51 protein-coding genes, 11 tRNA genes and 6 rRNA genes (2 of these 68 cut by a window edge) are annotated in these 57,500 nt (G+C 38.4%); 1 reads left to right on the forward strand and 67 read right to left on the reverse strand.

Translation table 11 applies throughout. From position 1 onward, the window contains the following. From AB1280_RS17635 to metG, 56 genes are all read right to left on the reverse strand, one after another. Positions 1–345: ribosomal RNA gene (locus tag AB1280_RS17635) — 16S ribosomal RNA — on the reverse strand (it extends 1,206 nt beyond the left edge of the window). A 71-nt stretch (positions 346–416) separates the two neighbouring features. Further along, positions 417–492 (reverse strand) — tRNA-Ala (locus AB1280_RS17640). 10 nt (positions 493–502) lie between these two features. Next, positions 503–576: transfer RNA gene (locus AB1280_RS17645), tRNA-Pro, on the reverse strand. 6 nt (positions 577–582) lie between these two features. Continuing rightward, positions 583–656 (reverse strand) — tRNA-Arg (locus AB1280_RS17650). 3 nt (positions 657–659) lie between these two features. After that, positions 660–748, reverse strand: a tRNA-Leu gene (locus AB1280_RS17655). Between the two features lie 16 nt (positions 749–764). After that, positions 765–839, reverse strand: a tRNA-Gly gene (locus tag AB1280_RS17660). Positions 840–867: 28 nt separating this feature from the next. Beyond that, positions 868–948 (reverse strand) — tRNA-Leu (locus tag AB1280_RS17665). Between the two features lie 13 nt (positions 949–961). Continuing rightward, positions 962–1,037: transfer RNA gene (locus tag AB1280_RS17670), tRNA-Lys, on the reverse strand. A gap of 9 nt (positions 1,038–1,046) precedes the next feature. Beyond that, a tRNA-Thr gene (locus tag AB1280_RS17675) sits at positions 1,047–1,122 on the reverse strand. A gap of 3 nt (positions 1,123–1,125) precedes the next feature. Then, a tRNA-Val gene (locus AB1280_RS17680) sits at positions 1,126–1,201 on the reverse strand. 4 nt (positions 1,202–1,205) lie between these two features. Continuing rightward, positions 1,206–1,321 (reverse strand): 5S ribosomal RNA (gene rrf / locus AB1280_RS17685). A 92-nt stretch (positions 1,322–1,413) separates the two neighbouring features. Continuing rightward, positions 1,414–4,336: ribosomal RNA gene (locus AB1280_RS17690) — 23S ribosomal RNA — on the reverse strand. A gap of 137 nt (positions 4,337–4,473) precedes the next feature. Further along, positions 4,474–6,024, reverse strand: a 16S ribosomal RNA gene (locus tag AB1280_RS17695). Together the 16S, 23S and 5S rRNA genes with 9 tRNA genes alongside form the textbook arrangement of a ribosomal RNA operon. A gap of 276 nt (positions 6,025–6,300) precedes the next feature. Next, positions 6,301–7,800 carry a lysine--tRNA ligase gene (gene lysS, locus AB1280_RS17700; RefSeq protein WP_272191312.1) on the reverse strand — a complete coding sequence of 500 codons (1,500 nt, stop codon included), beginning with the start codon at positions 7,798–7,800 and terminating at the stop codon, positions 6,301–6,303. 165 nt (positions 7,801–7,965) lie between these two features. Further along, positions 7,966–8,964 carry a tRNA dihydrouridine synthase DusB gene (gene dusB / locus AB1280_RS17705; protein ID WP_272191311.1) on the reverse strand — a complete coding sequence of 333 codons (999 nt, stop codon included), beginning with the start codon at positions 8,962–8,964 and terminating at the stop codon, positions 7,966–7,968. A 23-nt stretch (positions 8,965–8,987) separates the two neighbouring features. Beyond that, the gene (locus tag AB1280_RS17710) at positions 8,988–9,191 is read right to left on the reverse strand and encodes a helix-turn-helix domain-containing protein (protein ID WP_272191310.1); all 204 of its coding nucleotides are present in this window, start codon (positions 9,189–9,191) and stop codon (positions 8,988–8,990) included. Further along, positions 9,143–9,658 (reverse strand): 2-amino-4-hydroxy-6-hydroxymethyldihydropteridine diphosphokinase, encoded by a 516-nt coding sequence (folK, locus tag AB1280_RS17715; RefSeq protein WP_272191308.1) that lies wholly within the window; start codon positions 9,656–9,658, stop codon positions 9,143–9,145. The genes AB1280_RS17710 and folK overlap by 49 nt, the downstream gene beginning before the upstream one ends. Continuing rightward, on the reverse strand, positions 9,655–10,017 hold the full coding sequence (gene folB / locus AB1280_RS17720; RefSeq protein ID WP_272191307.1) for a dihydroneopterin aldolase: 363 nt from the start codon (positions 10,015–10,017) through the stop codon (positions 9,655–9,657). Before folB ends, folK begins: the two co-directional genes overlap by 4 nt. 5 nt (positions 10,018–10,022) lie before the next feature. After that, positions 10,023–10,838, reverse strand: coding sequence for a dihydropteroate synthase (gene folP, locus AB1280_RS17725; protein WP_429756565.1), 816 nt, complete (start codon positions 10,836–10,838; stop codon positions 10,023–10,025). Continuing rightward, on the reverse strand, positions 10,831–11,703 hold the full coding sequence (gene pabC / locus AB1280_RS17730) for an aminodeoxychorismate lyase (protein WP_429756566.1): 873 nt from the start codon (positions 11,701–11,703) through the stop codon (positions 10,831–10,833). Before pabC ends, folP begins: the two co-directional genes overlap by 8 nt. Then, entirely contained in the window at positions 11,697–12,284 is a 588-nt protein-coding gene (pabA, locus tag AB1280_RS17735; protein ID WP_272191304.1) for an aminodeoxychorismate/anthranilate synthase component II, read from the reverse strand. The genes pabC and pabA overlap by 7 nt, the downstream gene beginning before the upstream one ends. Before the next feature lie 5 nt (positions 12,285–12,289). Then, on the reverse strand, positions 12,290–13,687 hold the full coding sequence (gene trpE, locus AB1280_RS17740; RefSeq protein WP_429756567.1) for an anthranilate synthase component I: 1,398 nt from the start codon (positions 13,685–13,687) through the stop codon (positions 12,290–12,292). 192 nt (positions 13,688–13,879) lie between these two features. Then, complete coding sequence (gene cysK / locus AB1280_RS17745) at positions 13,880–14,803, reverse strand: cysteine synthase A (RefSeq protein ID WP_429756568.1); 924 nt, start codon at positions 14,801–14,803, stop codon at positions 13,880–13,882. Positions 14,804–14,918: 115 nt separating this feature from the next. Further along, positions 14,919–15,794, reverse strand: a complete 876-nt coding sequence (gene hslO / locus AB1280_RS17750) for an Hsp33 family molecular chaperone HslO (RefSeq protein ID WP_272191301.1) — start codon at positions 15,792–15,794, stop codon at positions 14,919–14,921. Between the two features lie 6 nt (positions 15,795–15,800). Next, positions 15,801–16,589 (reverse strand): type III pantothenate kinase, encoded by a 789-nt coding sequence (locus AB1280_RS17755; protein ID WP_272191300.1) that lies wholly within the window; start codon positions 16,587–16,589, stop codon positions 15,801–15,803. Positions 16,590–16,794: 205 nt separating this feature from the next. Next, the gene (ftsH, locus tag AB1280_RS17760) at positions 16,795–18,714 is read right to left on the reverse strand and encodes an ATP-dependent zinc metalloprotease FtsH (protein ID WP_272191299.1); all 1,920 of its coding nucleotides are present in this window, start codon (positions 18,712–18,714) and stop codon (positions 16,795–16,797) included. 93 nt (positions 18,715–18,807) lie between these two features. Then, positions 18,808–19,350 carry a hypoxanthine phosphoribosyltransferase gene (gene hpt / locus AB1280_RS17765; RefSeq protein WP_272191298.1) on the reverse strand — a complete coding sequence of 181 codons (543 nt, stop codon included), beginning with the start codon at positions 19,348–19,350 and terminating at the stop codon, positions 18,808–18,810. Further along, the gene (gene tilS / locus AB1280_RS17770) at positions 19,347–20,777 is read right to left on the reverse strand and encodes a tRNA lysidine(34) synthetase TilS (protein ID WP_429756569.1); all 1,431 of its coding nucleotides are present in this window, start codon (positions 20,775–20,777) and stop codon (positions 19,347–19,349) included. The genes hpt and tilS overlap by 4 nt, the downstream gene beginning before the upstream one ends. Before the next feature lie 374 nt (positions 20,778–21,151). After that, entirely contained in the window at positions 21,152–23,629 is a 2,478-nt protein-coding gene (gene spoIIE, locus AB1280_RS17775; protein WP_272191296.1) for a stage II sporulation protein E, read from the reverse strand. Positions 23,630–23,997: 368 nt separating this feature from the next. Next, positions 23,998–24,069, reverse strand: a tRNA-Glu gene (locus AB1280_RS17780). An 11-nt stretch (positions 24,070–24,080) separates the two neighbouring features. Next, positions 24,081–24,154: transfer RNA gene (locus AB1280_RS17785), tRNA-Met, on the reverse strand. 167 nt (positions 24,155–24,321) lie between these two features. Next, positions 24,322–24,780 (reverse strand): S1 domain-containing RNA-binding protein, encoded by a 459-nt coding sequence (locus AB1280_RS17790; RefSeq protein ID WP_272191295.1) that lies wholly within the window; start codon positions 24,778–24,780, stop codon positions 24,322–24,324. An 87-nt stretch (positions 24,781–24,867) separates the two neighbouring features. Next, on the reverse strand, positions 24,868–25,227 hold the full coding sequence (locus AB1280_RS17795; RefSeq protein WP_272191294.1) for an FtsB family cell division protein: 360 nt from the start codon (positions 25,225–25,227) through the stop codon (positions 24,868–24,870). Continuing rightward, positions 25,224–25,877, reverse strand: a complete 654-nt coding sequence (gene yabQ, locus AB1280_RS17800) for a spore cortex biosynthesis protein YabQ (RefSeq protein WP_272191293.1) — start codon at positions 25,875–25,877, stop codon at positions 25,224–25,226. The genes AB1280_RS17795 and yabQ overlap by 4 nt, the downstream gene beginning before the upstream one ends. Next, positions 25,874–26,164, reverse strand: a complete 291-nt coding sequence (gene yabP, locus AB1280_RS17805; protein WP_371261891.1) for a sporulation protein YabP — start codon at positions 26,162–26,164, stop codon at positions 25,874–25,876. Before yabP ends, yabQ begins: the two co-directional genes overlap by 4 nt. A 72-nt stretch (positions 26,165–26,236) precedes the next feature. Beyond that, positions 26,237–26,518, reverse strand: coding sequence for an RNA-binding S4 domain-containing protein (locus AB1280_RS17810; RefSeq protein WP_429756570.1), 282 nt, complete (start codon positions 26,516–26,518; stop codon positions 26,237–26,239). Positions 26,519–26,530: 12 nt separating this feature from the next. After that, a complete protein-coding gene (mazG, locus tag AB1280_RS17815; RefSeq protein WP_272191292.1) occupies positions 26,531–27,994 on the reverse strand; it encodes a nucleoside triphosphate pyrophosphohydrolase in 1,464 nt (487 codons plus the stop codon). 11 nt (positions 27,995–28,005) lie between these two features. Then, a complete protein-coding gene (locus tag AB1280_RS17820; protein ID WP_429756571.1) occupies positions 28,006–29,607 on the reverse strand; it encodes a putative polysaccharide biosynthesis protein in 1,602 nt (533 codons plus the stop codon). Positions 29,608–29,832: 225 nt separating this feature from the next. Beyond that, positions 29,833–30,369, reverse strand: coding sequence for a stage V sporulation protein T (gene spoVT, locus AB1280_RS17825; protein WP_272191290.1), 537 nt, complete (start codon positions 30,367–30,369; stop codon positions 29,833–29,835). Between the two features lie 135 nt (positions 30,370–30,504). Next, entirely contained in the window at positions 30,505–34,035 is a 3,531-nt protein-coding gene (mfd, locus tag AB1280_RS17830) for a transcription-repair coupling factor (protein WP_429756572.1), read from the reverse strand. Between the two features lie 243 nt (positions 34,036–34,278). Then, the gene (locus AB1280_RS17835; protein WP_272191288.1) at positions 34,279–34,503 is read right to left on the reverse strand and encodes an anti-sigma-F factor Fin family protein; all 225 of its coding nucleotides are present in this window, start codon (positions 34,501–34,503) and stop codon (positions 34,279–34,281) included. A 71-nt stretch (positions 34,504–34,574) separates the two neighbouring features. Continuing rightward, on the reverse strand, positions 34,575–35,135 hold the full coding sequence (gene pth / locus AB1280_RS17840; RefSeq protein ID WP_334313782.1) for an aminoacyl-tRNA hydrolase: 561 nt from the start codon (positions 35,133–35,135) through the stop codon (positions 34,575–34,577). Between the two features lie 69 nt (positions 35,136–35,204). Next, entirely contained in the window at positions 35,205–36,158 is a 954-nt protein-coding gene (locus AB1280_RS17845; protein WP_098917482.1) for a ribose-phosphate diphosphokinase, read from the reverse strand. A gap of 18 nt (positions 36,159–36,176) precedes the next feature. Then, positions 36,177–37,556, reverse strand: coding sequence for a bifunctional UDP-N-acetylglucosamine diphosphorylase/glucosamine-1-phosphate N-acetyltransferase GlmU (glmU, locus tag AB1280_RS17850; RefSeq protein WP_272191286.1), 1,380 nt, complete (start codon positions 37,554–37,556; stop codon positions 36,177–36,179). 387 nt (positions 37,557–37,943) lie between these two features. Beyond that, positions 37,944–38,237, reverse strand: a complete 294-nt coding sequence (gene spoVG, locus AB1280_RS17855) for a septation regulator SpoVG (protein WP_000454042.1) — start codon at positions 38,235–38,237, stop codon at positions 37,944–37,946. A gap of 152 nt (positions 38,238–38,389) precedes the next feature. Then, the gene (locus AB1280_RS17860) at positions 38,390–38,764 is read right to left on the reverse strand and encodes a RidA family protein (protein WP_272191276.1); all 375 of its coding nucleotides are present in this window, start codon (positions 38,762–38,764) and stop codon (positions 38,390–38,392) included. 301 nt (positions 38,765–39,065) lie between these two features. Next, on the reverse strand, positions 39,066–39,914 hold the full coding sequence (purR, locus tag AB1280_RS17865; protein WP_272191275.1) for a pur operon repressor: 849 nt from the start codon (positions 39,912–39,914) through the stop codon (positions 39,066–39,068). Positions 39,915–39,968: 54 nt separating this feature from the next. Beyond that, positions 39,969–40,838 carry a 4-(cytidine 5'-diphospho)-2-C-methyl-D-erythritol kinase gene (gene ispE, locus AB1280_RS17870; RefSeq protein WP_272191274.1) on the reverse strand — a complete coding sequence of 290 codons (870 nt, stop codon included), beginning with the start codon at positions 40,836–40,838 and terminating at the stop codon, positions 39,969–39,971. Between the two features lie 196 nt (positions 40,839–41,034). Continuing rightward, the gene (sspF, locus tag AB1280_RS17875; RefSeq protein WP_090918113.1) at positions 41,035–41,214 is read right to left on the reverse strand and encodes an acid-soluble spore protein SspF; all 180 of its coding nucleotides are present in this window, start codon (positions 41,212–41,214) and stop codon (positions 41,035–41,037) included. Positions 41,215–41,305: 91 nt separating this feature from the next. Then, positions 41,306–41,581, reverse strand: coding sequence for a biofilm formation stimulator Veg (veg, locus tag AB1280_RS17880; protein ID WP_035433605.1), 276 nt, complete (start codon positions 41,579–41,581; stop codon positions 41,306–41,308). Between the two features lie 139 nt (positions 41,582–41,720). Then, a complete protein-coding gene (gene yabG / locus AB1280_RS17885; RefSeq protein ID WP_272191272.1) occupies positions 41,721–42,584 on the reverse strand; it encodes a sporulation peptidase YabG in 864 nt (287 codons plus the stop codon). A gap of 364 nt (positions 42,585–42,948) precedes the next feature. After that, on the reverse strand, positions 42,949–43,830 hold the full coding sequence (rsmA, locus tag AB1280_RS17890) for a 16S rRNA (adenine(1518)-N(6)/adenine(1519)-N(6))-dimethyltransferase RsmA (protein ID WP_429756573.1): 882 nt from the start codon (positions 43,828–43,830) through the stop codon (positions 42,949–42,951). Then, on the reverse strand, positions 43,827–44,384 hold the full coding sequence (gene rnmV, locus AB1280_RS17895) for a ribonuclease M5 (protein WP_272191270.1): 558 nt from the start codon (positions 44,382–44,384) through the stop codon (positions 43,827–43,829). The genes rsmA and rnmV overlap by 4 nt, the downstream gene beginning before the upstream one ends. A gap of 126 nt (positions 44,385–44,510) precedes the next feature. Continuing rightward, entirely contained in the window at positions 44,511–45,704 is a 1,194-nt protein-coding gene (locus AB1280_RS17900; protein WP_429756574.1) for a ubiquitin-like domain-containing protein, read from the reverse strand. 131 nt (positions 45,705–45,835) lie between these two features. Beyond that, on the reverse strand, positions 45,836–46,603 hold the full coding sequence (locus AB1280_RS17905; RefSeq protein ID WP_272191268.1) for a TatD family hydrolase: 768 nt from the start codon (positions 46,601–46,603) through the stop codon (positions 45,836–45,838). Positions 46,604–46,781: 178 nt separating this feature from the next. After that, positions 46,782–48,764 (reverse strand): methionine--tRNA ligase, encoded by a 1,983-nt coding sequence (gene metG, locus AB1280_RS17910; protein WP_272191267.1) that lies wholly within the window; start codon positions 48,762–48,764, stop codon positions 46,782–46,784. Positions 48,765–49,290: 526 nt separating this feature from the next. Here metG and AB1280_RS17915 point away from each other — a divergent pair. Next, positions 49,291–49,575: an AbrB/MazE/SpoVT family DNA-binding domain-containing protein gene (locus AB1280_RS17915; protein WP_020062162.1), complete on the forward strand. Its 285-nt coding sequence runs from the start codon at positions 49,291–49,293 to the stop codon at positions 49,573–49,575. Positions 49,576–49,596: 21 nt separating this feature from the next. On the opposite strand, the gene rsmI is transcribed toward AB1280_RS17915, so the two are convergent. The 11 genes from rsmI to AB1280_RS17970 form a co-directional block, all read right to left on the reverse strand. After that, positions 49,597–50,472: a 16S rRNA (cytidine(1402)-2'-O)-methyltransferase gene (rsmI, locus tag AB1280_RS17920; protein ID WP_272191266.1), complete on the reverse strand. Its 876-nt coding sequence runs from the start codon at positions 50,470–50,472 to the stop codon at positions 49,597–49,599. Further along, positions 50,441–50,731 (reverse strand): GIY-YIG nuclease family protein, encoded by a 291-nt coding sequence (locus tag AB1280_RS17925; RefSeq protein WP_272191265.1) that lies wholly within the window; start codon positions 50,729–50,731, stop codon positions 50,441–50,443. Before AB1280_RS17925 ends, rsmI begins: the two co-directional genes overlap by 32 nt. After that, complete coding sequence (locus AB1280_RS17930) at positions 50,718–51,458, reverse strand: tRNA1(Val) (adenine(37)-N6)-methyltransferase (RefSeq protein ID WP_429756575.1); 741 nt, start codon at positions 51,456–51,458, stop codon at positions 50,718–50,720. The genes AB1280_RS17925 and AB1280_RS17930 overlap by 14 nt, the downstream gene beginning before the upstream one ends. A 146-nt stretch (positions 51,459–51,604) precedes the next feature. Then, positions 51,605–51,955 (reverse strand): DNA replication initiation control protein YabA, encoded by a 351-nt coding sequence (gene yabA / locus AB1280_RS17935; RefSeq protein WP_272191263.1) that lies wholly within the window; start codon positions 51,953–51,955, stop codon positions 51,605–51,607. A gap of 14 nt (positions 51,956–51,969) precedes the next feature. After that, positions 51,970–52,797, reverse strand: coding sequence for a PSP1 domain-containing protein (locus AB1280_RS17940; protein WP_020062167.1), 828 nt, complete (start codon positions 52,795–52,797; stop codon positions 51,970–51,972). Between the two features lie 4 nt (positions 52,798–52,801). Then, on the reverse strand, positions 52,802–53,785 hold the full coding sequence (gene holB, locus AB1280_RS17945; RefSeq protein WP_272191262.1) for a DNA polymerase III subunit delta': 984 nt from the start codon (positions 53,783–53,785) through the stop codon (positions 52,802–52,804). Between the two features lie 32 nt (positions 53,786–53,817). Continuing rightward, positions 53,818–54,444 (reverse strand): dTMP kinase, encoded by a 627-nt coding sequence (tmk, locus tag AB1280_RS17950; protein WP_429756576.1) that lies wholly within the window; start codon positions 54,442–54,444, stop codon positions 53,818–53,820. A gap of 18 nt (positions 54,445–54,462) precedes the next feature. After that, complete coding sequence (locus AB1280_RS17955; protein ID WP_429756577.1) at positions 54,463–55,872, reverse strand: aminotransferase class I/II-fold pyridoxal phosphate-dependent enzyme; 1,410 nt, start codon at positions 55,870–55,872, stop codon at positions 54,463–54,465. Between the two features lie 178 nt (positions 55,873–56,050). Then, positions 56,051–56,230 carry a sigma factor G inhibitor Gin gene (locus AB1280_RS17960; protein ID WP_272191259.1) on the reverse strand — a complete coding sequence of 60 codons (180 nt, stop codon included), beginning with the start codon at positions 56,228–56,230 and terminating at the stop codon, positions 56,051–56,053. A gap of 364 nt (positions 56,231–56,594) precedes the next feature. Then, positions 56,595–56,710: ribosomal RNA gene (gene rrf, locus AB1280_RS17965) — 5S ribosomal RNA — on the reverse strand. A 50-nt stretch (positions 56,711–56,760) separates the two neighbouring features. Then, a 23S ribosomal RNA gene (locus AB1280_RS17970) occupies positions 56,761–57,500 on the reverse strand; it runs 2,183 nt beyond the window's last position.

The following is a 57,500-nucleotide window of genomic DNA, read 5'->3' on the forward strand; positions in this document are numbered from 1 at the left end:
CTGGGCCGTGTCTCAGTCCCAGTGTGGCCGATCACCCTCTCAGGTCGGCTACGCATCGTCGCCTTGGTGAGCCGTTACCTCACCAACTAGCTAATGCGCCGCAGGTCCATCTATAAGTGACAGCCGAAGCCGCCTTTCAATTTCGCACCATGCGGTGCAAAATGTTATCCGGTATTAGCCCCGGTTTCCCGGAGTTATCCCAGTCTTATAGGCAGGTTACCTACGTGTTACTCACCCGTCCGCCGCTAACTTCTTAAGAGCAAGCTCTTAATTGGTTCGCTCGACTTGCATGTATTAGGCACGCCGCCAGCGTTCATCCTGAGCCAGGATCAAACTCTCCAATAAAGTTTGTCTAGCATCATAAATAAAAATTGACGTTTCACGTTGTTTGTTTCGTTCAGTTTTCAAAGAACTTTTGGTGGAGCCTAGCGGGATCGAACCGCTGACCTCCTGCGTGCAAGGCAGGCGCTCTCCCAGCTGAGCTAAGGCCCCTTATCAAATATCGGGAAGACAGGATTCGAACCTGCGACCCCCTGGTCCCAAACCAGGTGCTCTACCAAGCTGAGCCACTTCCCGAAAAAACGCGCCCGAGAGGACTCGAACCCCTAACCTTTTGATCCGTAGTCAAACGCTCTATCCAATTGAGCTACGGGCGCATATGGTGCCGAGGGCGGGGGTCGAACCCGCACGGTGGTCACCCACCGCAGGATTTTAAGTCCTGTGCGTCTGCCTGTTCCGCCACCCCGGCATATCATATTGTAAATTGGAGCGGAAGACGGGATTCGAACCCGCGACCCCAACCTTGGCAAGGTTGTATTCTACCACTGAACTACTTCCGCATAATATTGAATTTCTTTCACTTATAAGTGCGGGTGAAGGGAGTCGAACCCCCACGCCAAAGGCGCCAGATCCTAAGTCTGGTGCGTCTGCCAATTCCGCCACACCCGCGAAATGAAATAAATGGTGAGCCATGAAGGACTCGAACCTTCGACCCTCTGATTAAAAGTCAGATGCTCTACCAACTGAGCTAATGGCTCTTACTAAAGTGGTGCCGGCTAGAGGACTTGAACCCCCAACCTACTGATTACAAGTCAGTTGCTCTACCAATTGAGCTAAGCCGGCATATGGTGGAGGATGACGGGATCGAACCGCCGACCCCCTGCTTGTAAGGCAGGTGCTCTCCCAGCTGAGCTAATCCTCCATTTGCCTGGCAACGTCCTACTCTCACAGGGACAAAGTCCCAACTACCATCGGCGCTAGAGAGCTTAACTTCCGTGTTCGGTATGGGAACGGGTGTGACCTCTCTGCCATCATTACCAGACTTTTATTATTATACACATTCTTTTCAGAATGTCAAAAGGAATTTTGAAAAATATATTCCTTCAAAACTAGATAACATTTGCTTCATATTATATGGTTAAGTCCTCGATCTATTAGTATTCGTCAGCTCCACGTGTCACCACGCTTCCACCTCGAACCTATCAACCTGATCATCTTTCAGGGATCTTACTAGCTTAACGCTATGGGAAATCTCATCTTGAGGGGGGCTTCATGCTTAGATGCTTTCAGCACTTATCCCTTCCGCACATAGCTACCCAGCTATGCCCTTGGCAGAACAACTGGTACACCAGCGGTGCGTCCATCCCGGTCCTCTCGTACTAAGGACAGCTCCTCTCAAATTTCCTACGCCCACGACGGATAGGGACCGAACTGTCTCACGACGTTCTGAACCCAGCTCGCGTACCGCTTTAATGGGCGAACAGCCCAACCCTTGGGACCGACTACAGCCCCAGGATGCGATGAGCCGACATCGAGGTGCCAAACCTCCCCGTCGATGTGGACTCTTGGGGGAGATAAGCCTGTTATCCCCGGGGTAGCTTTTATCCGTTGAGCGATGGCCCTTCCATGCGGAACCACCGGATCACTAAGCCCGACTTTCGTCCCTGCTCGACTTGTAGGTCTCGCAGTCAAGCTCCCTTATGCCTTTGCACTCTACGAATGATTTCCAACCATTCTGAGGGAACCTTTGGGCGCCTCCGTTACTTTTTAGGAGGCGACCGCCCCAGTCAAACTGCCCACCTGACACTGTCTCCCGGGTCGATAAGACCCGTAGGTTAGAATTTCAATACAGCCAGGGCGGTATCCCACCAGCGCCTCCACCGAAGCTAGCGCTCCGGCTTCAAAGGCTCCCGCCTATCCTGTACAAGCTGTACCAAAATTCAATATCAGGCTACAGTAAAGCTCCACGGGGTCTTTCCGTCCTGTCGCGGGTAACCTGCATCTTCACAGGTACTATAATTTCACCGAGTCTCTGGTTGAGACAGTGCCCAAATCGTTACACCTTTCGTGCGGGTCGGAACTTACCCGACAAGGAATTTCGCTACCTTAGGACCGTTATAGTTACGGCCGCCGTTTACTGGGGCTTCAGTTCAGAGCTTCGCTTGCGCTAACCCCTCTCCTTAACCTTCCAGCACCGGGCAGGTGTCAGCCCCTATACTTCGCCTTACGGCTTCGCAGAGACCTGTGTTTTTGCTAAACAGTCGCTTGGGCCTATTCACTGCGGCTTTCCGTTAAGAAAGCACCCCTTCTCCCGAAGTTACGGGGTCATTTTGCCGAGTTCCTTAACCAGAGTTCTCTCGCACACCTTAGGATTCTCTCCTCGCCTACCTGTGTCGGTTTGCGGTACAGGCACCTTTTATCTCGCTAGAAGCTTTTCTTGGCAGCGGGGAATCAAAGACTTCGCTCCATAAGGAGCTTCCCCATCACAGCTCAGCCTTCGCGGTAAGCGGATTTGCCTACTTACCAGCCTAACTGCTTGGACGTGCTCAACCAATCGCACGCTTCTTCTATCCTTCTGCGTCCCTCCATTGCTCAAACGATAAAGAGGTGGTACAGGAATATCAACCTGTTGTCCATCGCCTACGCCTGTCGGCCTCGGCTTAGGTCCTGACTAACCCTGAGCGGACGAGCCTTCCTCAGGAAACCTTAGGCATTCGGTGGACGGGATTCTCACCCGTCTTTCGCTACTCATACCGGCATTCTCACTTCTAAGCGCTCCACCAGTCCTTACGATCTGACTTCACAGCACTTAGAACGCTCCCCTACCACTGATACCATAGGTATCAATCCGCAGCTTCGGTGGTGTATTTAGCCCCGGTACATTTTCGGCGCAGAGTCACTCGACTAGTGAGCTATTACGCACTCTTTAAATGGTGGCTGCTTCTAAGCCAACATCCTAGTTGTCTAAGCAACTCCACATCCTTTTCCACTTAATACACACTTTGGGACCTTAGCTGGCGGTCTGGGCTGTTTCCCTTTTGACTACGGATCTTATCACTCGCAGTCTGACTCCTAAGGATAAGTCATTGGCATTCGGAGTTTGACTGAATTCGGTAATCCGATGGGGACCCCTAGTCCAATCAGTGCTCTACCTCCAAGACTCTTACACTTAAGGCTAGCCCTAAAGCTATTTCGGGGAGAACCAGCTATCTCCAGGTTCGATTGGAATTTCTCCGCTACCCACACCTCATCCCCGCACTTTTCAACGTGCGTGGGTTCGGGCCTCCATTCAGTGTTACCTGAACTTCACCCTGGACATGGGTAGATCACCTGGTTTCGGGTCTACGACCACGTACTAAACGCCCTATTCAGACTCGCTTTCGCTACGGCTCCGCCTCTTCAGCTTAACCTCGCACGGGATCGTAACTCGCCGGTTCATTCTACAAAAGGCACGCCATCACCCGTTAACGGGCTCTGACTATTTGTAGGCACACGGTTTCAGGATCTCTTTCACTCCCCTTCCGGGGTGCTTTTCACCTTTCCCTCACGGTACTGGTTCACTATCGATCACTAGGTAGTATTTAGCCTTGGGAGATGGTCCTCCCAGATTCCGACGGAATTTCACGTGTTCCGCCGTACTCAGGATACATTCAAGAGGGAACGAAGTTTCAACTACAGGGTTGTTACCTTCTATGACGAGCCTTTCCAGGCTGCTTCGTCTACCTCGTTCCTTTGTAACTCCGTATAGAATGTCCTACAACCCCAAGAGGCAAGCCTCTTGGTTTGGGCTAGATTCCGTTTCGCTCGCCGCTACTCAGGAAATCGCATTTGCTTTCTCTTCCTCCAGGTACTTAGATGTTTCAGTTCCCTGGGTCTGTCTTCTTTACCCTATGTATTCAGATAAAGATACCATACCATTACGTATGGTGGGTTTCCCCATTCGGAAATCTCCGGATCAAAGCTTACTTACAGCTCCCCGAAGCATATCGGTGTTAGTCCCGTCCTTCATCGACTCCTAGTGTCAAGGCATCCACCGTGCGCCCTTTCTAACTTAACCAAAATTAAAAAAATATGAGCTACACTGTTATCTAGTTTTCAAAGAACATATATTTTCGAGAGATAGTTCTCTCAAAACTGAACAAAACGAAACACGGAAACTTATATTGATGAACAGCGTTCATCAATTCTCCATAGAAAGGAGGTGATCCAGCCGCACCTTCCGATACGGCTACCTTGTTACGACTTCACCCCAATCATCTGTCCCACCTTAGGCGGCTGGCTCCAAAAGGTTACCCCACCGACTTCGGGTGTTACAAACTCTCGTGGTGTGACGGGCGGTGTGTACAAGGCCCGGGAACGTATTCACCGCGGCATGCTGATCCGCGATTACTAGCGATTCCAGCTTCATGTAGGCGAGTTGCAGCCTACAATCCGAACTGAGAACGGTTTTATGAGATTAGCTCCACCTCGCGGTCTTGCGACTCTTTGTACCGTCCATTGTAGCACGTGTGTAGCCCAGGTCATAAGGGGCATGATGATTTGACGTCATCCCCACCTTCCTCCGGTTTGTCACCGGCAGTCACCTTAGAGTGCCCAACTTAATGATGGCAACTAAGATCAAGGGTTGCGCTCGTTGCGGGACTTAACCCAACATCTCACGACACGAGCTGACGACAACCATGCACCACCTGTCACTCTGCCCCCGAAGGGGAAGCCCTATCTCTAGGGTTGTCAGAGGATGTCAAGACCTGGTAAGGTTCTTCGCGTTGCTTCGAATTAAACCACATGCTCCACCGCTTGTGCGGGCCCCCGTCAATTCCTTTGAGTTTCAGCCTTGCGGCCGTACTCCCCAGGCGGAGTGCTTAATGCGTTAACTTCAGCACTAAAGGGCGGAAACCCTCTAACACTTAGCACTCATCGTTTACGGCGTGGACTACCAGGGTATCTAATCCTGTTTGCTCCCCACGCTTTCGCGCCTCAGTGTCAGTTACAGACCAGAAAGTCGCCTTCGCCACTGGTGTTCCTCCATATCTCTACGCATTTCACCGCTACACATGGAATTCCACTTTCCTCTTCTGCACTCAAGTCTCCCAGTTTCCAATGACCCTCCACGGTTGAGCCGTGGGCTTTCACATCAGACTTAAGAAACCACCTGCGCGCGCTTTACGCCCAATAATTCCGGATAACGCTTGCCACCTACGTATTACCGCGGCTGCTGGCACGTAGTTAGCCGTGGCTTTCTGGTTAGGTACCGTCAAGGTGCCAGCTTATTCAACTAGCACTTGTTCTTCCCTAACAACAGAACTTTACGACCCGAAAGCCTTCATCGTTCACGCGGCGTTGCTCCGTCAGACTTTCGTCCATTGCGGAAGATTCCCTACTGCTGCCTCCCGTAGGAGTCTGGGCCGTGTCTCAGTCCCAGTGTGGCCGATCACCCTCTCAGGTCGGCTACGCATCGTCGCCTTGGTGAGCCGTTACCTCACCAACTAGCTAATGCGCCGCAGGTCCATCTATAAGTGACAGCCGAAGCCGCCTTTCAATTTCGCACCATGCGGTGCAAAATGTTATCCGGTATTAGCCCCGGTTTCCCGGAGTTATCCCAGTCTTATAGGCAGGTTACCTACGTGTTACTCACCCGTCCGCCGCTAACTTCTTAAGAGCAAGCTCTTAATTGGTTCGCTCGACTTGCATGTATTAGGCACGCCGCCAGCGTTCATCCTGAGCCAGGATCAAACTCTCCAATAAAGTTTGTCTAGCATCATAAATAAAAATTGACGTTTCACGTTGTTTGTTTCGTTCAGTTTTCAAAGAACTCATCTGCCGCTCAAAGCGACTTTATTAATATAACATTTCGTTATTTCTCTGTCAACAACTTTTTTCATTTCTAAGTTGTTGACCTCGTTGCCGTTCGTGACAACGAATATAAATATACCAGTTCATAAATTAAAATGCAATAGTTTTTTATAATTTTTTTCACCTTATAAAACAATATAAAAAAAGCTTTGGAGAAAACTCCAAAGCCTAGTCTTGTTTATGTCTCATCGCAGGGAATAGTAGTATGTCACGAATAGACGGCGCATTCGTTAATAACATAACAAGACGATCAATACCGATCCCTAATCCACCTGTAGGAGGCATACCATACTCAAGCGCTTCGATATAATCATCATCCATCATGTGCGCTTCATCGTTACCTTGTTCACGCTCTTTTAACTGCGCTTCGAAACGTTCTTTTTGATCGATTGGATCATTTAATTCTGTAAATGCATTCGCGTGTTCACGAGCAACAATAAATAACTCAAAACGATCTGTAAAGCGTGGATCTTCTTCATTCTTTTTCGCAAGAGGAGAAATTTCCACTGGATGACCATAAATAAATGTTGGTTGAATTAAATGTTCTTCTACTTTTTGCTCAAAGAACTCATTAATAATATGACCAACTTCCATTGTATCCTTAATTTCCACACCGTGTTCCTTCGCTAACGCACGAGCTTCTTCTACACTCATCGGTTTCCAGAAGTCTGCTCCTGAATGCTCTTTAATCGCATCTACCATGTGAAGTCTTGTCCACTCTGGCTCTAAATTAATTTCATATTCGCCATATTGAACCGTCGTTGTACCTAAAACTTCTTTCGCAATATGAGCAACCATGTTTTCTGTTAGTTTCATAATATCTTTATAATCTGCATACGCTTCATATAACTCAATCATCGTAAATTCAGGGTTATGACGAGTTGATACACCTTCATTACGGAATACGCGACCAATTTCGTATACTTTCTCTAATCCACCTACAATTAGGCGTTTTAAATGCAACTCAATTGCAATACGCATATAGAATTCCATATCTAACGCATTGTGATGTGTAATAAACGGACGCGCAGATGCTCCGCCTGCAATCGCATGCAACATTGGCGTTTCTACCTCTAGATAACCATTGTTATCTAAATATCTTCTCATCTCACGGATGATTTTACTACGAGTTACAAACGTTTCACGACTTTCCATGCTCGTAATTAAATCTAAGTAACGTTGACGGTAACGTTGTTCAACATCTTTTAATCCATGATATTTATCAGGAAGTGGACGAAGAGATTTTGTTAATAGAGTAAAACCAGTTGCTTTAACTGAAAGTTCTCCAACCTTTGTTTTAAATACTTTCCCTTCAATTCCTACTAGGTCACCTAAATCAGCTGTATTAAACAGTTCATACTGCTCATCACCAACTGTATCTTTGCGAACATAAATTTGAACTTGGCCATGTAAATCTTGGATATGCGCAAATCCCGCTTTCCCTTTACCGCGTTTTGTCATAATACGACCAGCAATTGAAACAAAAATTTCTTTCTCTTCTAACTCTTCTTTAGAAAGTTCTCCATACAAACTTAACAATTCTTTCGTTGAATGCGTACGTTCAAAACGTTTACCAAATGGATCGATTCCTTGTTCACGTAAGTTATGTAGCTTCTCGCGACGAACGAGCAATTGGTCATTTAATTCTTCGTGGTTCATGTTATCCATGGTATTGATATCACTCCAGCTCTATTAAAATTTACAATATATATAGTATATCATTTTCTATCCAACTAGAAAAACTGCCAGCAACGCGCTGGCAGTTCTTATTTCTTAGACGTAATTATAGGTAGTAACAACAGGAATGTCAAACACTCCTTCTATCACTTGCTATTATCCAACTTGAATAGATTTTTGTTTCGCTTCTACTTCTTCTACGAACGCTGTCAATAAAGAAGCAAGATCGGCACGTGTATTACAACCGTTAATTCCATTGCGCACTCTCGCATTACCGCTAACACCTTTTAAGTACCACGCTGCATGTTTACGCATTTCTCGAACTGCGATGTCTTCATTTTTCAAATCAATAAGACGATCTAAATGCAGCATACATACGTCCATTTTTTCGCGTACAGATGGCTCTGGCATTAATTCACCAGTCTCTAAATATTTCACTGTACGGTAAATCATCCATGGATCACCAAGCGCTGCACGCCCAATCATTACACCATCTACACCAATTTCATCTAACATACGCTTCGCATCTTGTGGCGTTTCTACATCACCATTTCCGATAACAGGAATATTAACAGCTTGTTTTACTTGCTTAATAATATTCCAATCCGCTTTCCCTTCATACATCTGAACACGAGTACGACCATGAACAGCAACCGCCTGGCCGCCTGCACGTTCAACTGCCTGAGCATTTTCAATTGCAAAAATGTGATCTTCATCCCAGCCGATACGCATTTTTACCGTCACCGGCTTCTCAACTGCATCTACTACCCCTGCTACCATTTCGTACACTTTACTCGGATCAAGTAGCCACTTTGCCCCTGCATCACATTTTGTGATCTTCGGCACTGGACATCCCATATTAATATCGATAATATCCGCCGTTGTATTTTTATCTACATATTTTGCAGCTTCTACAAGCGTTTCTTTTTCCCCACCGAAAATTTGTAGACTTAATGGCTTTTCTCTCTCATCAATATATAGCATATCTAACGTTTTTTGATTGTTAAATAAAATCGCCTTATCACTTACCATTTCCGCACATACTAATCCTGCACCAAATTCTTTTACCGTTAAGCGGAATGCAGAGTTACACACCCCCGCCATCGGCGCTAGTACAACCGGATTTTTCATTTCAATGTTTGCAATCTTTAACACTTTATTGCCTCCCGTTATTATCCCTACTTCGGCATTAATTCTTCTATTGAAACGTTTAACGTCTTTGCAACCTCTGCAACAAAATCCCGAGACGGAACTCGATTCCCTCTCTCCACTTCACCTAAAACCGATACAGATACTCCTAACTCTTTCGCAAATCCTTCTTGTGTATAGCCTTTTAATTTACGAAAAGCGCGAATGCGTCTTCCCCATTTCTCTGCTTCCATACCGTTACTCCCTCTCGCCTTTTCATTTCTTCTACTTGTGAACATGAAATGTTTCGGTTAATTTCTTGATTAATCTCCATCAACGGAACGATAACAAAAGCTCTTTCAAACATCCGCGGATGCGGAACAACAAGATTCTCTGCTTCAATATTTTCGTGATTATAGAGCAAAATGTCAAGGTCAATGGTACGAGGTCCCCATTTGATTTCCCTTTTTCTTCCTAGCTCATTCTCCACCTTTTGTGTCACCATCAATAATTCTTGAGGCAATAAATTGGTAGAAATTTTTATAACTAAATTTAAAAAACAGTCTTGTTCTGTAAACCCAACCGGATCTGTTTCATAAACAGATGATACATCCTCAATTTCAATAGCTGGATGTGCACCCAACAGCTCTATAGCTTGCGATAAATACATATAGCGCTCACCCATATTCGAACCTAAAGCAATATAAACTACATTATTCATGAGCGCCCTCTCTCAATCTCCACCGCCACCGCACGATAATGTCCTGGAATTGGCGGATCTGGTTTAATAACTTTTACAATACAATTCATAATACAATCGTACCGTTCTAATATATCCGCCGCAATATTTTCCGCAATACTTTCCACAAGTTTATACGTTTTCTCTTCTACCACACATCTACATAACTCATATAGCTCTCCATAATTTACGGAATGCTCTAAGTCATCGCTCATTCCAGCTCTCTTCAAATCTAATTCTACAGTTAAGTCTACTTTAAAACGCTGCCCTAATTTATTTTCTTCAGGAAATACACCATGGTAACCGTAGAACTCCATATCATGAACAAAAATTTTATCCAAGCCCTTTACCCCCTTAACATAGCGTCCATCATCTTCGCCATGCGGGACATCTCTTTCACATCATGAACACGTACAATTTCACAGCCTTTTTGAATGCCAAGACAAACCGTTGCACCAGTTCCTTCTAAGCGTTCTTCTACTGGCAAATCTAACGCATGACCAATAAATGATTTTCGAGAGGTTCCAAGAAGAAGTGGATATCCTAATACTTTCAACTGCTCTAGATTTCGCATTACTTCTAAATTTTGCTCAAATGTTTTCGCAAATCCTATACCTGGATCTAAAATAATATTCTCATCACGTACACCTGCACATTTCGCAATTGTAATACTCTCATACAAATCAGCAATCAAATCCGCCATCAGATTTCGATAATTTGTATTCTCGCGGTTATGCATTAAAATAATTGGTACATTATAATGCGCCGCCACTTTCGCAATGTCTGGTTCTGCTTTCGCTCCCCAAACATCATTAATAATATGTGCACCAGCTTCAATAGCTTGTTTGGCAACCTCCGCTTTGTACGTATCGATAGATATAGGAACATCTACCGCTTGTGATACAGCTTGAATGATTGGTACAACACGTTGCACTTCTTCTTCTTCTGACACCTTAGCAAAACCAGGTCGAGTAGACTCTCCACCAATATCAATAATATGCGCACCGTTCATTACCATCTCTTTCGCACGGCAGACAGCTGCTCCAACTTCATTATAATTACCGCCATCTGAAAAAGAATCAGGTGTAGCATTCAAAATACCCATAATGAACGTCTTTTCATTTAAGTTCAATGTATATTCACCGCACCGCATGTTAGACATCTCCTTTTAACAATTCATTTCTACTCCAAAGCTTTTCACGATACGTTTCATATACACACAAAAGCTTAGTTGTAACCAATCCTTCTTTACCCGGGAAATGCACTTCTCCAATGCACCAAATCGGGACAATTTCCTGAATGGAATTTGTTACAAACACCTCATCAGCTGTAAGTAACTCTTCTCGTAAGAATAATCCTTCTCTTACCTTGAGCCCCAATATTTTAGCGGCTACTAATATGAAAGCACGAGTAATCCCATTTAAAATGCCAGTCTGTAGCGACGGTGTATACAATATGTCATTTTTCACAAAAAAAAGGTTCGAAACAATCCCTTCCGCAATATACCCTTCTTCTGTAAGAAAAATCCCTTCTTTTGAAGTTGTATTCCCAATCTCACGTTTTCCCAAAATATTATTTAAATAATGATGTGACTTTAAACGAAATTCCCCTTCTGGCGTATTGCGTGTTTGTCTTAAAATGACTCCTTCCTTTTCTACTACATCACCAGGAGCCGATAAAGGTTTTATAAAAACAATAACAGAAGGCTCTTCATACATATCTGTCTGCAAGCCAATCTCCCCGCTACCTGCAGACACGTTAAAACGAACATACGCATTTTGCAAATCATTTCTTACCATTAATTCTTTTAATATGCTTTTCACATCTTCTTTTGTCATTTTCCACACAATATGTAATGACGAAAGAGCGGTCATAAGCCGTTCATAATGATCATCTAATAAGAAGGGGTGCCCGTTGTAAATACGGAACGTTTCAAATACACCAAGGCCATATAAATATCCATGATCATAAGGAGAAATTTTAGCTTCACTCGCCTCTACAAATGAACCGTTCACATAAATTAACATACAGAAGTACTCCGGCTGTAATGACGGATGAAATTTTGCAACAATTCCTTACCATGGGAAGTCATAATAGATTCTGGATGGAATTGTACACCTTCAATCGGTAATGTTTTATGACGAAGCGCCATAATTTCTCCTTCCTCTGTCCAAGATGTTACTTCCAAGCACTCTGGTAATGTTTCTTTTTTTACAATTAAAGAATGGTAACGCGTTGCTGTAAATGGATTTGGAATATCACCAAAGATTGTTTTCTCATCATGATGCATTAAGGACGTTTTCCCATGCATCAAACGCTCCGCACGAACAACATCCCCTCCAAATACTTGAGCGATAGATTGATGCCCTAAACAAACGCCAAAAATCGGAATCTTCCCTGCAAAATGACGAATCACATCCATACTGATCCCCGCCTCATTCGGACTACACGGCCCTGGAGAAATCATTAAGAAATCAGGGTGCATCTGTTCAATATCTTCAATTGTAATTTCATCGTTACGTTTGACGATAAGTTCTTGTCCTAATTCTCCAAGAAATTGCACTAAATTAAACGTAAAGGAATCATAATTATCAATCATTAATATCATTTCTCTCACCTAACCGTTTCTTCGCTACTTTCTTTTGCACGCCATAATGCTATTGCCTTCTTTAAAGACTCTTTATACTCATTTTTCGGATTAGAATCAATAACAATCCCTGCCCCCGCCTGTACATACGCTTGTCCATCTTTCGCAAGTAACGTACGAATGACAATATTTAATTCCATATCTCCTGAATAGCCAATCCAACCAATTGACCCAGTATAAATACCACGGCGAACTGGTTCTAACTCTTCAATGATTTCCATCGTCCGAATTTTTGGCGCTCCGGTAATCGTCCCACCCGGAAATACAGCCTTTACACCATCAAAAGCACCTTTTCCTTGCTGTAATTCCCCGCGTACATTTGAAACGATATGCATAACGTGGGAATATTTTTCAATTACCATAAATTCATCTACTTCTACTGTCCCATACTCACAAACACGCCCTAAATCATTTCTCTCTAAATCAACAAGCATAACGTGTTCTGCACGCTCTTTTTCATTTTCAATTAGCTCTTTTGCAAGCTTTTGATCTTCTTGTTCATCTTCCCCTCGAGAGCGTGTCCCCGCAATCGGACGTGTACTTACTTCATTACCTTGCTTTTTAATTAATAGCTCTGGTGAAGCACTTACAATTTGAAGATCCCCAAGTTCTAAATAGCCCATGTATGGAGAAGGATTAATTTCACGAAGCTTCGTATAAATTTCCAACGGATGCGTTTGCAATGTTTTTTCTTGTCTTGTAGACAAATTCACTTGAAATACATCTCCTGCGCTAATATAATCCTGAATTCGCCCAACAGCTTCAACAAACCCTGCTTCTGTAAAGGAAACCGCCCCTTTATTCGTTTCAGGTCGAATAAATTGCATTGTCACTTTCGGCACATCTTGTAACCAAAGCTCTTTTAATTCATTTAAGTGTTGCTTCGCTTGCTCCTCGTCATTTGTATAATGCGTAATAATCCATAACACCTGTTCTTTCTGATCATAAACAAATACATCATCAAACAATAAGAAAAATATATCTGGTACATTTACATCATCTTCTGCAAGAGAAGGTATTTTCTCAATATAACGGATACAATCATAACTGAAATAACCAATTGCACCACCTTGAAACGGCGGATATGCATCATTATGTTCCGTTTTCCATCGTTCCATATACTGTTGCATTAGGTGCAATGGATTTCCCTTTTCTATTGTTTCCTTTCCATTTTCCCATATATGTAGTGTTTCATCTTTCCCACGAACAATCGCTACAGGATCAAGTCCAACAATACTATAACGTCCCCCGCGGCCACTTTCTAAAATGATATGATGAGGTTTATTTTGCGAAAGGAACTTATACTGTTTAAAAAAGTCTAACTGATATGGAACTGAAATAGCTAAAGATTTTCGTCGCTGCATATAAACACCTCGTCTTATTTTATCCTGTTCTAACGATCGATTAAAAAACATTGAACCGTCCACAGAAACCCGATTTGATTCAACTAACACTTATTTTACATGAAGTTTTCTAGTCGTTCACTCTTTTCCTATTTTCAAACGAAAAAAGAAAAAGCATCCCTTTTTTGAGGAATGCTTTCCATACATTAAAACTTATGACTCAAACTGATAAAGTGGTGTACTTAAATAACGCTCACCATTACTTGGAATAATGACAAGTACTTTTTTGTCTTTTCCAAGTTTTTTTGCAACTTCTGTCGCCGCATAAATAGCTGCTCCAGATGAAATACCAACTAAAACTCCTTCTTTACGCGCTATTCTTCTTGCATATTCAAATGCTTGTTCTGCCTTTACTTGAATAACTTCATCATATACATCTGTATCTAATGTTCCAGGAACAAATCCAGCACCGATACCTTGAATTTTATGAGGACCTGGTTTTCCACCCGATAATACCGGAGAATCAGCAGGCTCTACGGCATAAATTTTAATATCTTCATACGTCTCTTTTAATATCTCACCAACACCCGTGATTGTTCCACCTGTACCAACACCTGAAATGAATGCATCTAATTGATCGCCCATCTGCTCGACAATTTCCGGACCCGTAGTTAAACGATGAATTTCTGGATTTGCTTCATTTTGGAACTGTTGAGGCATAAAGTATCCATGTTCTTTCGATAACTCTGTTGCCTTACGAATTGCCCCGCCCATCCCTTCTGATCCTGGCGTTAACACTAACTCCGCTCCATAAGCACGCAATAAATTGCGACGTTCAATGCTCATCGTTTCCGGCATAACTAAAATTGCCTTATACCCTTTTGCCGCCGCTACCATCGCTAAACCAATCCCTGTGTTTCCACTTGTTGGCTCAATAATCGTATCGCCTTCTTTTAGTAATCCTTGTTTCTCAGCAACTTCAATCATCGCTAAAGCAATACGATCTTTTACACTACTCCCAGGGTTCATGAACTCTAATTTCAAATAAATATCTGCACTACCTTCTTCTGCAACGCGGTTTAATTTCACAATCGGCGTTTTTCCGATTAACTCTGAAATTGACTGTGCCACTCGCATCTCCTTCACTCCTAACACCAAGTATTTTCATTGGATTTATGTACATTCTGTCAAAAAGAAGGTTATTTGTCAATCTATTTAGATGATTCGAAATAGACAAATAACCTTTTCTTCCTTACAAAGTTTCTATTAATTTTGTTATATCTTCTTTAGAAAAGTTATATCGTTCATTACAAAAATGACAATGTACTTCTGTCTCTTCTTCTTCATCACGCACTTGCGTTAATTCAGTTTTCCCTAAGCTTATTAATACGCCTTCAATACGCTCACGAGAACATGTACAATTAAATTGTACATCCATTGTCTCTAAAATTTTTACATTTTCCTTTCCTAACAACTCATATAGCAACTCTTCAGGAGTTAGACCTTGCTCAATAAGCTTAGAAACAGGAGGGATTTTTTGCAAACGATCTTCAAGAACCGAAATTGTCTCTTCTTGTGCATCAGGCATGATTTGTAAAATAAACCCACCCGCAGCTAAAATACTATCATCGCCATTAACAAGAACTCCAACACCAACAGAGGAAGGTGTTTGCTCAGAAACGGCAAAATAATACGTAAAATCTTCTCCTAACTCTCCTGAAACAAGTGGAACTTGACCAATAAACGGCTCACGCATACCAATATCTTTAATAATTGTTAAGAATCCTTCTGTCCCTACGGCTTGATATACACGCAGTTTCCCTTGTTCCGTCGCTTCAAAATCAACATGCGGGTTCGTTACATAACCACGTACATCCCCATTCGCATGTGCATCTACTAAAATTGGACCAAGGGGACCATTACCCTCTACTTTAATCGTAAGTTTCTGATCCCCCTTAAGCATTGCCCCCATCATTGTACCCGCTGTTAAAGAACGCCCTAATGCTGCAGAAGCAGTTCTCCACGTATCATGACGTCTTTGTGCTTCGCTCACCGTATTTGTTGTACGTACACTATAAACGCGAACTTCTCCGTTAAACGCTAACGCTTTTACTAAATAATCTTTCATTTTCGTTTATTCACCTTTCTCGTGTTGTAGATTGGCATTACGCTCATATAACATATATAAACCTTTAAGCGTCAAAAATGGATCGACAATATCGATAACATTCGATTCCTCTGCAATTAATTTTGCTAATCCACCTGTTGCAATAACAGTTGGCTCTTGTTTAGCTTCTTCTTTCATTCGCTTTACAATACCTTCTACTTGTCCAACATAACCATATAAAATACCAGCTTGCATTGCACTTACTGTATTCTTTCCGATAATACTACTCGGTCTTGTAATTTCAATACGCGGTAATTTCGCTGCTCTACTATATAATGCTTCTGCAGAAATCATAATCCCAGGTGTAATTACCCCACCCATGTAATGTTTATTCTCGTTAATATAACAATATGTAGTTGCCGTCCCAAAGTCGACAATAATAAGAGGACTTCCATATAACTGAATACCAGCTACCGCATTTACAATACGATCGGCTCCCACTTCACGCGGATTTTCATACTTAATATTTAAACCCGTCTTAATTCCAGGTCCAACTACAAGAGGTTTAATTTTAAAATACTTCTCACACATACGCTCTAAAGCAAACATAATAGGCGGTACAACTGACGAAATAATAATTCCTTTTATATCATGAAAAGCAATTCCTTCGTGTTCAAGTAATTGTTTTACGAGCATTCCATATTCATCTTCCGTTTTATGACGATCTGTTTCCATACGCCAATGCTGAAGAAGTTTACCATTTTCAAACACACCAAGTACCGCATTTGTATTCCCTACATCCAATACAAAAATCATATTCTCACCACTTATCTTATTTAATGTATATTTGTGCAATATGTACAGAGTTTATCCCGCTGCTAGAAGTTTCACTTTATAACCTCATCATACCATATTTATACACATGTTCAGCTTTCCTATCCTCATCATTTTACAAAAATCCATTTTCTTTTTTCAATGTTTAAGCCCTGTTATATCGCAAAGAAAAAAGGAGCGACAATTGTCACTCCTTTGGTTCTTCTTTATCTTCTGACGCTTCATCTTCTTTTTTCATTGTGATATTTACCTTTACATCACTTTCAGAAGATGTTTTACGCTCCGGTAATGTACCGTGTTCACATAAATGATTAATTTGCTCTGCATCTAACGTTTCCACTTCAAGTAACGTTTTTGCGATAAGATCAAGTTTATCACGGTTTTCAGTAAGAAGTTGTTTTGCACGAGCATAACATTCTTTCATAATGCTTTGCATTTCCATATCAATTTCATGTGCAATTGCATCACTATAGTTTTGCTCAGAATGGAAGTCTCTTCCTAAGAATACTTGACCTCCTTGTGAGCTACCGAATTGCATTGGTCCAAGCTTATCACTCATACCAAACTCAGTTACCATACGTCTAGCTATTCCAGTCGCACGTTGGAAGTCATTATGAGCTCCTGTACTTACTTCTCCAAATACAATTTCTTCAGCCACTCGTCCACCAAGTAAACCCGTAATTTTATCAAGCAATTCTGGCTTTGTCATGAAGTAACGATCTTCTTTTGGAAGCATTACTGCATATCCACCAGCTTGACCTCGCGGTACAATCGTTACTTTATGAACGATATCCGCTTCATCAAGCACTACCCCAATTACAGTATGTCCCGCCTCATGGAATGCAACGATATTACGTTCTTTCTCAGAAATAACACGACTTTTCTTAGCTGGACCCGCAATAACACGATCCGTTGCTTCATCAATATCGCTCATATCGATCTTCTTCTTATCCTGTCTCGCTGCTACAAGAGCTGCTTCATTTAATAAGTTTTCAAGATCAGCACCAGAGAACCCTGGTGTACGCGTTGCAATAGCACGTAAATTAATATTTTCATCTAATGGTTTATTGCGCGCATGTACTTTAAGCACTGCCTCACGACCATTTACATCTGGACGATCCACTGTAATTTGACGGTCAAATCGCCCTGGACGTAATAACGCTGGGTCAAGAATATCAGGTCGGTTTGTTGCAGCAATGATAATAATACCTTCATTTGCTCCGAAACCATCCATTTCTACAAGCAATTGGTTTAATGTTTGCTCACGCTCATCGTGACCACCACCAAGACCTGCCCCACGCTGACGACCTACCGCATCAATTTCATCAATGAAAATGATACAAGGTGCGTTTTTCTTTGCATTTTCGAATAAGTCACGTACACGAGAAGCACCGACACCGACAAACATCTCTACAAAGTCAGAACCACTAATAGAGAAGAACGGAACGCCTGCCTCACCTGCAACGGCACGTGCAAGTAATGTTTTACCTGTCCCTGGAGGTCCAACTAATAAAACCCCCTTCGGAATACGAGCACCAACCTCCGCAAACTTACGAGGGTCTTTTAAGAACTCTACAACCTCAACCAGTTCTTGTTTTTCTTCATCCGCTCCAGCTACATCTCTAAAACGGACCTTTTTCTTATCATCATTGTATAACTTCGCTTTACTTTTACCGAAGTTCATAACACGGCTGCCGCCGCCTTGCGCTTGGTTAAGTAAGAAGAAGAATAAAATGAAGATAATTACAAAAGGAATGATGGAAGTGAAGAATGTTACCCAAGCACTTGTTTCTTCTGCTGGTTGATATTTCACTTCTGTACCTTGTGCTTTGTCATTAATTTTCTTTTGTAATTCTTCAGTGTTAGGTGCATAAGTTACAAACTGTTTTTCCTGACTATCAGTACTCAGTTGTCCCTTTACCTCAAACACACCATTTTTCGGTTGAAGTTGTACATTACGAACCTCACCCTTTTCAAGTTTAGCAATGAATTTATTGTAGCTAATTGGCGTTGTTTTTTGCGTTGAACCATTAAAATAGCTCACGATACCAATTACCACTAAAAATATAAGTAAATAAAAGATGGTATTACGGAAGATCCGATTCATCCCTAACCTCCTCTCACAGCATACAAACTATAATAGTAAATAGTAACATAGAAAAACTTTCCTATCCAATTGTAATGCTTATGCTTAATATTATTAATTGGAATATACGCTCGGCTTCAATACACCAACGTAAGGAAGATTACGATATTGTTCCTTATAGTCTAATCCGTATCCCACAACAAATTCGTGCGGAACAGTAAACCCAACATAATCCGCTTTAAGGTCAACTTTTCGGCCAGTTGGCTTATCTAATAACGTTACAATCTTCACAGATTTTGCTTTACGATATTTAAATAAGTCTACCAAGTAGCTTAATGTAAGGCCGCTGTCGATAATATCTTCTACGATTAAAATATCGCGCCCCTCTAAAGAAGTATCTAGATCTTTTAAAATTTTCACTTCACCAGTTGAAACAGTTGAATGACCGTAGCTAGATACAGCCATAAAGTCCATTTCAAGATATGCATCTGTGCGCTTTAATAGGTCTGCCATAAATGGCATTGCACCTTTTAGTACACCGATTGCAAGAGGTACCGTATTTTTATAATCCTCTGCAAGAATTGCGCCTAATTCCCTTACTTTTTCTTGTATTTGCTCTTCAGAAATTAATACTTTTTCGATATCTTGATTCATCATTTCATTATCCTCCTGGAAGACTTCTTGCTTTTGTAATGAACAATAATATATGTATCCTTATCTACTGTTTCTCGCGAAATAGCAAATGCAGATCGTTTCAACAACGGAACCCAAATAACATTTCCATTCGCATCACAAACAATTGGCCAGTCTGCTCTTTTCTCCTTCGGTACTTTTGCCTCAATAAAAATAGACTTTATCTTCTTCGTACCATTCATACCTTGAATTGACATTCGATCGCCATCTTCCCGCGGACGAACGATAAGTGGAGATGTTATTTCATTATATTTTGCAACAAACATCATCTCATTCACCATACTAGGTACACAATCGCTAATCTCTACTACAAACTCATCACCATTTACTAATGTTACCTTTCCAGGCACTTGTAAAACATGAGAAGAAAAAACAACCTTTTCTTCAACAAAACGGAAAATACATTCTTCATATGTACGAACAACCTCTAATCCACCCGGAAAGTGAAGCACACCTGAAGGATGAGTTCGTTTGAAAAACTCAATCACCTTGTCAATATGTACAGAAGAAAGCGAAGATGGAATTTTATATTCATAAAGATAGTTTAATATTAGTTGAATCCCTCTCCTTTGTAAAGGTATAGGTATAGATTCAAATGCAGGAATTGATACGACAACTCTTTTTGTATCTTTTTTCTTAATTACTTTATTCATTTTTTCAAAAGCTAATTCCTGCAAATACGCTTCATCCTCTTGCATAAACTTACTAAAAGCTTGAAAACGTTCATGAACATTTGGATTCTCCTGCTTTAAATGAGGAAGAACATATTTTCGTAGTCGATTCCTTGTATACGTTTCTTTTGTATTACTAGGGTCAATACGAGGGTCAACATCCTTTCTCTTACAATAATCAAGAATTTCTTCTTTCGTTACTGCCAGCAAAGGTCGAATCAAAGAGCCTTTATCGAAAGCCCGCTTCGCAGAAATCCCAGAATAACCCTTCGAAGTGCTACCACGCACAAGACGCATTAAAACTGTCTCAATTTGATCGTCACCATGATGACCAAGAGCTACATATTGTGCATTATGTTTTCTCATTATTCTTTCCAAAAATGCATATCGACATTCTCTTGCCGCAACTTGTGCACTCATTCGATTTTGTTTTTGATACTGCTTCACATCAATTTGTATTGCTTCACAGACAACATTAAGATTTTCACACAAATGTTTCACATATCGCAAATCTTCCTGCGATTCCTCACCGCGAAACATATGGTCAACATGAGCAACTACAATTTGCAATTTCTTCTCCTCACGCTTCTCTAACAAATAGAAGAAAAGCGCTAAAGAATCAGGTCCCCCTGACACACCAACAACAACCGTAGAATGTTCCTCTAATAAATTATGCCTTTCTACAAAAGCATCTACCTTTTTAACAAATTCATCTTTCAATGCTGCAATCACCTTTCATTGAGCTAAAACGATAGCATACCTTGATATAATGGTACAACTTTTACAAGCTTTCTGCAAAACAAAGATGTATAAATTTCACAATTTATCTTACATATGAATTTTTTCTTTGCATACAGAAATAAACAAAATTAAATATTCCATGTATAGCAAACAGGCCTCAGATATATTCCTAGGCCTTGTCATTTTCCTCTTTTAAACTACGGACATTTCCACTTCTCTAAATTATGAGAAGCGAAAAGAGAAACGTAGAGAATAACTATCCACAATTGTCATCAAGAGAGACTGCAGCCCACAAAAACCTAATTAGTTCAACTAACCACCAGCAGGAGTACCCCACTGGTGGAAGTTTCACTTTATTGAGCTTGTTTACTAACAATAGGAATTGTAGCCCATTTCGGCATATTCTTTTTTACTTTTGCCACCACAATTGTCATGTCATCATTAATATATCCATTATCAGTACGAATAACATCTTCCATAATAATATCAGCAATCTCTTGTGGATCTTCCGTTTCTAATTCTTTAATCTTCCGTTTCATCCACACTTCATGATTCTCTACATGTTTTGCACCTTCAAAAATCCCATCGCTCATCATGATTAAAATGTCACCAGATTTTAATTGTTCACCTACAACATCTACTTCAAAGTCTTCAATAATCCCCATCGGTAAATTACTCGCCTCTATTTTAAATACTTGATTGCCACGCTTTACAAAACTTGGCGTAGAACCAATCTTTAAAAACTTAGCGTTTGCATCACGTAAATCAATCATCGCCAAATCTAATGTTGTAAACATTTCTTCAGTTGTTCGCAGCGAGAGAATGGAATTGATCGATTTTATTGCAATTTCCTCATCAATACCTGATTGCAATATTTTTTGCAACAACTTCACTGTCTCTTTACTTTCCATGTGAGCCCGTCTTCCATTTCCCATCCCATCACTAATAGCCAACGCATATTTCCCCACACTTAACTCCATCATGGCATAGGAATCACCAGATACAAATCCCCCTCCTTTAGCCGCAGTAGCAAGACCTGTATCAACAGAAAACGTTTTAGCCGACCCAAAAGACACTGTACTGTAACCATTCGGATACGCTGATTGGTCTTCATGTTTCACGACAACTGTTTCATGTAAAATATCAGACAACATCGGAGCAACAAGCTTTTCACATTCCCCATGTTTATTACACGAAGCAGGAATCATCATTTCAATATCAATGTTCCCCCGATCCAAACAATAAATATCAACATGTTCAACCTCTACACCAAAATCACGAAATGCTTGTAAAATTTGTTCCTCTTGCACCTGATGATTCTCTCTTTCCTTTTGAATCTCTTTTGAGAAATCCGCCATTACTTTCGAAACACCCATAAGTTGCTCAGCAACAATTCTACGATTATCACGCATTTGCTTCCTTAACTTTTGCCCTTCATAAAAATGCTCTAATTCATCATCAATTAAACCTGTTACTTTCGTTCCTCTCACACAATATTTTTCAAAATCACGGAGCAATTTACGATTATTTTGTAATGTACCTTCCTCCGTTTCATTCATAAGTTCCTTCATATAATCATACGTTTTATCAAAATTCACAACCCAACACTGATCCTTCTTAAAGCACGTCTGACACGTCTTGGCGGTAATTGTGCTTAAAAATAAATCCGTCTCCGTGTCCTTATCCTCATCTTCTACATACCCATATATAGAAAAGCTATTAGACAATGCTTCAAACACATTTGCAAACTGATTAATTTTATTTGCCGTAACATCACGCATTCTTCTTAAATATTGTTGTTGGTCATTCGCATGCTCTTGTGTCCCCGGCATATACTTGGAAAGGCGTTCAACGATGATCTTAGGCGTTAATAAAAACAATACAATCGCTACACCTGACTCTAATAATGTCATTACAATACTTGTTTGTTTATCTACGTATAACGTAATTAAACTTGTTCCAATTAATAAACCTAAACTTACCCCTATTCGCTTTCCCTCTTTCAGTAAGCCGCCTAACAATCCAGAGAACGCCAGTAAACTTAATTGATATAAACTCGCTACATTCGCTAAACTTAAAATCAAACCTGTTACAACACCTACAGTAGAACCTGTTGCTGCCCCTGCCACAAACGCAAACACTAGTACTAAATATCTCGTGAAAATATGCTGAACTGATAAATCATAAACAAACCAATCTGTTGTACCTGTTAATACAGATGCTAGCAATATAATTAGGCAAACAATTTCTTCCGTTTCTAATGATTGTTGTTTTCCTTTTCGTTCTATTAAAAGGGGAACACTTTGCAAGAAAATCATTGTTAACACGAAGCTTAATCCTGCTTCAATTGTACTAACAAGCAAATCATACATACCAATTGTTCCTTGCGCGAAATAAACAACGATAAGATGAGCGGTTAATGCAGAAATAAATACTTGAAATGGTACAAGTCCAATCGTCTTACTTGTAAAACGACCAAAGAAGATATTATAGATGAAGAATGTAAATATAGATGCAAAGGCAAAGAATAGATTCTCTAATGAAACCGAAAATGCACCTGCCATTACAGCGAGGAATGCAAGAGCCATTTTATCACGTTTCATCACATATACAGCAGCAAAAAACGGCAAAGCAAACGGCAAAATGTTCGTTAAAATATATGCTCGTCCCAAAAGAAAACCAACCAACGCAACCACAAATCCCCAACGAAAGAAAATTTGTTCCAATTTCATCCTTAATTTGCTTGTCCACTTTTCAGCTGTCATTTGCCCATGGCCTATAGCAAGCGCACTAGAATTTGGATTGACAGTATTCCTTCCTGCTCTTGGCATATTTTGAACACCACCTGCATATTTTATTACTTGTAATTATAAAATGTATGTTGCGGAGTTTTTGTCAAAATAACAGTTTACAACATAATAATTGTTCGACCTTTTATACAAAATAGCACCATATATATACAGAGTTAAACGTAAATTTTTAAATAGATTATTGAATTTTCAAAAAATAATAGTTGTTTTTGTAGAAGAAGCGCATAACTTTACAATTCCTTAATATAAAGCAAAGTTCCCATCATTTTTATCACCGATTAGAATTTGCCAACAATTATCTCAAACTCAAAGTTGTACAGTATAGAATAACCATACACAATAACAAAACAAAAAAAGATCATGCATAATTTGCATGATCTTTTCAGCGATGACCCGTACGGGATTCGAACCCGTGTTACCGCCGTGAAAGGGCGGTGTCTTAACCACTTGACCAACGGGCCGTTAAAATATATAGCGGCGGAGGGGATCGAACCCCCGACCTCACGGGTATGAACCGTACGCTCTAGCCAGCTGAGCTACACCGCCATGTCGTATTTAACGGACAATTAGTATATTATCTTAAATAGCATTCAAAGTCAACACGTTTTTAAGTATTTTTTATTATTTTTTCTATATGCTGTTTTCACCATAAAAAAAGCACCCTGAGTGAACACTCTGGGTGCTTCTCTTTATTTTAAAATAAACAGCAAGTTTTATCCGCGACGAGCGCCACGGCCGCCACGTTTTGACTCCGTATTACGCTTTAAAGAAGTTAAACGATCTTCACTGTCTTTCAAAAAGCGAGCCATCTTTTGCTCAAATGTTTCTTTTTGGTTACGGTTGTCACCGCCACCACGATTGTCTCTGCTAAAAGAGCGATTACGCGCAGGACGTCCAGCGCGTTGATTATCGCGTTGTTCCCCTTCTGTTTTTTCACGCTCTTTCGCTTTTTTAATAGATAAACCAATTTTACCGTCTTTCTCAACGTTAATAACTTTTACTTCTACTTGATCACCCACTTTTAAGTGATCATTAATATCTTTTACATAATTATCAGCAACTTCACTAATATGAACAAGACCAGTTAATCCTTCTGGCAGCTCTACAAAAGCCCCAAAATTCGTAATACCTGTTACTTTACCCTGTAACTTGCTGCCTACCTCGATTGACATAAAAAAAACGCTCCTCCTTAGTGGTTAAAAAGTCAAATTTTACTTCATTATATATAATCTTAAAATATAGTGTCAATACAACACCTATTACTTAGAAATGGGAAAAATTATCTCCCCAGGCTTTGAAAAGTAATAATCTCTTCTAGCAATCTCTAAAACATAATCATCATCATGTAATTTTTGAATTTCATCTTTCAGCTGTTTTTCTTTTATAGTTACCACATTTGTTTCTTTTTCCAACTCTTTTACTTTTGCTTCTTTAGCGTTAATCTCACTATTTTGTTGATAAAACGTCACACTGATACTTACAATAACTACAAAAGCAAATGCCAAAAATACAGCTAATCGACGATAAACGCGCCTTCTACCTTCATTCGATTGTATTATATGTTCTTTAACAGAATTTTGATTCTGTTCCAATACATACCTTTGTTTTAGTTCCCTCATTTTCGAGGTCCCCCTAACTTCTTTTTTATAAGTTCCCAAATTAGGAATATATGCTTCTTCATTTTCTTGAAATATTTTAAAAGTCCTGCTTGTCTCTTTATAAAAATTTTAACACGGCTAGGGAGAAGTTTCCATATAACAAAGCAAACAAATCGAACAGGAATGAAAATAATTTTCCACACTAACTGCAATATCGCTACAATAACTTTCCACAACCCGGTTCCAACTCCAACTACAAGACGAAATAAAAATAGCGCAAATGCTATAATTAGGTGAATCAAAATCGTAATTGGCTTAACAATAAATAATTGAACAACACGAACAAAAAAATAAAATGTTTGAACAAAAATGTAAATCAAAAAATTTAATACTTTCATGTACAATGACTTTAACAAACTTTGATATGCGGCAAAACCACACAGTAATGCTAAAAATACATACATACGTAACTCTGCTTCATTTACAAGCAACAATATATAAAACACAACAAGGGCTTGGACAATCCAAAATAAAATATCATAAATAAATACGAGCCAACGCTTTCGCTCTCCGCGTTTCAAAAAGCGATGATATGTATCTAAAGCCGCTCCAAGTGAAACGCCCATCCCAATCATTGAAAGCATTGTATATAATTGAACCGTTAAGCTCATTTAAACAATTTGCTAAAGAACCCTTTAGCTTTCTCCCCTTGATGCTCATCAATATAAGCCATCTCATATATTTTCCCTTTAATGGATACAAGCCCTTTTTCAACATCAAGGTTTTTCATTTGTAGATTTTGACCACGTATCGTTAAAAAGCCCATGACGGTTTCTAACAAAAATTCTTCACTATCAAAACTCTCTACCTGCTTGACTCCTGTAATATCAAGAACGCGTCTTCCTCTCATTACAATGTCATGTTCTACAGTAACATTTTGTTGATTAGAAGACGACATTGAATAGCCTTTGTTCACGTCCATCCCCCCATAACTTTATACTAGTATCAATGTATGAAAGGACAAAATTATTTAGAACAAGCTATCTTCTGCTTTTACTTCAACTTTCTCTTCACGAACAACAGTGTATAAGTTTGCAGCATCTTCTTTTTTTGTCGTTTCTTTTAATTCATTAATTTTTACCGTAACAACTTTTTGACCGAAACGAATTGTTAATTCATCTTCTACCTTTACAGCTGAGCTCGCCTTCGCTGCTTGACCGTTAATCATAATTCGTCCTTGATCTGCAACTTCTTTTGCTAATGTTCTTCTTTTGATAAGACGAGACACTTTTAAAAATTTATCTAAACGCACAACAACTCCCCCTTATTCATTCTCTATTTGCTTTGCTTCTTCCCATAATGCATCGAGCTCTTTTAAAGAAAAATCTTTCATTTCCTTCTCCATACTCGCAACCTTTGCTTCCATATATAAAAAACGGCTTATAAATTTTTCGTTTGTTTTATGAAGTGCTTCTTCCGGATTGATTTTATAATAGCGAGCAATATTCACAAATGCAAATATTAAATCCCCAAATTCCGATAACATCTTTTCTTCATCCATAACCGCCACTTCACGTTGAAATTCTTCCCATTCTTCATCTACTTTTTCCATCATCGGCTTAACATTATCCCAGTCAAAACCAACCTTTGCTGCTTCTTTTTGAATTTCATAAGCGCGCATTAACTGAGGTAAACTTTTCGGGATACTTGATAAGATAGACTCTTTTACATTTCCTTTTTCTTGTTTCTTAATTTCTTCCCAATTCGTCACAACATCATCAGCGGTCTCTACACTAACCTCTCCAAATACATGAGGGTGACGACGTACCATTTTTTCAGACAACGTGCGAATGACATCATCAATCGAGAACCAACCTTCATCTTCACCAATTTGTGCATGGAGCATAACTTGCAATAGAACATCGCCAAGCTCTTCAACAAGATGATCATCATCTTCCTCATCGATAGCTTCTAATACCTCATATGCTTCTTCAATTAAATATTTCTTTAACGTTTGGTGTGTTTGCTTTTTATCCCACGGGCATCCGTTTGGTCCGCGTAACTCCGCTATAATATCACGTAATACAGCAAATTCTTGATACAATGATTGTCGATTTAACACCGGTGGTACGTACACACTCGTTAAATTATTAAGCTCTGCCTCATGATCCAATAAATAGAGTGGCACTTTCTTCACTTGTTCAAATGACGTTCCTGCTGCAGTCACAATATATACTTCATAATCGTCCGGGAGCATTTCCATTAATGTTAGCTTGACTTCAGATGCAATAAATGCATCATACACTTGGCAGAAAATTAAGTGCTGACGAAGCTCTAATTGTCCTCTTTCAAATGATGTCGCATCAATCAATTGAAACCCTTCAATTGGATCAATTTTCAAACTTGCAAACATTGGGTCTAAAAAGCTTTGTCCACCCTCGATGCGCACATCAACGTTCTCTTTTTCTCCTTTTTGTAGTAAAAGTTGTACAGTACGCTCTGCCACAAGCGGATGACCTGGAACCGCATATAAAATATCAGCTTCCTTGGCTTTTTGAATCAATGTGTTAGAAATTGTTTCATACACTTCTTCAAATGTATCATACGCTTCATATACAGCATCAAAAGATGTGTACAATACACCTTCTTTCTCAAGCTCCTCTATAACTGGATGTTCTTTCGTTCGAATATACATGTGCGCTGCTTCTTTAACTTTTCGATATACGCCCATTGTAAGCTGGTCTAAATCACCAGCTCCTAACCCTAAAATCGTAATTGTTCTTGTCATAAAGTCCACCTCTATCCACTCTTCTTCAAAGAAGTTTGTACTTTTTCTTGTTTCATAACCGTCCCAAGTTCCTGCGTTGTAAATACTTTCAGCTTCAGAATTAAAAATGCATATAGTAACCCACCAACACCGACACATAGTAACGCTTGAATCGCTGCTAATCCTCTATGTCCCTCGTTAGCTTGTAATCCAAACCACTCAAACATATACATACATCCAGCAAGCACTAACACCATACTTAATGCTCCAATTGTCACACCTACAATAGGTTTTTTCTGTATAAGTGGCTCATTAACAACGCTAATCAGTAATACACTATTCAATATAGCAATACACAATAACGCAATCACAGTTGCAATCGCTGCACCGATTACACCAAAATGCGGCATGAATATATAATTGAGTAATAATTTCACACATGCACCACCTACAACAAACAAGGCTGGTTTTACAGTTTCTCCCAATCCTTGCAAAATAGATGCATTTGTAATTGCTAATGAACTAAACAGAATAGAAATAGATAAAATCCCTAGCATGGCAGAGCCGTCGCCATTTGCAAATAGCATAACATTTGTTGGACGAATGATACTCGCGAGTCCTAATGATGCAGCAAGCCCAATTACAAACGTAATTTTAATTGCTAGCTGTACTTTTTCGCGAATGAACTCTTGATCTCCTCTCTCTTTTGCAGCCGAAATCATTGGGGTTAAAGAAAGTGAAAATGATGTTGTCACGACCGTCCCAAGCTGCATAAGAGGAATGCTGCGATCATATACACCTTTTAACATCTTTGCTATTTCTACTGGTTCCCCATTCTGAACAAGTAAGCTGTAAAGTGAAATAGAATCTGCCATTTGTATAAAAATTAACACTAAGTTACTAATACAAATCGCAATTCCTTGCCAAAACAATGTACGAATAATGGTCTTTTTATTGGAAATCCCCTTAAAACTCTGCAGAAAAATAGAACAAAATTCCTTTCGCAAATAAAATAGCAATACAATCACACCAATAAAACTACCTGCTATAGAGCCAAACATAGCACCTGCTCCCACCGTATATAAATCAAACCCCTTTTTTATAAGAAATAATGATAAAAATACGATAATGGATACGCGAATCGTTTGTTCTATTACCTGCGATACAGCTGTTGGCACCATATTTCCAACTCCTTGGAAATAACCTCGCGCTACCGCGAGAAATGGCATTAATAAAAAGGAAAATGCAATAACGCAAATTAGTTTTTGTAAATTTGCATCTCCCATTAAAGATGCAATTGTATGTGCACCGAAAAATAATACACTACATCCTATGATCCCAATAGCCAATAAAAACCAAAAAGAAATACATATAATGGATTCTGCTTCTTTCCGTTCTCCTCGTTCTAAACGTTCTGCAATCATTTTTGAAATAATGACTGGAAAACCATATGTCGCTAAAATTAAACAAAACCCGTAAAACGGGTAAATTTGCTGATAAATATAAAAACCAATATCACCAGCTATATTTTGATATGGAATACGGTAAAAGGCGCTTAATACTTTTGTAACAAAGCTCGCAATTGTTAATATAATCGCTCCGCGCCAAAAAGCGTGGTACTTCTTCGTCTCCATAACCATGCAATCTCCCTTTTTTCTATACTCATCCTACGTATTATATCACAAAGAAAAAAACAGCTTTCTGCTTTCAATGTGATCATATAAAAAAAGGTAGCAAAATGCTACCTTTATACTCCCACAGTACATTACGGTGTATCATAAAACTTAACTGCTTGTTAGAAACCCATTGGTGAGAGCTTTCCATCTGCGAGGAAAACACTCACTGATGGAAGTTTCGCTTTATTGTTCCATTTGTTTTGCTAGGAAGCTTGCTGCTGTATCCACAGCTTTATGTTCTACATCACTAATGATTGCTTCTTTTGAAAAAATAATAACAGCTCCAATCGGATCACCATTTGCGATAATCGGACCGATTGTATAAGATTGTACCTTTTCGGCCACTCCATCCATAATAGAAATTTCACTTTCGTCTGTCATGATAACCGATTTGCGCTCTTCCATCGCTTTCTCAACTAAATCTCCAACGCTTTTATTTAAGTATTCTTTTTTGGAAACGCCAGCGACAGCAATAATGGAATCACGGTCACAAACAAGTACGTTATGCCCTAAACTATCATATAAAGCATCTGCATATTCTTTAGCAAAATCACCCAATTCGCTAATTGGAGAATATTTCTTTAAAATAACTTCTCCATCGCGATCAACAAAAATTTCCAATGGGTCACCTTCCCGAATACGGAGAGTCCTGCGAATTTCTTTCGGAATAACAACCCTTCCTAAATCATCAATTCGACGTACAATTCCAGTTGCTTTCATTCTAATGCTGCCTCACTTTCTACTGATGATAAAAGTGGTGCTTTTACCTGTTCATGTAAAAATCACCAACTATTAAACATAGTATTTTACACATTAGTTCTTCTATACACGTCGAATGGTATTTTTTATTCTCATTTAGGCATTTATCTCTTCTTTTTTCACATCTTTTAAACCTTTTAATAAATTTTCAGCGATTGTAAGCCACTTTGCTACTTCTAGTTCACGCACATTCATCACAATTTTCAAGCGTGAACCTTCCATACCAAGACCAATCATTCGCCCTAAACTACTTCCAAGCATAAATAATTTTCCACCATCGATATTTTGACTAGTCTTTTCTGAAAACAGCAGTGTCACTTCTTGTTTCGTTTGCTTAATCAATTCGATTCCTTCTTGCGTTGCTAACACTTTAATATTTGCAATTTGTAGTAAATATCCAACTTCCTGTGGATAGTCACCAAAGCGATCAATCATTTCTTCTTGTAACTCTTCAATATCCTCAATAGTAGAAACGCCCCTAAACTGCTTATACATCATGATTTTTTGTTTGCTATCGGAAATATATGCATCTGGTAAATATGCATCTACTTCTAGATCAATCTCGACATCAAGCGTTTGCTCTTCTGCCCCCGTACCTCTTCGCTGTTCAATTGCATCTTTTAACATTTGTGAATATAAATCAAAACCAACGGAATCAATAAATCCATGTTGCTCTGCACCTAATAAATTACCTGCTCCGCGGATAGACAAATCACGCATCGCAATTTTAAATCCAGAACCTAGCTCTGTAAATTCTTTAATGGCTTGCAGACGCTTTTCTGCAACCTCAGATAACACTTTATCCCGCTTATATGTGAAATACGCATAGGCAACACGATTAGAACGTCCTACCCGACCACGCAACTGATACAACTGCGATAATCCCATACGATCTGCATCGAACACAATTAATGTATTTACATTCGGAATATCAACACCTGTTTCAATAATTGTTGTACTTACGAGTACATCGTGCTGCCCCTCTAAGAAGGAGAGCATAACCGATTCTAATTCACCTTCATTCATCTTTCCATGCGCAAAAGTTACACGCGCATCAGGAACGAGCATTGAAATTTCGTCTACTTTTCGCTCAATATCTTCAACACGATTATATAAGAAATATATTTGCCCTCCTCGTGCCAGTTCACGTTCAATCGCTTCTCTTATTAACGCTGGATTATATTCCACAACGTACGTTTGCACCGGGAACCGATTTTCTGGCGGTGTTTCAATAACAGATAAATCGCGAACACCCAACATAGACATATGAAGCGTACGCGGAATTGGCGTTGCTGTTAATGTTAGTACATCGATATTAGCTTTTAATTGCTTAATTTTTTCTTTATGCGTTACACCAAACCGCTGCTCCTCATCAATAATAAGTAATCCTAAATCTTTATATATGACATCCTTTGACAGAAGACGGTGTGTACCGATAACAACATCAACAGTACCATCTTTTAATCCTTTAATCGTTTCATTTTGCTGTTTTCTTGTACGGAAGCGACTTAATAACCCGATATTAACCGGATAATCTTGGAATCGCTCTCGAATTGTTTCATAATGCTGCTGTGCTAAAATCGTTGTCGGCACTAAAATTGCAACTTGCTTTTCATCCATAATCGCTTTAAAAGCAGCCCGGATCGCAACTTCAGTTTTTCCATATCCAACATCGCCGCAAAGCAGACGATCCATCGGACGACCGCGCTCCATATCCTTCTTGATTTCTTCAATTGAGCGTAACTGATCTTCTGTTTCTTGATAAGGAAATGATGATTCAAACTCCTGTTGCTCAGATGTATCCGGAGTAAAAGCATAACCTTTTGATGCTTCGCGCTCTGCATACAGCTTAATTAAATCATCTGCAATATCTTGAACGGATTTTTCTACCTTTGCCTTAACTTTCTTCCAATCATTTCCACCTAATTTATAAATCTTTGGGTCTTTCCCCTCGGATCCCACATACTTTTGTACTTGATCAATTTGTTCAATCGGAACGTATAGCTTGTCATTTCCTTGATACTTGATATGCAAATAATCTTTATGAACACCATTAATTTCTAATGTTTCAATTCCTAAAAATTTACCGATACCGTGATTTACGTGAACAACGTAATCACCAACTTTTAATTCAGAGTAGCTTTTAATTCTCTCCGCATTCGAAAGTTTTTGCTTACGCTGTGATTTTTTTACCTTTTTATTAAACAATTCTTTTTCGGTAATAATCGCCAGCTTTTGCATTGGCATTTCAAAACCTGCATGTAAATCACCCACCGCAATTTGAATACGACCTGGGAGCAATACATCCGTTCCTTCAATAATATCTGCTTCAATATCATAATCATTTAAAATATTCTGCAACTTCTTCGTTCTTTCTTCATTTGCACCTAATACAACTGTTGTAAACCTACTTTTCGTCCATCTATCAATTTCTGTTTTTAATAAATTCATTTGACCGTGAAAGTCTTGCATTGTTTTACATGTCAAATTCACAATATTTTGCGGATTTGTATATGGAATATGACGTAAGAATAAAGTTAAGTATAAGAAATTTCGTTTTTTATGGTTCAAAAATTGGGAAAAACTATGAGAAAAAGTTAAATCTTGAACAATCGCTCCTTCTCCAAGAAGCGATATATACCATTCTGCTTCTTCTGTTTCTAAATGATCTGCTGTTTCTTGGATTCGAGAGACCTCGTCTAGAATAACCACACCGTTTTCCGGTAAATATTCTATTAGACTAGCAGGTTCCTTATAAAATAAAGATAAATATTTGAACATCTGTTCAATTGTCTGTCCATTTTTCAATAACTCTAATTCATACGTAACAGTTTCTAATATTGTTGTTTTTAGTTTCTCATCAGATACTTTTTTTAATGTATGAACTAAACTTGATTCTAGCTTCTGAATTCCAAATGCTACTTCTTCTTTAGAAAATACAAATTCAGTAGCTGGGCCAAATGATATGCTATCCATCTTCTCTTGCGAGCGTTGTTCTTCTACAGTAAAGGAACGGATGGAATCTACTTCAGTATCAAAAAATTCAATACGAACTGGCAATTCTTCTGTTAATGGATAGATATCTAATATCCCACCGCGAACACTAAATTCACCCGGTGCCTCTACCATAGATTTACGTTCATAGCCCACAGATGTTAACACGCGAAGCAATTCATCAAGATCAATTTCTTGTCCCATTGTTAATTCAATTTGCTGTTTCTCCCACATCTCTTTTGTCGGTAGAAAACGTCGCAAACCAGCAACAGGTGCCACAATAATTCCACTTTCTCCAGCCGCTAAGCGGTTCAACACTTCAATGCGCTGGGCCTTCAATTCTGGACTCGCAACACCGATTTCTGATGCAATAGACTCATTTACAGGATATAACCAAACATTCTGCTCTCCAATTAATGAAACTAAATCTTCATACACTTTTTGCGCCTGATATAAATTATGCGTTATAACAAGCTGTGACTGCTTTGTGTTTTTATATAAACTAGCCATTAATAATGAACGCGAAGAGGTTGCCATACCTGAGATAAGCTGCTCTTTTAAACCTTCTTCTAACCCATCTATAATTGATCGTATTTCTTTATTTTCGTAAAATTGCTCTAGTAAACCTATCATTTTTCAAAACTCCTCTCAACATAAAGAGCAAGCTACTATATTTTATGCAAACATTTCGGAAAAAGAAAACAGAAAAATGCTTTGGACAAGCCAAAGCGAAGCAGTACACCCTATCCCTTATCCCTGTAAGTCTCTCACCTTCATATTCAGAAAAGAGAAGGATGGAAGTTCCCCCGTTATCAAGGGGCAAGGTGTTTAGCTAACCATCGGTAAGAAATACATGCTCTAACAGAAACCTTATTTTCATTGTAAGAACAGTTCATATTCATAATACTCTGGATAAGATGCGAGCGTTTTTTGACACGATTCACAAATTGTTTTTATATATATATTTCCGTTTTCATCAAAATGAATCATTTCTAACCGCTCTTGCTCTGTTAGTTGACCTAGCACAAGGCCGTATACTTTTTCCGCTGTAATAATACCTATTCTATATCCACAATGTCTGCAGTAATAATGTCCGTCCATAACTTCCTCCTAGCCGTACAATTACTACTATTATGGATATAAGTATAAAAAAATATTCCATTTTGGAAATGTTAATTATTGAAAATATTCATAACTTGTAAAAATGGAACTTTCAACCACTCTTCACATGCATCTGCACTTTTTTCAATTGCTCGTTTCATCTCAGGCATCTCATCTGTCGTAAAACGTCCTAATACATAATCAACTACTTTCATGCCATTTTTAGGACGATCAATCCCCATACGAACGCGTTGGAATTCCTGTGTTCCTAAATGTGCGATTGTTGATTTTATACCGTTATGTCCACCCGCACTGCCTTTCATACGAAGACGCAATTTTCCAACCGGAATATCTAAATCATCATAAATTACTATAAAATCTTCAATATCAATTTTATAGTAATCCATAAGCGGACGAATACTTTCTCCAGATAAATTCATATATGTAAGCGGCTTTAATAAAATGACTTTCTCTCCATTTACAAAGCCCGCACCGAATAACCCCTTAAATTTTTGCTCATTTAATGGGATATTCCAGCGTTTAGATAATTCATCTATTGCCATGAACCCAATGTTATGCCTTGTTAATTCATATTCTCTGCCTGGGTTACCAAGTCCTACTATTAATTTCATTGTAACACCACTTTCTTTTTTCGATACGAAAAGACGTAACCAACACTGGTTACGTCTCATTCTATCCAATTAATTAAATAGTACACTTACAGATTCTTCTTCGTAAACACGAATAATTGCTTCTCCAATTAATGGAGCAACAGAAAGTTCCTGTACTTTATCAATTTTCTTTTCTTCTGGTAATACGATAGAGTTTGTTACAACTAACTCTTTAATATTTGAATTTTGAATACGTTCAATTGCTGGACCAGATAAAACTGGGTGTGTACAGCAAGCATATACTTCAGAAGCACCGTTCTCTACAAGAGCGTTTGCTGCTAATGTAATTGTACCAGCTGTATCAATGATGTCATCAATTAGAATTGCTGTTTTTCCTTCGATATTACCTACTATATTCATTACTTCTGCTACATTTGGACGCGGACGGCGTTTATCGATGATAGCGATTGGTGCTTTTAAACGATCTGCCATTTTTCGAGCACGTGTCACACCACCATGGTCAGGAGATACAATTACAATATCCTTAAGACCTTTCTTCTTAAAGTAGTCAGAAAGAATAGGTACACCCATTAAATGATCAATTGGAATATCGAAGAATCCTTGAATTTGTGGAGCATGTAAATCTAGAGTAATTACACGAGTAGCACCCGCTGTTTCAAGTAAGTTTGCAAACAGTTTCGCTGTAATCGGCTCACGAGAGCGTGCTTTACGATCTTGGCGTGCATAACCATAGTAAGGAATAACAATGTTAATTGTTTTCGCAGATGCACGTTTTAATGCATCGATCATAATAAGCAATTCCATAATATGCTCGTTTACTGGAAAACTTGTAGATTGGATGATAAATACATCGCAACCACGAATACTTTCTTCAATGTTAATTTGAATTTCTCCATCACTAAAACGTGCAACAGAACATTTTCCTAATTCTACTCCAATGTGCTTTGCAATTTGCTCAGCAAGCGCCTTGTTAGAGTTTAAAGAAAATACTTTCAAATTAGAATTTAGATATTGAGTCGACATCTAGATTAACCCTCCACATTATGAATTTTTCTTATTCAGCAATTGAGCAACATAGTCTTCTTTATTAATTTGACGTGTACGTGCAATGGATAACGCTTTTGCTGGCACATCTTCTGTAATTGTAGAACCTGCTGCAACATAAGCACCATCTTCAACCGTTACAGGAGCAACAAGGTTTGAGTTACAACCAATAAACACACCATCACCAATTACAGTTTTAAATTTATTCTTGCCATCGTAGTTTACTGTAATAGAACCACAACCAAGATTTACATCTTCTCCCACTTCTGCATCACCAATATAGCTTAAGTGAGAAGCTTTACTTCTATTTCCGAAAACAGTCTTTTTAATTTCAACGAAGTTTCCAACACGAACTTCATTACCAATAACAGATTGCGGACGAATATGAGCGAACGGTCCAATTGCAACATCGATACCAATCTTACTATCATGAACAGTAGACTGACGAATTGTTGTATTATCGCCCACTTCACTATCACGGATGACCGTATGCGGCCCAACTTCACAATTTGATCCAATAACAGTATAACCTTCAATAATTGTTCCTGGGTAAATAACCGTATCATTACCAATTTTTGCATCAACAGAAATATACGTGTTATTCGGATCAATAATCGTAACACCATTTATCATATGTTGATGGTTAATACGTTTTTTCATAATGTCTTCCGCTTGCGATAGAGCGACCCTGTCATTAACTCCTAACGTTTCATCAAAATGCTCTGTTTGATAGGCAGATACAATATGACCTTCGTTTTTCAAAATCTCAATTACATCTGGAAGGTAATATTCCCCTTGCACATTTTCATTGGAAACTTTAGAAAGGGAAGCGAATAGCGCTTTATTATCAAAACAATACGTACCTGTATTAATTTCTTTAATCGCTCGCTCTACTTCATTTGCATCTTTATGTTCAACAATTTTTTCAACGTGACCATTTTCATTACGAACAATTCGGCCATAACCAGCAGGCTCTTGTATGTAGGCTGTTAATACCGTTGCCTTTGCACCTGCTTCTTCATGCTGCTTTAATAAAGCTTCCATTGTCTTTGCTGTAATAAGAGGTGTATCACCACAAATTACTAATGTTGTTCCTTCCTCGTTCCCCAGTGCATCAGCTGCTTGCATAACAGCATGTGCAGTTCCTAACTGCTCTGTTTGCAATGCAAATTCACTTGCACTTCCTAATTGATCTTGTACCTTTTCAGCGCCGTGTCCAACAACTGTAACAAGCTTCTGCACTTCTAGCTGAGAGACTTGATCAACTACATGCTGTACCATCGGTTTCCCGCATACAGGATGTAACACTTTGTATAAACTAGACTTCATACGCGTGCCTTTTCCTGCAGCAAGAATCACTGCATATCTTTTCGACATATAGACCCTCCATCGCAACCTATTTATCCATTAAAGATATTATCCTAAATAACTATATATTTCAAGAAACACCTTATAACTATTAAATTTTACCATAACTTTTATATAATGTTTTAGTATTTCATATCTTTTTATGAAATAAGCTATACTATTCCTTTTTCACGAAAAATTGAGGTAGCTGCTATAGATACAAATTGAAAAAAAACGATATAAAAACCTCTTCTTTAGGGGAATCGCGCACCTGGCCACGCACAATCTCGGCTTGTATGTTGAACAATCAAAATCGATTTATATAATATATGGAAACAACAACAAACTCCTGTAAATGCTTACAGGAGTTTGCCAAAATTATAGAGCTCTTCTTTTAGAGCTCTTCTTATTCGAATTTTACGAAGCTCCAGCTTCTTCAAACTCAACTTCCTCTAACTCGCCTAAACGGTGATACTCAGTTAAAACCGCATCTTGAATCTTAGAACGAGTATTAGAATTAATTGGATGAGCAATATCACGGAACTCTCCATCCGGAGTACGTTTACTTGGCATTGCTACAAATAATCCATTATTGCCATCAATTACACGAATATCATGAACAACAAATTCGTGGTCTAGTGTAATAGAGGCAATCGCTCGCATGCGCCCTTCTGTGTTTACGCGGCGTAATCTTACGTCAGTCACTTCCATCTTGTGTTCACCACCCTTTTCTAAATAAGCGATATATTTCTATAAATTCCACAAATGTTCTATTTTTCCTTCAATTTTTCAAAAATTTTTAAGATAAAAATTTTTATATAAGTGAAATATATAAATGAACATAAGTTATCGCTTACAATTCCTTATTTTACAAGGGCAATAACTTCAATTTCAACGGATACATCTTTCGGTAGTTTCACTACTTGTACACAAGAGCGTGCTGGTTTATTCGTAGAAAAATATGTACTATATACTTCGTTTACCGCATCAAAATCATTCATATCTTTTAAGAATACAGTTGCTTTTACCACCGTCTCAAACGATGCTCCCGCTTCTGTTAATACTGCATTTAAATTTTGAAACACTTGCTCTGTTTGTTCCTTTACATCCCCAGTCACAACTTCACCATTTACCGTCATAGGAATTTGTCCTGAACTGTAAAACATATTATTTACAATCATACCTTGTGAATATGGACCAATCGCCTGCGGCGCTTCATTTGTTTGAACTACTTTCATCGTTCCTCACCCTTTTATATTTTTTTATCCTGCTTTTACAAGCTACCCCTAATAAGGAACCTATTGTTTTAGCAGGTGATAAGCCTCCAAAGTTGGGAGCTTATCACCTGCTAAAACCTAATGTTCACAAATAACATGCCAAAGTACCTAACTGGTAAAAGCTTATTATCAATCAATATAAAACATCCCCACCGATAACAGTTTCACTTTATAAAAAAAGATAAAGCAGTCGCTTTATCTTTTCCCTCACTCTGACGAACAGTATCCCCTTTAAAACAATCTATTAAAAAGATTGTTTATCTTATTCAACTTCTACAATCATGTCAGTAAATGGACTTAAAGAATAATTTCCTTTTTCCACTTGAATCGTCTTTTCTCTCACATCTACTTCAGACAGGCGAATTAATGAAATAAAGTTATCGACAAGTCTTTCCTCAATATCACTTGATTCCACTAAAACTCCAATACCAACAACATTTGCATTAAATTCTTCAAGCATACTCATCATACCTTGTACGGTTCCGCCGGCCTTCATAAAATCATCGATAATTAATACATTCGCACCCTCTGGAAGACTACGTTTTGCCAATGTCATCGTTTGAATACGCTTAGAAGAGCCTGATACATAATTAATACTTACTGTCGGTCCTTCTGTTACTTTATTATCTTTTCTAGCAATTACGACTGGGACATCTAAATAATTGGCTACTGCATACGCCAAAGGAATCCCTTTCGTCGCAACTGTCATAACAGCGTCAATCGGCTGTCTTGCGAATACAGAAGCAAAAAGTCTCCCTGCACCATTAATGTAACGCGGGTTACTTAAAAGATCCGTCATATATAAATAACCGCCTGGCAGAATACGATCAGGATTCTCAAATAATTTACAAAGCTCATTAATAATTTGCTTCGCTTCTTCCTGACTTATATATGGGATATACTTCACTCCTCCTGCTGCACCTGGTACCGTTTGTAATGTGCCGACCCCTTGTTGTTCAAACGTTTGTTTAATAATAACTAAATCTTCACTAATAGAAGATTTAGCAGACTGATACCGTTCAGCAAAAAAAGTGAGAGAAACTAACTGACGAGGGTTTTGAAGCAAATAATAAGTCATATCGACTAACCTTGTACTTCGTCTAATTTTCATGCTCTCACCTCAAATTACGAATATTTTAAACAAATCATAACTTATTATACGGCTTTATTCAAGAACTTCTCGCTCTCCTAACAAACGAACTGCGTATACTTGATCACAAAATCCTTTTAAACCGTTGTAAATGCGGTGCATACGTGAATCGTGATGGACTAAACCAAAAACTGTTGGACCGCTACCGCTCATTAATACCGCATCTGCACCGAAACGTTTCATCTGAGCTTTAATATGTGCAACTTCAGGATGCATAGAGAATGTTACATCCTCTAACACATTGCCAACAGCTTGACAAATTCCTTCATAATCACCATTTTGAATCGCTTCAACCATACGATTTACATCTGGATGTGTTACACGATTTAAATTTAAATTCCCATATACGTCAGCTGTTGATACACCAATATGTGGCTTGGCCAAAATAACCCAGCAAGAAGGAGGTGTCTTTATATGTTCAATTTTCTCTCCACGACCTGTTGCAATGGCAGTTCCTCCATATACACAAAACGATACATCTGATCCAATCTCTGCACCTAGTTCTGCAAGTTCATCAATTGTAAGTCCGAGATTCCACAATTGATTCAGGCCCCTTAATGCTGCAGCTGCATCGCTGCTTCCACCTGCTAATCCCGCTGCAACTGGAATCGTTTTTTCAATTGCAATAGATACCCCTTTTTTTACTTGAAAGCGTTCCTTTAACAATTTTGCCGCCTGATAAGCTAAATTTCTTTGGTCGTCTGGCACATAACGGTTATGAGATACAATTTCAATCCGGTCTTCAGATAACTCTGTTAGTTCTAACCGATCTGCTAAATCAATTGTTGTCATAATCATTTTAACTTCATGATAACCGTCCGGTCTTTTTCCTAGTACATCTAACGACAAATTAATCTTTGCTGATGCTTTAACCAGTAGCTTCAATCTATTCACCTACTCTATGTACTCAATCTTTTATCGTTTATTTTACCATAAATTTATAGTAGAACGATGACACTTTCCTAATTATAACGAAAAGCATCAAGAATGAAACTACTTATACACTATGAATACAACTTTTTCGCGTGCAAAAAGCCGAGGAATATCTCCTCGGCCACCGTAGCATAGAAGTATCTTACTGTTACTGGTTTTGTTTCATCAATTGTTGCTCTGCAATTTCAATTGCACGCTTAACCATATTACCAGCATCTTTCGCACGAATTCCGCCCCATCCTTCTTTTTGCACGACATCATAAAATCCAAGCTCTTTTGCAAGCTCTTCTTTAAATTTATTCGACATGACTCCTCTTCGTCTACTCAACGCAAGTCCCCCTTTATCGCTACGGTATATTTAGTATGTGACACTACGAATCCCTTCAACTCTGGAAAATATATGTAACAAAAAACCATCCTTAAACAGATTGTTCACCTAACATAATTTCATTATCTTGTGCATCATAAAATGTAAGCTCAACAGTTTCTGTTAATACGTCTGCATAACTATAAGAAACACGCTGAAATGTATCTTCCTGTTGATCAAGTTGAACTACAAAAACAGAACGGTATGTTTCTGCTAACACACCAGACCGTTCTATCGTCTTTCTTCTTCCACTATTTGCTTTTAGCATAAGCCTCTGACCAAGATGATGATCCAAAGCACTTTTAATTTCATCTAAACGTTTTGACATATCATGCTACACCTCGCTGTTATTGGAATGGAAAGTATAGAAATACAAGTCATACATATATAGTCTGTACGTTCTTATACTTTTTTATCCAATTCCCCAAAAGCGTGTACATAAAAAGCAAGGCAAATACTTACCTTGCTCACTCTTCATAATATTGAAAGGGCAATCCTGTTCGTAAAATTCCTTTTGTTTCAATTCCGCCAAGCCCCTTCTCACCGGTTACTGTATTGCGTATGACATCCCAAACATTAACTCGTTCCATAAAAGATGTAAAGCTCACTTTTGCTACAACATACACTGGATCTAACGCATGAATATTAACGCGGGACGGAGAACTTGCAAAATTTGCCCCGGCTCGAATTAGAGCTTCAAAATGCGATTGACACGCCCCAGCAAAAATAACAGGGTGATCTAATGAAGGATACTTTTTTCGTACTGTACGTACAGCCTGTACAAAATGCTTAGAATGACGATAAGCTGCTAAATTTCCCATTTCTCCCTTTGATTTTGTATAAGCGTCATGCCCGGTAATTACTAAGATATCAGGACGAGCATGCTCAATTAAATCTAGAACCTTCTCTTGCATCTCCGTTTCTTTACAATGAATTCCCTGTACAGGCACACCTATTTTCGTATATAAATCTAAACATTTTCTTAAATATAAAGGATCTCCATCAAGATGAAGCACTTTACCTGGCATTTGAAAATAATTTACTTCATTTGCATAGCCGCCTGTTGACTGATATTCTTGGCGCTCTCTCATTAATACATAATCTTGTTGAAATAAACGATATGTCTTTTCCATTGTTTCTCGTTCCTGCTTCACTCTTTTCGTGTAATCCCTTTGATCGACAAGAACTAAATCTTCTATGGGTGCATCTGCTACGAGCCGAAATTCTTCCCCAAACAAAATTGCTATTGTGTCTTTTATTTCTGTTACTCGAAAAAGAAGGTCGCGCTTATAAGACTTTCTCTCCACTAAATCTCCAACGTGTACAGCCATCCTTTTACCTCCAAACTCGTAGGGACATATAACTCACTACGTTCTGTTTTAGCCTATGAACTTATAGGAAAAAGGTGACAAAAAAGGTAACTCAAAACGAGCTACCTTTTACATTTTATATAAAATGAAACTTTAATCAGCCCCCACCAATGAGGCGCATGCCAGCAATTTATCTCCCACCGAACATTCTAGCCACTGAAACTGGACAACAAAGAAATGTGGAAGTGGATCGCCCAGAATGTGAGGAGGATGGAGCTTCTGACGTAGAGGTGTTTTTTACCTCATAGGAAGAAGCGAAGCCACCGAACATTCTAGCCACTGGAACTGGACAGTGCTTTCGCCAAATTTTGAGGTGGGAGTATTACTACTCATTAATGCGGGATAAAAATAAAGCATTGCTTAACTTTGCAAATTCTTCAATTGATAATGTTTCGCCTCTTCGCTTCGGATCAATTTCAACTTCTGCTAATATACGCTCAAGTAATATTTTATCCTTTGGAAAACCATTTAAATTATTAGATAAATTATTCATTAATGTTTTACGTCGCTGCGCAAAGCTAGCACGAACTACTTCAAAAAAGAACGCTTCATCTTTAACTTCCACAAGCGGCTTTGGACGTCTTAGTAAACGAATAACTGCTGAATCTACATTTGGCTGTGGTACAAATACTGTACGCGGAACCGTCATCACCGTTTCTGGTTCTGTATAGTATTGAATCGCAATTGACAACGAACCATAATCTTTTGTTCCTGGGCGAGCCGCTAGGCGATCTGCTACTTCTTTTTGCATCATCACCACAAAACCACGCACTGGTAATTGTTCCTCTAATAACTTAAATAAAATTGGTGTTGTCACATAGTATGGTAAGTTCGCTACTACCATTACATCTTGACCTTCTTCAAACTGCTCTTGAAATACTGTATTTACATCAGCTTTTAAAATATCCTTATTAATTACAGTTACATTATCATAAGGCGCTAATGTCTCTTCTAGAATAGGTAACAGGCGTTGATCAATTTCAAACGCTACAACTTTCTTAGCACGCTTTGCCAACTGCTCTGTTAATGCTCCAATACCAGGTCCAATCTCAATTGCCCCGCTCTCAGATCCAACCTCTGCATAATCTACAATACGATTTAATACATTTGTATCAATTAAAAAGTTTTGTCCTAAACTCTTTTTAAATGAAAATCCATACTTTTCAACAATATCTTTCGTACGATTTGGCGTTGCGATATCTTTCATTTCTTTTCCTCCTGTAATACTTGCTTATACGCTTTTGCAAAATCCTGCTTTGAAATTTGGAACATTTGCAAACGTTTATGTAACTGCTTTGCATTTGTATAACCGATCTTTAATAGCTTACCCATTCGTTCTCTACGGCTTTTTGCTTTTTCTCCACCAACGAGTCCCGCTTCTACTAAGTCAATCCACTCAATCTCGCTTGTGTACTCTTCCATCTCTCCATGTAAGTTTTCCAAAGCGCGCCGGATAGATTCATTAGAGGCATGTTCAATTCCAACGCCCTTCTTTCGCTTTGCTAATGCTTCTTCTTTCGGTAAGAACGCGTGCTTACAACCTGGTACTTTCTCAGAAATAATTTTACGAATACGCTCTCCTGGATAATCAGGATCTGTAAAAATAATAACACCTCGTGTTTGTTGCGCCAATTTCACCTGTTCAATCACATGATTTCCAATTGCCGAACCGTTCGTTTCAATTGTATCTGCATCTACTGCACGCTTAATGGCAACCGTATCATCTTTACCTTCTACAACAATTATTTCTTTAATCTTCATAACTTCCTCCACACTCATTTCACATCTCTAATTAGTAAAACAAAAAAACGCCTATTTTTCCATTATTATTTTCCTAGTCCATACAATTTAAAAAGCAGAGGAGAAAAAATTCCTCTGCTTACCCTATTATTGTAACACTTTAATCTTCACTTGTTTTCTTCCCCAAGCTTCTGCCTGTGATTCTGTTGGCATAAGAACATCAATACGATTCCCTTTAATCGCCCCGCCCGTATCACCAGCAACTGCATATCCGTATCCTTCTACCCATACCTTTGTTCCAAGAGGAATAATCTGTGGATCTACTGCAATTAATTTCATATTTGGATTTGCCTTATAATTATAACCTCCTGCGCTTACACCTTGGCATCCGCCGCAGTACGGGGAATACGCCGTTGCTTGCACATAAAATTCGTTAGCAACTACACCTTCTGCATCACCTAAAATTGGCTCTTCTTCCTTTGTGCCAACAGCTACAATACGATTTTTTTCTTCTTGTACTATTTCTTCTTTCTGTAAGTTTCTTAAAACTTCATTTCCATTCTCTTTGATGACTGCAAATACCTTCTTCTTTTTTCCTTCTATTCCTTCTTGAATCACCTTTTCTGTTCCCTTACGGAGTGAAGAATCTTCTTGTTTCACTTCAGTAAAAGGAATTGGCTCTTCCACTGCATCGCTTACTTTTTCTACTCGAACCACTTTGACCTTCATATTTTGCTGCATCACTTCCTGTAAAGCTGGTTCCACCCTATCCATTTCATTTAGTGATACTTGTCGTTCTTTCAAAAAGTTAGCGACAGTAGTCGAAGTCGACCATACATGTTGTTCTTGACCGCCAACATGTAATGTAACCGGGAATGCTTTTTGAATCATGATTTTTTGAGTACCTTCCAACGATGTATGCAAACTAGGATATACTTTATCATGTTCACTCATTTCAATATGTTCTTCTACTAACAAATCTTTTACTGTTTTTGCTGTTGATTGTACTTGTTTCTCTTTTCCATTCACTATAATCATAAATGGCCTCGCCTTTTCTACAACTACTTTCATTTCACCCTTAATTTTCGTAGAAAGTGCTGGATATATATAATCTTTTTCTGCCACTTGAATCTTTTCTTCCTGCAACAACTCACTTATAGTATTCGCATGTGTATAAATTTCTTGTTTCTTTCCATCTACTTCAACAGTTATTTTATCTGTTGTCCCCGCATACGCTACTGTCCCAACAGATCCTGAAATAATTAATGCACTCGTAAATCTTACTGCTAACTTTTTGCTCACTTCTAACCTGGATAATAAACTTTTAGCATTTGCAATCACAATAAAATACCCTCCCTGTCTAGATCAGAATTATTAACTCTCATTCTCCTACTATTTCTAGTAGTGTTACTCATCTGAAGATAAACATAGGTGAAGGGAGAAAAAGGGGAGGAATTCCCCCCTACTTCCCATTATTGAATGCCGAATAGTTTTTTTGCATTTTCTGTTGTTTTAATCGCTACTTCTTCATAAGATAATCCTTTTAATTTTGCAATTTCCTCTGCAACAAGCTTTACATAGCTTGGTTCATTTCGTTGTCCACGAAACGGATGAGGAGTTAAATATGGACAATCTGTTTCGATTAAAAGTTGTTCCATTGGAATTTCCATCGCAACTTCTTTTGGTTTCTTTGCATTTTTAAAGGTTACTGGACCGCCTAATGAAATAAGAAAGTTCATCTCCACGCATTGTTTTGCAACTTCAACACTGCCACTAAAACAATGCATGATCCCTCCTACTTCGGATGCATTTTCTTCTTTTAAAATATCTACGATGTCTTGCGTTGCATCTCGATTATGTATAATGATTGGTAAATTTACTTTTCTTGCTAGCCTAATTTGTTTACGAAATACTTCTTTTTGCACTTCTTTCGGAGATTTGTCCCAATGATAATCTAAGCCCATTTCACCAAGTGCAACGACTTTGGGATGAGCTGCTAACTCTTCCAACCATTCTAAATGTTCTTCTGTCATATCAATTGCATCAACAGGATGCCAACCAACAGCTGCATAAATGAAATCATGTGTTTCTGCTAATTCAATTGCCTTTTTAATGGTCACTTCATCAAAACCAACTACAACTGTATAAGAAACACCCACTTCTTTCATTCTTGCAATTACTTCCTGTAAATCCTCTTTAAATTGCTCTGCATTTAAATGTGAATGTGTATCAAACAACATAATAAGAACTCCTTTTATTTGAAATAAATTCTATCATAGTGGAAAATTACTTTCCTAACACCGTAATAACAACTACATTACAATTTTGATACAAAAAAGGAAATTTTAGAAAGATTTCCGACAAGAAAAAAGATGCTTCACGAATGTTACACGTGAAACATCTCTCATTTTGTCGTTATTACTTAATTTTTGTACCATTTGGTAAGTTTTGGTCGACCGTTGCTAACGACAATTTTCCATTTTCTTCACCCGCTAAAATCATACCTTGTGATAACTCACCACGTAGTTTTACTGGTTTTAAATTTGTAACACAAATGACTTTTTTCCCTTTTAACTCTTCTGGAGAGTAAAATTTGGCGATTCCAGAGACAACTTGTCGTTTTTCTGTACCTAAATCAAGTTGGATCTTTAATAGCTTGTCTGCTTTTTTTACAGGCTCCGCATCCAATACTTCTGCTACGCGTAAGTCTACTTTAAAGAAATCATCAATTGTAATTTCTTCTACCTCTGGCGCTGCTTCTGTCTTTTCTTCTATTTTTGGAGCAGATCCTTTCATTTTTTCTTTAATATATTCCACTTCTACTTCTACTTCTAAACGTGGGAATACAGGCTGGCCTTTCACAACTTTTGTACCAACTGGAATGCAGCCAATTGTCGAAAGGCTATTCCACGTTTTATATTTTTCATCTGTAATTCCAATTTGTTCAAAGATTTTCCCTGGTGTTTCTGTTAAGAATGGCATTAACAAAATTGCTGTTTGACGAAGCATTTCTGCAAGGTGTGCCATAGCAGAAGCCAGTTTCTCACGATTGTTTTCATCTTTTGCTAATACCCACGGCTGTGTTTCGTCGATATATTTATTTGTACGGCTAACAAGCTGCCAAATTGTGCTTAGTGCTACTGAAAACTCCATGTTCTCCATTGCATCTTCCACTTTTTGTAGTGTTTCTTTTGCAAATATTACTAAAGCTTCATCAAAATCCGTTACATTTGTTTTGTAGACTGGAATTTCTCCGTCAAAATATTTATCAATCATTGCTACTGTACGATTTAATAGATTTCCTAAATCATTCGCAAGATCAAAATTAATACGCTCCACAAATCCTTCTGGCGTAAATACGCCATCTGATCCAAATGGTACTTCACGAAGTAGATAATAACGAAGTGCATCTAAACCATAACGATCAATTAACGTAACCGGATCTACTACATTCCCTTTTGATTTACTCATTTTTCCGTCTTTCATTAAAATCCAACCATGCGCAAATACTTTTTTCGGAAGTGGTAAATCAAGAGCCATTAAGATAATTGGCCAATAAATTGTATGGAAACGAACAATTTCTTTTCCTACTAAATGAACATCTGCTGGCCAATATTTTTTATACTTTTCTTCATTATCCGTTCCGTAACCCAATGCCGTAATATAGTTAGATAACGCATCTACCCATACGTAAATAACATGCTTCGGGTTACCCGGTACACGAACACCCCAATCAAAAGAAGTACGAGAAACAGCTAAATCTTCTAATCCTGGTTTAATGAAATTATTGATCATTTCATTTTTACGTGATTCTGGTTGAATGAAGCTTGGATTATCTTCATAAAACTTTAAAAGTCGATCTACATATTTCCCCATTCTAAAGAAGTAGGATTCTTCACGAACAAGCTCTACTTGATGACCACTATCTGGGCTCTTCCCACCAACTATTTTTCCATTCTCCATTACTGGATCAACAAGTTGATGCTCTGTATAAAACGTTTCATCTTGTACAGAATACCAACCTTCATATTCATCAAGATAAATATCACCTTGATCAACGAGTTGTTTAAAGATTTTTTCTACAACTTCTTTATGACGATCTTCGGTTGTACGAATAAAATCGTCATAAGAAATATCCATTTTTCCCCACAGTTCTTTAATTCCCGCTACGATGTTGTCAACGTATGCTTGTGGTGTAACATTTAATTCTTCTGCTTTTTTTTGAATCTTTTGTCCGTGTTCATCAGTGCCTGTTAAGTAGTACACATCGTACCCTTGCATACGTTTATAGCGCGCCATTGCATCTCCCGCTACTGTTGTATAAGCATGTCCAATGTGAAGCTTTCCACTTGGATAATAAATCGGAGTTGTAATGTAAAAGGTCTTATTTTCCTCTGTCATTATTTTAAACCTCCCAAATGACCTCATATGTATTTATAAACAGTATATCAAAAATTTATGTATAAAGACGAGTGTATGTACTATATCTTTATCATCTATTACTCATATTAATAAAAAATATACATTTCTATATTTCGACACTATCATTAAAATTCCAAGAATAAAATAAATCTTTCTATACATCTATTATTTTTTAGTATATATAATAAATATATATACTTTTTCGACATATAAATCGCTACAGTAGAAAATAAAAAATGACCTACGCTGGCCGCTTTAAACCTTATATGTGGCAGGAAAAGGACCTGACCGCTTCTATGCTCGGCCAGACGCCCTCGTCTCCCCTAAAAAGAAAGGGGTCTTTATATCGTTTTTTAACTTATTAATAGATGCGAAAATCTACAAAAATTTTATAATTAAAGAATTGACGGAAATGTAAATGATTGGTATCATATGTTCATAGGGTATTTTGTCGAAAAATGGCGAATTAAAATAGACTTGCAAAATATGAGGAGGAAAAACGAATATGAAATCTACTGGTATCGTTCGTAAAGTTGATGAATTAGGCCGCGTTGTAATTCCAATTGAATTACGTCGTACATTAGGTATTGCAGAAAAGGATGCTCTTGAAATTTATGTTGATGATGAAAAAATCATCTTAAAAAAATATAAACCAAACATGACTTGCCAAGTAACTGGTGAAGTTTCTGATAGTAACCTTTCATTAGCTGAAGGTAAAATTATTTTAAGCCCAGAAGGCGCAGAGCAAATCTTAAATGAACTACAACAATTTATCGCAGCAGCAAAATAAAGCTTCTCTTTTAGAGAAGCTTTATTTTTTTTCAACATGATATGCTTGATATACGTCCCTTTTCGACATATTCCGATCTTTTGTAACAACTTTAATAGCTTCTTTAGAAGAAAGACCTTTCTCCTCTATGTAGTATTCGACATGCCCCTCAACTGTTAATGCTTCCCACCACGCCTCTTCGCTAACCGCTTCTTCTGTAGAGCCTTCTACTAAAACACAAAATTCTCCACGCACTTCATTTTCCTTTGCCCAATGAATAACTTCTTCTAAAGAGCCGCGAATAAACTCTTCAAATTTCTTCGTAAGCTCACGACATAATACAACGTTTCTATTCCCTAATACATCTTTCATGGAGACTAATGTTTCCCCTAATCGATGTGGTGCCTCATAAAACATCATTGTATATGGAATATAACGCAGCTTCTCTAATTCTGCTTTACGTTCTTTTTTATGGCGCTGTAAAAACCCATAGAAATAAAAGTGTTTTGTTTCTAACCCTGATGCAATTAATGCTGTAAGCGCAGCATTGGGGCCAGGAAGAGGCACAACCGAGTACTTCTCTGCTACTGCTTGTACAACAATATCATAGCCAGGATCTGAGATACATGGCATCCCCGCATCACTGACAAGTGCTACTGTTTTTCCTTGCTCTAACATACCTAAAATTTTTTGTCCGCTCACTTCTTTATTATGCTCATGATAACTCATTACTGGTGTTTCAATTTCAAAATAATTACATAGCTTTTTCGTTTGCCTTGTATCTTCTGCTGCAATAAAGTCTGCTTCCTTTAACATACGAATTGCCCGAAATGTCATGTCTTCCAAATTACCAATTGGAGTAGGAACTAAATATAATGTTCCTCTCTCATTCACCTGAAAACTTTTTTGCTGCCACATAATAATCTCCTTTTTGTATATACTCATCTTTTTGTTTCCGTTTTAGCTGCTTGAAACGATATTCTGCCTGCATCGCAGTTCTTTTTTCTTCGTAAGTTTCAAAGTATTTTAATATAACAGGACGTCTTGCTCTTGTATAACGTGCTCCTTTCCCACTATTATGGGCCTGAATTCGCTTCTCTAAATGATTTGTATATCCTGCATAGTAGCTTCCATCAGCACATTCAACAACATAAAAATAATGTTTATTCTGCTCCATATAAAATTGCATTCATTTCCTTCGTATATTTATTATTTTCTTCATATACAAAAAGAGGTGGCAAAATTTTTAAATCTGCATTTCCATCTTTAATACCTTCAATTAATAATGTATTAGCTTCTTTACCTGCTTTTGGATACACAAATTGGAGACGCTTTGGCTCAATCTTATATTTTCTCATAAGAGTTACAATATCAAGCAAACGACCAGGGCGATGTACAAAAGCAACTTTTCCTCCTTGCTTAACAAGTTGGCTGCTAACACGTACAACATCTTCTAGTGTGCACATAATTTCATGACGGGCAATTGCTAAATGTTCATTTAAATTTTGCTCAGATGGCTTTGGCGTTTGAAAGTATGGCGGGTTGCATGTAACAACATCAAACTGATGTCTTCCCAATTGCTCTGGCATATGCTTTAAATCACCGTTAATAAGCCGAATTCTCTCTTCTAACTCATTATATTGAACACTTCTAACACCCATATTGTAAATACGCTCTTGTATTTCAACTCCCGTAATATTCCCTTTCGTACGAGAACTTAATAAAAGAGGAATCACTGCATTGCCCGTACACAAATCTAATATATTTCCTTTCTGAATAGGCATCCATGCGAAGTTCGCCAATAATACTGCATCTAATGAAAAATTAAATACTGATGGACTTTGAATAATTTTCATATCTTTTGATAGTAAATAATCTAGACGTTCATCTCCATATAACTGCATATCATTCTTTCCTTCCTTATCATTCAAACTTTATTTTAGCAAACGTTAAGACAATTTACCTATGTTTACAACAGTCTAACGTCCATTACTTCTATTTTGGTTATATGTACAAAAAATTACCTTTCCAATTTACTGGAAAGGTAATTTTATTTTTTATTTAAAAATGATAAACAGAATAAGCAATCCCCTTCTTTACGTACACTTCCATAATGCAAATTGCAAATATGAAAACCTTCCTGGTACAGGCGTGCTAGATTATCATATCCTTCACCGATATCTATTTTAGGTTTTATTTCTTTTTGCCTATTCGCTTTCTGTTTCTGCTTATTCTGAACTTCTTCAAAACGATTTCGCAAATTTTCATTTTCCATTTTAATGTGTTGGTTTTCTTCCAATAGCTCTGCAAGATGCTGCTTTAACTCTCCCAACTGTTTATAAAGATGTCCAATTTGCTCTTCCATACTGGAAACCGCTACAAAAATATCTTTTTTCTCCACAAGCACCCACCTCATTAATCTGTGGTTTGACTCGAAACGACCCCTTTATTCATTAATTCATCTAACGTATATTCTACTATCCGTTCCTTGTCTATTAATTCCACTTGAATTAATCTTTCTAAAATATTTAATCCGATTACACGACCAAGACCATGCGGTGTTTGTATCTTCTCATCTAAATCTGGAAGCTGCTCTTTTGCTGCTTCATATTCATCATTTTCATACTTTAAACAGCACATTAATCGCCCACATAACCCTGAGATTTTCGCAGGATTTAATGATAAATTTTGATCTTTTGCCATTTTTATGGATACAGGTTCAAAATCCCCTAAAAAAGTAGAGCAGCAAAGCATTCGGCCACATGGACCAATACCACCTAACATTTTTGCTTCATCACGAACACCAATCTGTCTTAATTCGATTCTTGTCCGGAAAATAGCCGCCAAATCTTTTACAAGCTCGCGAAAATCAATGCGACCGTCTGCCGTAAAATAAAAAATAACCTTATTACGATCAAATGTATATTCCACATCAACAAGTTTCATATCAAGATCATGCTCGATTACTTTCTCCTGACAAACTTGATACGCTTCTTTTGCTGCGCGTTTATTTTCCTCAACAATTGTACGGTCATTCTCATTTGCAATTCGAATAACTTTCTTTAGTGGTAAGACAACATCATTTTCATCGACTTGTTTCTTCGTGATGACAACTTTCCCATATTCGATTCCTCGTACTGTTTCCACGATTGCAAACTCATTTTCTGAGATATCAAATTGATTTGGATCAAAGTAATACACTTTTCCGGCCTTCTTAAATCGAACACCTACTACATCATACAAACGGTCATCCCTCCTGCAACCGCAACACTAACTGCTCGAATACAAGCTGCGCATTTACATTAGCGTTGATTCTATTTTTTGCTTCTAATATATTGAAAAGAGCCGATACAATGCGCTTTTGAGAATAGGAAAAAGATTGGAATAACTCTTTTTGGTCTTGAAAAACGAGACGCTCCTCTTCTTCCAATTGAACATATAATAAATCCTTATAAATAAGGAGCAACATATCTAATCCTAGCTGTAGTTGTTCTTTCTCTCCAAAATGCTTCACCCACTTCTCCTGCACAAAAAAAAGAGACGTGGTATCTTTCTCTAGGGCTTCACATAATTTTATCACTAAAGTTCGTGCTTGTGCAAACCATTCATCATTGCAAAACGATAGTGCCTCATCAAAACTATTTGTAAGTTCCGCTGCAAGATTCCCTAAAGAAATACTTACCTTTTCATTTTCTAAACGGTTAACCAAAGCACTTTTGGGAAGCGGCCTAAATGTAACAATTTGACAGCGTGATAAAATAGTGCTTAAAATTTGATGGCTTTGCTCAGTTAACAAAATTGCCGCTGTGTCACTACTCGGTTCTTCTAAAAATTTAAGCAATGTATTTGCAGCATTTGTTGTCATCTTATCGGCATGCTCAATAATATAAATTTTTTTAGTTGCTTCTAGACCTGTTTTCGAAAACTCTTCTTGTAATTCGTGAATTTGCTGTTTCTTAATGGATAGACCATCTGGTGCAACAATATATACGTTTGGGTGATTGCCCGAATCAATGCGTCGGCAATTCGTACATGTATGGCAAGGTTCTACTCCATTTCGTTGTAAACAAAGAAAGCTTTTCGTCATTTGCATAGCTGTTTCTAGTTTACCTGTTCCTTTTGGCCCTTCTAACAAATAAGCGTGGGATATACGCTCTTTTGCAATACTATTCATTAACATTTTTACAACAATGGGTTGTATAAGAGACAGTTGTTCCCACGTCTTCGCCATATTCCATACCTCACTTTTTATACTTTCTTCTATTATAACAATTTTTGTTCAATAAGCTGAGTAACTTCTTCTACAACAGCTTCCATTGGTTGATCTGCATTTACAACGACGATACGATCTGCAAATCGATCTACTAATTGTAAATATCCTTCACGAACACGTTTATGAAATTCCATGCTTTCTAAATCTAAACGATTCACTTCTCTATTACCATCTTTTCTAATGCGTGCTAAGCCAACCTCTGGTTCAATATCTAAATAGATTGTAATATCCGGCATACAATCTTCTGTTGCAAAACGATTAATTTCAAATACCTTATCAACACCAAGGCCGCGTGCATACCCTTGATAAGCAAGAGAGCTATCTATAAAACGATCACATATTACAATATAATTGTCTTCTAAGGCCGGCATGACCTTCTCTACTAAATGTTGTCTGCGTGCTGCAGCATATAATAATGCTTCTGTACGTGCCTCCATCATTGTATGCTCTTTTTTATGTAAAATAGTGCGAATTTCTTCTGAAATCATAATTCCACCCGGTTCACGTGTTGCCACTACTTTTTGTTTCTTCTTCTCAAAATATGGCATTAATTTTGTAATTAATGTAGATTTCCCTGATCCTTCTGGCCCTTCAATTGTTACAAACAATCCCTTCATTCATAAAACCTTCTTTCTCTATATATCGTATACAGTAATATTTTTTATATTTCCTTGAAAACGTGCACCAGTCTCTTCTAAATTAGAAATTTGCTTTATGTGCTCTAATGTAATTTCCTCTCCATACATGACCAACGGAATCCCTGGTGGATACGGTATAATCATTTCAGCCGCAATCATGCCTAACGCATCTCTTAATGGTACAACTTTTTTCTTATATTTTTCCAATTGCTTATATGTAAATGACAAAGAAGATAAATGATTATTATAAGGATAATTTATACACAGCTTACTATCTTCCACATCGTATGAGCATAGTGCATCTTGTAGCTTCTCAATTACTTTTATATACTCTCCATTTACTTGGAGTGGTAAAATAAGTAAAACATTATATAGGTCTGCCATTTCAACATACATACCTACCTCTTCAAATAGACGTTGTAATTCATAGCCAGAGAGCTTACAGCGTGTTTGTACCGTTACTTTTAATGCATCTAGTATTGGATAGTCTAAAACAGCAAGTTGTGGAATGCGATCTAATGCCCCGCGAAACTGCCGAGTAAATGTCGCAATTTCCTTACCTCCTTCTTCTTTTATCTTCGCTAATACAAAACGCGCTATATCTAAAGAAGCCATGATTGGATAAGATGGACTACTAGATTGCAATATATTTAAATAAGAAGAAACTTTTTCTTCATCAACTAGCGAGCTATTTACATGTAAGTATGAACCCATTGTCATTGCTGGTAATGTTTTATGTGCCGAATGAACAACAACATCAGCCCCATATGCAAGCGCTGATGTTGGAAAAGGTTCCCCGATACAAAAATGCGCTCCATGCGCCTCGTCTACTAAAACAGGGATACCATTTTTATGCGCTAACACAATACTCTTTTCTAAGTCTACACCCATACCATAATAGTTTGGATGCGTTAAAATAAGGGCTTTTGTTTGTGGATATTGCAAAATTGCATCTTCAATCGTTTCATACGGGACACCAACTGGTACACCATATTTTTCATCAATCCATGGCTCTAGAAAGACAGGACGTGCTCCAGCTAATTTAAGGCCATTCATAATTGATTTATGAGCATTTCTTTGTACAAGAACTATATCATGTTCATTACAGCACGCTAACAGCATAGCTAAATTCCCAACCGTTGAACCATTAATTAAAAAATAACTTTTTTGTACTTCGTATAGTTCTGCTAATAAACACTGTGCTTCTTCTATACATTCAAATGGACTATGAAGATCATCAAGTCCAGTAAGTTCTGTTACATCAATAGAAAGTATATCATGAAAATACTTTTGTGCTTCATAGGGAAAATTCGTTCCATTTTTATGTCCTGGAACATGAAAGGATATCGGTTTCTTACTTGCAAAAGACTTTAATGCTTCATATAAGGGCATTTTTCTTTGATCCATATTCACTCTTCCTTACTATTCATTCTCTCTATATTATACAGAGATTTTCATAAAAAAAATAATAGGCAAACATGCCTATTTTTCTATATAAATTCATTTTAATTTTTCAGCATATAAGTTGCTGCTATGCATGGCCAGACGCTCTCGTCTACCTAAAAAGATTTGTATTTTTCTAGGGCTATACTTGTATTTTTCGTAGTTGCTGTAAATAAAACATATACTTTGGATCATTTGTATTTGTTTCTATCATTTCTCGTTCACATGATTCACATATAAAACTCGTATACAAATGAATTCCACTATCCTTTTTATCTTCACACACAATACAAACTTCTTCTTTTGTTGTGACATACCCCATATTATTCGCCTATTTATCGTATTCTATCTAACCATTACTATATAAAATTAGACCAACGATAAATAAACTGTTCCTCCCCTCTATAAGAAATAACAATATACATTTATAAGCGTTAACAATTTTTCGAAATATATACACCTTTTATACTTTTAGTGTATGAATCATTTCTAGGCGAAGTGTCTGTCTAATACTTAGTTAAGCTTGCTAGCCCAAAATAGGATAAAGTGAAACTTCCATCAGTGAGGAGTTTCTTCATCCCCACCTATCTTCTTTGCTTCTCTCTACATTTTGAAGTGTGGGCCTTACTGTCCACGAATAGCGGGATAAAAATAAAAAGACGAGTCCACTGACTCGTCTTTCGTTTGCCTGGCAACGTCCTACTCTCACAGGGACAAAGTCCCAACTACCATCGGCGCTAGAGAGCTTAACTTCCGTGTTCGGTATGGGAACGGGTGTGACCTCTCTGCCATCATTACCAGACTTATGAAGGTATATTCCTTCAAAACTAGATAACATTTGCTTCATATTATATGGTTAAGTCCTCGATCTATTAGTATTCGTCAGCTCCACGTGTCACCACGCTTCCACCTCGAACCTATCAACCTGATCATCTTTCAGGGATCTTACTAGCTTAACGCTATGGGAAATCTCATCTTGAGGGGGGCTTCATGCTTAGATGCTTTCAGCACTTATCCCTTCCGCACATAGCTACCCAGCTATGCCCTTGGCAGAACAACTGGTACACCAGCGGTGCGTCCATCCCGGTCCTCTCGTACTAAGGACAGCTCCTCTCAAATTTCCTACGCCCACGACGGATAGGGACCGAACTGTCTCACGACGTTCTGAACCCAGCTCGCGTACCGCTTTAATGGGCGAACAGCCCAACCCTTGGGACCGACTACAGCCCCAGGATGCGATGAGCCGACATCGAGGTGCCAAACCTCCCCGTCGATGTGGACTCTTGGGGGAGATAAGCCTGTTATCCCCGGGGTAGCTTTTATCCGTTGAGCGATGGCCCTTCCATGCGGAACCACCGGATCACTAAGCCCGACTTTCGTCCCTGCTCGACTTGTAGGTCTCGCAGTCAAGCTCCCTTATGCCTTTGCACTCTACGAATGATTTCCAACCATTCTGAGGGAACCTTTGGGCGCCTCCGTTACTTTTTAGGAGGCGACCGCCCCAGTCAAACTGCCCACCTGACACTGTCTCCCGGGTCGATAAGACCCGTAGGTTAGAATTTCAATACAGCCAGGGCGGTATCCCACCAGCG

It is taken from the genome of Bacillus sp. S10(2024) (genome assembly GCF_050473865.1).
In the GTDB taxonomy this organism is placed as follows: Bacteria; Bacillota; Bacilli; order Bacillales; family Bacillaceae_G; genus Bacillus_A.

Bases quoted from the DNA above. Each gene is read 5' to 3' on its own strand.
- lysS (WP_272191312.1), bottom strand. From the start codon at position 7,800: ATGGATAACATGAACCACGAAGAATTAAATGACCAATTGCTCGTTCGT.
- AB1280_RS17710 (WP_272191310.1), bottom strand. From the start codon at position 9,191: ATGGAAGCAGAGAAATGGGGAAGACGCATTCGCGCTTTTCGTAAATTA.
- folK (WP_272191308.1), bottom strand. From the start codon at position 9,658: ATGAATAATGTAGTTTATATTGCTTTAGGTTCGAATATGGGTGAGCGC.
- folP (WP_429756565.1), bottom strand. From the start codon at position 10,838: ATGTCTAACATGCGGTGCGGTGAATATACATTGAACTTAAATGAAAAG.
- pabC (WP_429756566.1), bottom strand. From the start codon at position 11,703: ATGTTAATTTATGTGAACGGTTCATTTGTAGAGGCGAGTGAAGCTAAA.
- pabA (WP_272191304.1), bottom strand. From the start codon at position 12,284: ATGATATTAATGATTGATAATTATGATTCCTTTACGTTTAATTTAGTG.
- trpE (WP_429756567.1), bottom strand. From the start codon at position 13,687: ATGCAGCGACGAAAATCTTTAGCTATTTCAGTTCCATATCAGTTAGAC.
- cysK (WP_429756568.1), bottom strand. From the start codon at position 14,803: ATGCGAGTGGCACAGTCAATTTCAGAGTTAATCGGAAAAACGCCGATT.
- hslO (WP_272191301.1), bottom strand. From the start codon at position 15,794: ATGAAAGATTATTTAGTAAAAGCGTTAGCGTTTAACGGAGAAGTTCGC.
- AB1280_RS17755 (WP_272191300.1), bottom strand. From the start codon at position 16,589: ATGATTTTTGTATTGGATGTAGGGAATACAAATGCGGTACTTGGTGTG.
- ftsH (WP_272191299.1), bottom strand. From the start codon at position 18,714: ATGAATCGGATCTTCCGTAATACCATCTTTTATTTACTTATATTTTTA.
- hpt (WP_272191298.1), bottom strand. From the start codon at position 19,350: ATGATGAATCAAGATATCGAAAAAGTATTAATTTCTGAAGAGCAAATA.
- spoIIE (WP_272191296.1), bottom strand. From the start codon at position 23,629: ATGCCAAGAGCAGGAAGGAATACTGTCAATCCAAATTCTAGTGCGCTT.
- AB1280_RS17790 (WP_272191295.1), bottom strand. From the start codon at position 24,780: ATGTCAATCGAGGTAGGCAGCAAGTTACAGGGTAAAGTAACAGGTATT.
- AB1280_RS17795 (WP_272191294.1), bottom strand. From the start codon at position 25,227: ATGAGGGAACTAAAACAAAGGTATGTATTGGAACAGAATCAAAATTCT.
- yabQ (WP_272191293.1), bottom strand. From the start codon at position 25,877: ATGAGCTTAACGGTTCAATTATATACAATGCTTTCAATGATTGGGATG.
- yabP (WP_371261891.1), bottom strand. From the start codon at position 26,164: ATGTCGTCTTCTAATCAACAAAATGTTACTGTAGAACATGACATTGTA.
- mazG (WP_272191292.1), bottom strand. From the start codon at position 27,994: ATGACAAGAACAATTACGATTTTAGGGTTAGGAGCTGGTGATTTAGAC.
- AB1280_RS17820 (WP_429756571.1), bottom strand. From the start codon at position 29,607: ATGGAGACGAAGAAGTACCACGCTTTTTGGCGCGGAGCGATTATATTA.
- spoVT (WP_272191290.1), bottom strand. From the start codon at position 30,369: ATGAAAGCAACTGGAATTGTACGTCGAATTGATGATTTAGGAAGGGTT.
- mfd (WP_429756572.1), bottom strand. From the start codon at position 34,035: ATGATAGGTTTACTAGAGCAATTTTACGAAAATAAAGAAATACGATCA.
- AB1280_RS17835 (WP_272191288.1), bottom strand. From the start codon at position 34,503: ATGGACGGACATTATTACTGCAGACATTGTGGATATAGAATAGGTATT.
- pth (WP_334313782.1), bottom strand. From the start codon at position 35,135: ATGAAATTAATAGTAGGACTTGGTAACCCAGGCAGAGAATATGAATTA.
- AB1280_RS17845 (WP_098917482.1), bottom strand. From the start codon at position 36,158: ATGTCGACTCAATATCTAAATTCTAATTTGAAAGTATTTTCTTTAAAC.
- glmU (WP_272191286.1), bottom strand. From the start codon at position 37,556: ATGTCGAAAAGATATGCAGTGATTCTTGCTGCAGGAAAAGGCACGCGT.
- spoVG (WP_000454042.1), bottom strand. From the start codon at position 38,237: ATGGAAGTGACTGACGTAAGATTACGCCGCGTAAACACAGAAGGGCGC.
- AB1280_RS17860 (WP_272191276.1), bottom strand. From the start codon at position 38,764: ATGAAAGTAGTTCAAACAAATGAAGCGCCGCAGGCGATTGGTCCATAT.
- purR (WP_272191275.1), bottom strand. From the start codon at position 39,914: ATGAAAATTAGACGAAGTACAAGGTTAGTCGATATGACTTATTATTTG.
- veg (WP_035433605.1), bottom strand. From the start codon at position 41,581: ATGTCAAAACGTTTAGATGAAATTAAAAGTGCTTTGGATCATCATCTT.
- yabG (WP_272191272.1), bottom strand. From the start codon at position 42,584: ATGGCTGTACACGTTGGAGATTTAGTGGAGAGAAAGTCTTATAAGCGC.
- rsmA (WP_429756573.1), bottom strand. From the start codon at position 43,830: ATGAAAGATATCGCAACGCCAAATCGTACGAAAGATATTGTTGAAAAG.
- rnmV (WP_272191270.1), bottom strand. From the start codon at position 44,384: ATGAAGATTAAAGAAATAATTGTTGTAGAAGGTAAAGATGATACGGTT.
- AB1280_RS17905 (WP_272191268.1), bottom strand. From the start codon at position 46,603: ATGTTGTTTGATACACATTCACATTTAAATGCAGAGCAATTTAAAGAG.
- metG (WP_272191267.1), bottom strand. From the start codon at position 48,764: ATGACAGAGGAAAATAAGACCTTTTACATTACAACTCCGATTTATTAT.
- AB1280_RS17915 (WP_020062162.1), top strand. From the start codon at position 49,291: ATGAAATCTACTGGTATCGTTCGTAAAGTTGATGAATTAGGCCGCGTT.
- rsmI (WP_272191266.1), bottom strand. From the start codon at position 50,472: ATGTGGCAGCAAAAAAGTTTTCAGGTGAATGAGAGAGGAACATTATAT.
- AB1280_RS17925 (WP_272191265.1), bottom strand. From the start codon at position 50,731: ATGGAGCAGAATAAACATTATTTTTATGTTGTTGAATGTGCTGATGGA.
- AB1280_RS17930 (WP_429756575.1), bottom strand. From the start codon at position 51,458: ATGCAGTTATATGGAGATGAACGTCTAGATTATTTACTATCAAAAGAT.
- holB (WP_272191262.1), bottom strand. From the start codon at position 53,785: ATGGCGAAGACGTGGGAACAACTGTCTCTTATACAACCCATTGTTGTA.
- tmk (WP_429756576.1), bottom strand. From the start codon at position 54,444: ATGAAGGGATTGTTTGTAACAATTGAAGGGCCAGAAGGATCAGGGAAA.
- AB1280_RS17955 (WP_429756577.1), bottom strand. From the start codon at position 55,872: ATGGATCAAAGAAAAATGCCCTTATATGAAGCATTAAAGTCTTTTGCA.
- AB1280_RS17960 (WP_272191259.1), bottom strand. From the start codon at position 56,230: ATGGGGTATGTCACAACAAAAGAAGAAGTTTGTATTGTGTGTGAAGAT.